Genomic DNA, 56271 nt, shown 5'->3' with positions numbered 1-56271 from the left:
TGACAACGGTGTCGTTTTCGTTGATGATCGGGACGACACCGAGTGCGAGCAGGGCGGTCAGTGTGGCGCGTGCATTGAGGTAGCGTTTGCGGTCGGCCAGGTCTTCATGTGTGAGTAGGATCTGAGCGGTGGCGAGACCGTGGCGGACGAAGGCGTTTTCATAAACTTGCACTAATCCCATCTGTCCAATAGCAGCGCAGGCCTGGAGCTCATGGACGGCTTTGGGGCGTTGCCGCCAGCCCAGACGTTGCATGCCGAAAGCGATAGCGCCCGAGGAAACGAGCAGGACTTCCTTTCCCTCCTGACGGAGCTGGGCGACCTGACGCGCCCATTCGCTAATGGCGTTGAGGTCCAACCCTTGGCCGTTATTGGTGACGAGTGTGGAGCCAACCTTGACGATGAAGCGTTTGGCGGCGGCAAGACAGGTCGTAGACATGATGATCAGGCTTTGGGATTGTCTGGCAGATCGGGCGTAATGGATGGTGTTTGGAGTGCGGTTTGCAAAGCGGCCTGCGTTTCCGATGAGGCGTTATTCACATCCCTTTCAGAATGAATTAGAGCGGGCGGCAGAGTGTCGAGAGCAGCCTGGAGAGCGAAAACCAGCGAACGGCAGCCTTCGCCGTTGATGGCACTGATGCAAAAGTGCGGTGAATCTTCTGGAGCGTCGGCAGCATAGGCGGCCAGAAAATCGTGGATGCGTTGTTCACGCATTTCTTCAGGGATCAAGTCGATTTTGTTGAGCGCCAACCAGCGTGGCCGGCTAGCCAGTTCCGGACTGTAACGTTCAAGTTCACGGACAATGGCACGCGCGTCTCGCACCGGATCGGCCTCAGGGTCGAGGGGAGCCAGATCAACGATGTGGAGCAGAATGCGGGTGCGTGCCAGGTGTTTGAGAAAGCGGATGCCTAAGCCGGCGCCATCGGCCGCGCCTTCGATCAGGCCGGGAATGTCGGCAATGACGAAACTTTTATTTTCTGCCGTGCGTACGACACCAAGATTGGGGTGTAGCGTGGTGAACGGATAGTCGGCGACCTTGGGGCGCGCAGCTGAAACGGCGCGAATGAATGTGCTTTTACCGGCGTTGGGCAGACCAAGCAAACCGATGTCGGCGAGTACGCGCAGCTCAAGGCGCAAATCGCGTTCTTCACCAGGATCGCCAGGCGTGCATTGACGGGGTGCGCGGTTGGTGCTCGACTTAAAGCGGGTATTGCCCAGCCCCCCCTTACCGCCTTTGGCGAGCAAGACTTGCTGGCCATCGACAGCGAGATCGGCAACGACACGCTGGCTGTTTTCGTCGGTGATGACTGTGCCAACCGGCACATGCAGGACAATATCCTTGCCGCTTTTGCCTGTGCAATCGCTGCTGCCACCGTTCTCGCCGCGTTCGGCAAGGAACTTGCGCGTATAGCGGTATTCGATCAGGGTGTTGAGATTGCGGTCGGCGATGGCATAAACACTGCCGCCGTGACCGCCATCGCCACCATTCGGGCCGCCGTGCGGTTCGTACTTCTCGCGCCGGAAGGAAACGATACCGTTGCCGCCGTTGCCGCCGGCAATCAGGATTTTGGCTTCGTCAATAAATTTCATGATGGCCTGCCTGACGGTGACTGGTGTGGGAATCTAGTGCTGCACCGAATTGGTGCTTTGATCAGTACGGCAATATACGGCTATAAACTAAAAAGCCCTATTGCTGGAATAGGGCTTTGAGCTGTGTGTAGGGAGCGAAGCCGTATCAGGCTGCTGGCGCTGCGGTGATGATGCTGACGGTGCGCTGGCGCTTCGGCCCTTTGACGGTAAATTGGACTTGCCCATCAACGAGAGCGAAAAGCGTGTGGTCCCTGCCGACACCGACATTGACGCCTGGGTGGAAGGCCGTACCGCGCTGCCGCACGATGATGTTGCCGGCCAGCACCTGTTCGCCGCCATAACGCTTGACGCCGAGACGTTTTGATTCTGATTCGCGACCGTTACGGGAACTGCCGCCTGCTTTTTTGTGTGCCATGGTTTGATGTCCTTTTCTGAGACTTTCCGGAAAGCTGCCGTCAATTAGCCGGAAATGCCGTCGATGCGGATTTCCGTGTAATTCTGGCGATGGCCTTGGTGTTTTTGATAGTGCTTGCGACGGCGCATTTTAAAAATCTTGATTTTGTCGTGACGGCCTTGTGAAAGCACAGTCGCTTTGACCGCAGCACCGGTGACGAATGGTGTGCCGATTTTCACGGACTCACCTTCACCCAGCATGAGGATTTGGTCAAGCGTGATTTCTGCGCCAACTTCTGCCGGTATCTGTTCTATTTTCAGTTTTTCGCCAGCGGCAACGCGATATTGCTTACCACCGGTTTTTATGACCGCGTACATGTTGGACTCCAAAAAAGGGATAAAAAACGCTACGAAGAGCGACGAATTATACGGATTTCTTCCACCAAGTCAAAGAGTTCCTGGCGGATTATCGACTTTGTGGGTTTGGATGGGGAAAAATAAAACGCAGGAAAAACCTGGGGCGATAACAGAAATGCAGAAATGGCTAAAAAAGAAGAGCCGGAAAAGAGAAAACCCTTGCATACCTGAAGATATGCAAGGGCATAAACATATAAAACATATAAATGTGGTCGGGGTGAGAGGATTCGAACCTCCGACTCCTACGTCCCGAACGTAGTACTCTACCAGGCTGAGCTACACCCCGACTGAAGCAAACAAAGAATCAAACAACGGTACTTAAAATGACCTTTGCGCCGCAAAGGAGGCCAATTCTAGCAAAGAATTTTTATAGGGGGAAGCTGGCAAAATGCCGTCGATAGCGTTTTTTGCCAGTGCTGCTTCGGCTGCGCCTTGCTTCTGGGCGTGTGCCAGTGCGCTGGTGGCGCGGATGGCCGCCAATACGTGGGGAAAATCTTCACGCCCGCCATGTTCGATGGCCTGGCGCACACAAGCGGATTGTTCTGGTGTGCCGTGTTGCATGACGTAAATCAAAGGGAGCGTCGGTTTGCCCTCAGCCAGATCGTCGCCGAGATGCTTGCCCGTCGCTGCTTCACTGCTGGAGTAGTCGAGTACATCGTCGATGAGCTGGAAGGCCGTGCCCAAATGCATACCGTACTCGGCCAGCTGCTGCTCAACTTGAGCCGAGGCGCCGCCGATAATGGCGCCCAGCCGCGCCGCCGCCTCAAACAGCTTGGCGGTCTTGTATCGGATGACTTGCAGATAGCGCACTTCATCGACATTGGCGTTGTGGCAATTCATTAACTGCAACACTTCGCCTTCGGCAATGACGTTCGTGGCGTCTGCCAAGACTTGCAGGATGCGCTTGTCGCCGACCTCAACCATCATCTGAAAGGCGCGCGAATAGAGAAAGTCGCCGACCAGAACGCTGGCCGCATTGCCGAACAGGGCATTGGCAGTATCGCGCCCGCGGCGCAAACTGGATTCATCGACCACATCATCATGTAGAAGTGTGGCCGTGTGGATGAACTCGATGACGGCCGCCAGCGTGTAGTGGTTTTGACCCTGATACCCCAGCGCGCGGGCTGTCAGTAACACGAGCGCCGGCCGCAGGCGCTTGCCGCCGCTTTGGATAATATGTTCGGCGACCTGTCGTACCAGCGCGACATCGGAATGCAGACGACGACGAATGATCGCGTCGACATGTTGCATGTCTGCACGAATCAGTCGGTAGAGTTGATCGAACTTCACTTGGGCGTGTTTCCGGAAAACCGGCGCATCTTAGGCGTCGGGTAAAAACCCGTCAAGCCGGGCCGGACGCGAGACATTGCGCTGCGTGTGTTCATATCCCTTGCGGAAAACCGTGCTGACGCCAGGCTTCAAACACCATGACAGCGACAGCGTTGGAAAGGTTAAGACTGCGCTGTCCGTGCAGCATCGGCAGCCGTAAGCGGTGATTTTCGGGAAATTCCATCATGACGGAAGCAGGTAGGCCGCGCGTCTCGCAGCCGAAAACGAAAACGTCGTCGGGCTGAAACTCTACCTGATCGTAGCGCCGCGCCCCGTGCGTGGTGACGGCGAAAAAGCGGCGGTCTGCCAGGGCAGTTTTGCAGGCCGGCCAGTCGGCGTGGCGGAAAACGCGGGCAAACTCGTGGTAATCGAGACCGGCGCGTTTGAGCTTGCGGTCTTCCCACGGGAAACCAAACGGTTCGACCAGATGGAGTTCCGCGCCGGTATTGGCGCACAGCCGGATAATGTTGCCGGTATTGGGCGGAATTTCCGGCTGGTAGAGAACGACGGCAGTCACGATGTGGCTATCAGCGAGCATTTGATTGAACGAATCGCCGCACTATAGCGGGAATTGCCCGATTGTGCCCGATCGTGCCCAGCCGGGTGTTGCCGTGTTGTCATTTCTGGCGTCGTGGGCACAATGAGTACGGAGCACGGAGCATGGGCTGACGGGCGGATTTTGCGCCGCGTGTTTTTCGTCACAAGGCTCCCCGGAGACCCGCGTATTCAGGGCATCTCCGGGCAGGCGCCCGGAAACCCTTGTAAATAGTGCATCTCCGGAGTGGGGTATGGAAGTCCTTTATCCACGCGGGTTTCCGAGGGGGCGCCCGGAAACGCCCTGTTTACGCGGGCTCCAGCGATGCCTGTCGGGGAAGCGTCCAGCAATGCCCGGGTTCGCCATGCAATCGCTTTGATCGCGACGGGAGAGGCTCATTCCGGCAAGGCCCTGGCTAAAACGAGAAGAATGACGGCGGCTGCGCCGCAGCGTTTGAGCGTACGCGCACATTCGTTGAGCGAAGCGCCGGTAGTCATCACATCATCGACCAGAAGAATGGTCTTGTTGGCAAGAGGAGTTTCACAGCGGAACGCGCCGCGGATATTATTTTTGCGTTCTCGCCATGGTAATCCGGCCTGTGCCGGCGTGTTGCGGACGCGTCGGCACAGTGTGGGCAGTAACGGCCGCCGAAGCCTGGCCGCCAGCGGACGGGCGAGTTCGAGCGACTGGTTAAACCCGCGTTCGCGCAGCCGTGCGGGGTGTAAGGGAAGCGGTGCAATCAGGTCAGCGCTAAAAATTCCTGCTATGTTTGTTTGCCCCTCAACGCTGGCAAACGCAGCAAGCTGACGGCCGAAGTAATTTCCCAGCGCCAATTGGTGCCCGTATTTGAATGCCTGAATCAGCTTGTCGAGCGGAAAACCGTAGCGGAACACCGCGTAAGTGGCGTCAAAATGCGGCGTATGGGTCAGGCAGCGGCCGCAGATTTCGCCCCGCGGCGTGGGTAATGCGCATACCGGGCAACGTTGTGCCGGCAGACGCGGCAGATCGCCTGCACAGGCAGAGCAGAGGAGGTCGCGGCTGCTGGTAGTGCATAGCAGACAATCTTGCGATAACACCATGGGCGATCTCTAATGCGCGATAAAGGAGAGGGCGGAAAGGGGCGGGTGAAATAAAGATAAAAATACGAAAACGACGCGAAAATATCGCGACTATCGGATGATCAGAATTGTAGCGCTCGCCTACATTGCATTAGAGATGATGCCGTGGATTTTGCAGTGTCATTGGTCGTTTCCAATGAGACTTGGGATTTTGGCAGATGCCTACCTTCGCAGTGTTGGTCAGTGTTGGTTTTGGGTCGTGCCTGAAAATTACAGAATGTGGGTTTTCTACAGAATCTATCGACGCCACGATAAGGCGTGCAGTAAAATCCATCTTTCGACAAGTCTTTTAATTTTTATGGTTTTTCTGGCGCGCCGGCCATCTTGCGGCCATTGGAGCGACGCCTTGCATTAGGTGCACTATGAATGATATGACTTCTCCTCCGCTAAACGCCGTACCCTCATCCGCCGCACAAGCTGTTGCTGCCGCAACCCCTGCGCGCTGGACAGTGTCGCAGGTCAAGGCGTTGTATGAACTGCCGCTGATGGATCTGCTTTTCAAGGCGCACGTAGTGCACCGCGAAAATTTTCCACCGAATGAAATTCAGCGTTCGGCGCTGATTTCGATCAAGACGGGAGGATGCTCCGAGGATTGCAGCTATTGCTCGCAGTCGGCGCGCTATCAGAAGGAAACCGGCACCCAGCGTGAAAAACTGATGGAAGTGAGCGATGTTGTCGAGGCGGCCAAACAAGCCAAGGCCAACGGCGCGACGCGCTTCTGCATGGGTGCGGCCTGGCGTGGCCCCAAAGAGAAGCAGATGGAAGTGGTCACCGAGATGATCCGCGAAGTCAAGGCGCTTGGTATGGAAACCTGCGTGACGCTCGGCATGCTCAAGGAAGGTCAGGCTGAGCAGCTCAAGGAAGCCGGCCTGGACTATTACAACCATAACGTGGATACCGATGCCGAGTTCTACGCAAACGTGATTACCTCGCACACGCATGCCGATCGCCTGGATACCATCGCCATGGTGCGCAACGCCGGCATCAAGGTGTGTTCGGGCGGTATTCTGGGGATGGGCGAATCACGGCGCAACCGTGCAGCGATGGTTGCCCAGCTCGCCAATCTCGAACCGCCGCCAGATTCAGTGCCCATCAACAATCTCGTGCCGATTCCCGGCACGCCGCTGGCTGCTTCGGAAAAGCTCGACAATTTTGAATTCTTACGCACCATTGCCGCCGCACGCATCACGATGCCCAAAAGCTACGTTCGCCTGTCGGCCGGCCGTGAATCGATGAGTGAAGAAATGCAGGCGTTGTGCTTCTTTGCCGGCGCCAACTCGATCTTTTACTGCGACAAGTTACTGACAACGGTCAATAACGGCACTAACCGTGACGTCGCCCTGTTTGCCAAGCTGGGGCTGACCTTCGTTTGACGTCCTGAACAGATTCGGACAACTACACGCCGCAACTGGGACACGATGCCCGTCAGGTGCGGCGTATTTTTTTACTGTGGCGTCGGTTACTGCGCTACGTGGTGATTCTGGCGAGTAGGATATTCGAATGGATTCTTTAGGCAGATTCCATTTTCCGGCTTCGCCCGGTGTACGTTGAAGCTGCTATCATCACATACGATATTTTTTGATGACACATCTCACTACAGGAAATCGTCATGTTGAAGAAATTCGCTGCCTTCGCTGGCGTGAAGGGGCCGGTACTTACTATCGTCATGGACGGCTATGGCCTGTCCAACTCTGAAGTCGGCAATGCCATTGCCGCCGCGCGCAAGCCGACGCTCGATCGCTTGTTCGCGGATTATCCCCACATCCAGTTGCGTGCGCACGGGACGGCCGTGGGGATGCCGTCCGACGATGACATGGGGAATTCCGAAGTTGGGCACAACGCCATCGGCTCGGGGCAGGTGTATAGCCAGGGCGCTGCGCTGGTTGCCAACGCCATTGCCTCCGGCGCCATCTGGCAGGGGGAGGCGTGGAAGCAAATTATCGCCGGCGCCAAAGCGGGCAGTGGTTGCATCCATTTTATCGGCCTGTTTTCCGACGGAAACGTGCATAGCCATATCGATCACCTCAAGGCAATGATCGTGCGCGCCAAGCAAGAAGGCATCAAGGCAGTGCGTGTGCATGTACTGCTGGATGGGCGTGATGTACCGGAAACCAGCGCGCTTGATTACATCGAGCCCTTCGAGGCCTTCCTCAGCGAGCTGCGCAGCGGCGATTTCGACGTGCAGATTGCCTCCGGCGGCGGCCGCATGAAGATTACGATGGATCGTTACGATGCCAACTGGCGCATGGTGGAGGAAGGCTGGAAAACGCATGTTTTGGGCGAAGGCACTCAGTATGCCAGCGCCGCCGAGGCGGTCAAAGCCCTACGTGCCGAGTTCCCAGGCGTCATCGACCAGGATTTGCCGGCTTTCGTTATCGCCCGGGACGGCAAGCCTGTAGGGCCGATCGTCGATGGCGATGCCGTGGTTTTCTACAACTTCCGCGGTGACCGGGCGATTGAAATTACGCGCGCTTTCGAAGAAACCGATTTCGACAAATTCGACCGCAAGCGTATGCCCAAAGTGACTTATGCAGGCATGCTGCAATACGATGGCGACCTGCAATTGCCCAAGCGCTTTCTGGTCGATCCGCCCGCCATTCAGGACACCATGGGTGAGTGGTTTTCCAAGAGCGGCATTACGCAGTTCGCCTGCTCGGAAACACAGAAATTCGGCCACGTGACCTATTTCTGGAATGGCAACCGCTCCGGCAAATTCGCGGGGGAAACCTATCTGGAAGTGCCGAGCGACCGCGTTCCGTTTGAACAGCGGCCGTGGATGAAGTCGGCCGAGATCGCTGATGCGCTGATCGACGCCCTGCGCAGCGGCAAGTACCAGGCCTTGCGCTGCAATTTCGCCAATGGCGACATGGTCGGTCATACGGGTAACTTCCGCGCGGCGACAATGGCGGTCGAGGCAGTCGATCTGGCGCTGTCGCGCATTCTGCCGGTAGTCGATGCCATGGGCGGCGTAGCGCTGGTGACGGCCGATCACGGTAATGCCGACGAAATGTATGAAACGGACAAAAAGACCAAGGAACCCGCGCGGAACAAAGACGGCAGTTTCAAGGCTAAAACGGCGCATACGCTCAACCCGGTGCCGTTTATTCTGTACGACAACGTGACGGGCGGCAGACTTGGACTTCGTCAGCTGCCCAATGCCGGCCTGTCGAACATCGCAGCGACGATTGCCAACCTGCTCGGGTTGGAAAAGCATGCCAAGTGGGATGAAAGTCTGCTGACCGTCAAATAAACGCCCGGTAGCGCACGCCGTCGCGTCGCTGTTCCGACGCCTGGCACCCATCTCACCGGCATTGCCGGAAAGGGGCGAACAAGGCGCGGAAAGGGCGGCAAACATGAAAAGAGCAGGCGCAGATAGCCTGCTCTTTTTCCGTAGAGCTTCGGCTGTGTCGCTGTCGGCGCTGCCGGCGTATTGCCAGGGCGGTACTCTATAATATGCTTCGTTTGTTTTGAACTTTTACGTTTATCCATGCCCATTTTCCGCCAGGCTGTATTTTTTCAGACCGTTGCCGATTTGCGCGACCTGCCGGGCGATGCCGTGCGTGAAGTGGCCTTTGTTGGTCGCTCGAATGTCGGCAAATCGTCCGCAATCAATACGCTGGCCGACCACACACGCCTGGCCTTTGTTTCCAAGACGCCCGGGCGGACGCAGCACCTGAATTTCTTTGCGCTGTCGGCAGGTAAATATTTCGTCGATCTGCCTGGCTACGGTTTTGCACGCACGCCTGAGGACATCCGCGGCCAGTGGGAAGGGCTGCTGGCGCCTTATCTGCGCTACCGTGCACCGCTCGCCGGTCTGGTGCTGGTCATGGATAGTCGGCACCCGCTCGCTGAGCTGGATCGGCATATGCTCGAATGGTTCGCGCCGACGTGCAAACCCGTGCATATTCTGCTTTCCAAGGCCGACAAGCTGACGCGGCAGGCGCAGGCGGCTGTGTTGCATACGGTGATGGAAGCGGTCGGCAAGATCAACGTGCACTGCTCGGTGCAGCTTTTTTCCAGCCTCAAGCGGATGGGAATTGGCGAAGCCGAGGCGGTGCTGGGCCGTTGGCTGGACATGCGCATCGAGGATGCTGAAAGAACTGAAATAATCGGCGCAGCGGCTGGCGCTGATACTCACGCAGCCCCTTCATTGCCCCAGCAGCCGGGCAGTCGGCGGGGGAAAGTTGCGCGCGTGAAAAATCGCCGCGCTATCGGCTGGAGTGCGCGTACGGCGGGGAAGGCAGGGAAAGAGGCGGGAGGTCGGGCAGGCGGAAAAGCGGGCGCCGACGGATAAGACACGCAGCGGGGAGCGTCAGGCGGCATTGAAAAATGCTGAAAAATCAATCCCCGAATTTTTTGAAGGATGGAATCACCATGAATTACCAGGCAGTTTTTCCTACGACCCGCATGCGCCGGATGCGTCGGGATGATTTTTCCCGCCGTCTGATGCGTGAATCGGTATTGACGGTCAACGACCTGATTTACCCGGTTTTTGTCCTTGAAGGCACAAAACGCCGCGAGCCGGTGGCTTCGATGCCGGGCGTCGAACGGCAAAGCATCGATGTGCTGCTGCGCACCGCGGAAAATGCTACGCGGCTGGGTATTCCCGCGCTGGCGCTCTTTCCGGTGATTGGCGCCGAGCTGAAAACGCCGGGCGCGGAGGAAGCGTGGAATCCGGACGGTCTGGCGCCGCGCGCTGTTTCTGCACTCAAGCGCGAATTCCCGGAGTTGGGCGTAATTACAGATGTTGCGCTCGACCCGTACACCAGTCACGGCCAGGACGGCCTGATTTGCGCCGATGATCCGCGCGCTTATGTGCTCAATGACGAGACGCTGGAAGCGCTCGCCAAACAGGCGCTGGTTCATGCACAGGCTGGGGCGGACGTGGTGGCTCCGTCGGACATGATGGACGGGCGCATCGGCCATATCCGCGCCGCGCTCGACGCCGCGCGGCAGATTCATGTGCGCATCCTGGCCTACTCCGCCAAATATGCGTCGAGCTTTTACGGTCCTTTCCGCGATGCCGTCGGCTCGGCGGGCAATCTGGGCAAAGGCGGCAAGCAGACCTACCAGATGGATCCGGCCAATAGCGACGAAGCCCTGCGCGAAGTCGCGCTCGACCTGGCCGAGGGGGCGGACATGATCATGGTCAAGCCGGGGATGCCGTATCTGGATATCGTGCGCCGCGTCAAGGGTACATTCGCTGTACCGACCTATGCCTACCAAGTCAGCGGCGAATACGCCATGCTGAAGGCTGCGGCGCAGAACGGCTGGCTGGATGAGGACTCCTGCATGATGGAAGCGCTGCTTGCCTTCAAGCGCGCCGGCGCCGATGGCATCCTCACCTATTTTGCGCTCGATGCGGCGGCACGGCTGTCAGGCAAAGTCACCTGATTCCGCGTTGATTTTCTAACTCGCCGCTCCGCGCCGCTACTACAACGGCGCGCGGATGGTATTTTGTGGGTGGCGTTTCATCATTGCGCCTTCTGTGTGCCCATTGGCGGGATGGGCGGAAATTGCAGCCAGCAGACGCCGCCGGGCAGGTGATTGGCGATCGGCGTTTTTTCCAGCAATGGCACCAGCCAGCGCAGCGGTCCGCGCGGAAACATGAAGGTGACGTTGTGTACGGCTACTGGCCGGCCCAGCCAGCGCGAGATCAAGGGTTGCAGCCTGTCGCGGCGCACGCCCCAGGGCATGGGCGGAGCGCGGTAGTGCGGCGTTTTCATCCAGCCGCGATGGCTCAATGTGCGCTGTGATAGGCGCGGGCAAATGTGGTCGAACATGAAATACCCGCCGGGGAAACGCCTTGCCATTGCCTTGATGAGTGCGGCGACTTCATCTTCGCGGAAATACATCATTAGACCCTGTGCGGTGATGAATACGGCGCGGCCAGGCGGCACGGCGTCGAACCATGCAGCGGTATCCAGTGCGCTGGCGGCAATGTGCCGGTGCTGCGCATCGGGCGCAATGAAACGCTCGCGCAGGGCGATGGATTGCGGCAGATCCACACTGATCCATAATGCCTGCGGCGCATCAATGCGAAAACGCTGCGTTTCCAACCCTTCGCCCAGATTGACGATGACGCCGTCGGGATGCCGGTCAAGGAATATGCGCAACTTGTCGTCGAATAATTGCGAACGGATACCGTGCGAAGGTTCTGCTTTGCCGAAGTGGCGTGCGTAGTCGTAACTGAGGGCGTGATAGATCTCCAGGCATTTCGGGTCGCGGAGGCAGCCGTCGGCGCGTGCGGCCTCGTTGGCACGGTTGTACAGCGTCCACAAAGTAGTTTCGGGCACGTCGGCGAGTGTCGGTTGAATGGTCGATGGCATGGCGATTTTCTGCAAACGGTGGGAGGTATGAGGAAATATTTTGTGCGTGGAGAATGGTGGATCAGCCCTCTAGCCGCCCGTATGACACGATCCGTAACGACGGCGGAAATCAGCCGGGCGCTCGGCGCCGTCATCGGCGAATAGTCCGCGCCGCGCCTGCACGGCCTGCCGGTGTTCCTGCGTGTAGAGGCCGCGGCGTTTTCGCCCGCCATCGTCCCACGCCCAGCCTTGGGCGACCATGTGGCGCGCAAGGTTGATGCCGTCGGGCAGCAGAATAACATCGGCAATGGCGCGGCCATAACGGTCGCGGGCGTAAATGGTGACGCGCACGCGCTGGCCGGTCGGCACCAGTGCGCGCAGCGCATCACGGGCTTGCGTACCGTGCTGCTGACATAGTTCGGGTGCGTCAATGCCCCGCAGGCGTACCCGCAAACGTTGGCCGTGTCCTTTGCCGCGCCAGGCGGTACGGACGCCGTGGGTGTTTTGGGTGCTGCCGGCCGTGCGTACCCAAAGCGAGTCGCCATCGACTACATAGCTGACGACGTAATGCTCATCGTCCGGGGGCGATGTGGCCGGTGCGATAGAGACGGCGTGCGCCGCTGGCACGAAAAACCGGGCAAGCACGGTCAGCAGCAGAAAGAAGGCGCGCAAGAAATGGCTCGGCATCATCATCTTCTTCTTTGCAGTAAAGATCGGTACGCAACAGTGCCTTCCGGGAGCCTGTGCACTTATGTATTGCGATGCCCACCATTCTAGGCTAGGCGCACTGCAAGCCGCCGGAGGTGGAAATGTCGGAGCGTTCAACGGCATTCGACGTATCTCCGGCGGGATGGCGGTGTAATCGTTATACAAATCCGGCCACCCGCTGCGGGCGCTGATTGGGGGTTATTGAACGGTTTTTGAGCGCTTATTACCGTGCGTGCATGGCATGGCCTACTGCGATTTAATGAGCGTGCCGATCCCCTGGTTGGTAAGAATTTCCAGCAAAAGCGCATGTTCGACGCGGCCGTCGATGATATGCACGCGCTTGACGCCGCTCTGCGCCGCTTCCAGCGCCGAGGAAATCTTGGGCAGCATGCCGCCGGAGAGCGTGCCATCGGCAACCATTGCGTCGATCTGCGCCGGCGTAACGCCGGTGATGAGCCGCCCCTCCTTGTCGAGCACGCCGGGCGTATTGGTGAGCAGAATGAGTTTTTCTGCCCCAAGCGCTTCGGCAATTTTTCCGGCGATGACGTCGGCGTTGATATTGTAGGTCTCGCCTTGCTCGCCGACGCCGATTGAGGCGATGACCGGAATGAAGGCGGCAGCCTGCAAATGAGCGATCAGCGCCGGATCGATAGCGGTAATGTCACCGACCATGCCGAGGTCGATGGTCTCCTGCGGGTTATCCTTGTTGGGCAGCATCAGTTTTTTCGCCCGGATGAAAGCGGCATCCTTACCCGTCAGGCCGACCGCCTTGCCGCCCGCCTGGTTGATGAGATTGACGACATCCTTGTTAACCTGCCCGCCGAGCACCATTTCGACGATTTCCATCGTTTCGGCATCGGTAACGCGCATACCCTGGATGAATTCGCCTTTTTTGCCGATGCGCGTAAGTAGATTTTCGATTTGCGGACCACCGCCGTGAATGACGACGATGTTGATGCCGACCAGCTTGAGCAGCACCACGTCGTGGGCGAAGCTTTGCTTGAGCCGTTCGTCGATCATGGCGTTGCCGCCAAATTTGACGACGATGGTCTTGCCGTGGAAGCGCCGAATGTAAGGCAGCGCTTCGGCGAGAATTTCGGCTTTCTGGGCGGGGATGGGGGCGGTCGCAGTCACAGTCGTAGTAGTGGTCATGGTCGGATTCCTGGTGAACGTGGGAGGAAAAACATCAGGATGCAGGGAGAGAAGAATTCTACGCAAGCCGGATGCAAATAAAAAGGCGACCGGCGAAAATCGTTACGCACCCCGCACCCCGCACCCCGCACCCCGCACCCCGCACCCCGCACCCCGCACCCCGCACCCCGCACCCCGCACCCCGCACCCCGCACCCCGCACCCCGCACCCCGCACCCCGCACCCCGCACCCCGCACCCCGCAACCCGCAACCCGCAACCCGCAACCCGCAACCCGCGCATTTGCGCGTATCATGGGCGGCATGAATTCCCTGTCAGAAAATCCGCGCGCGCCGCTTTCCGTGTGTCCCGGCTGTGGTGCGCAATTCACGTGCGGCGTGAGCAGCACGCAGGCAAGTTGTTGGTGCATGCAGTTGCCCCCCATTGCCTTTGCCTCACTCGGTGGTGGGCAGTGCTACTGCCCGCAGTGCCTGGAAAAAGCGATGGGTGCCGCAGTGGACAATACCGAAGCGGCCGCGCTGGAAACACCGCGGGAAGCGGAGGCAGAAAACCCCGAGCGAAACGCTGACCGCTAAAAGGCTGGGGAAAGATACTGGAACAGGCGCTGAAGCAGACCACAGGAAAGCAGCGGGCGTGGCGCTAGCGAAACGGTTGGGATGGGACTGGCCGCGCGGTTGGCTGCGGATGGCGGCTCGGTAATTGCAGAATCGCCTCCCGGTTTGTCCAGGAAAAACAGGCTGCAGCCGCTTCGCGCCAGGGTAGCCAGCGCCAGGCCCGGTGCTCACCGGGCGCAAGACGGATGGGCAGCGTATCCGCAACGGGCAGTGCATAAACGTGTTCGACGTTGTGCGTGACGCCGGGGGCATAGCGATCCCGCCATTCGGCGAAGATTTCAAAAGTGTTGGTGAGGCGCCAGTCTTCAATTTGCTCATACGCGGCGCGTATGCCCGTTTCTTCTTCGACTTCGCGCCGCGCTGTTTCGATGAGCGCCTCTCCTTCTTCCTGACTGCCGGTGACTGATTGCCAATACCCCGGATGTTTGGCGCGTTCAAGCAGCAGGACGTCCAGCGCCGGCGTGTACATGACGACGAGGACGGAAACCGGGCGTTTGTATGATGCGTGAGGGGCGAGCGCTTGTCGCGCGGCGCCTGCCCGGGCGCTCATGGCTGGCCGTGCAGGTAGAAGATACGGAAGGGAATGTCGCGGTTTTTCCAGCTTTCAGCCGCGAAGGCCAGTACTTCGTTGAGCGTTGCCAGGCTGGATGGGTTGGCCTGCAGTGCTTCGCTATGGGCAAGGATGATGACGTAACCGGCGGCCGGGTGCCAGGAAAAATCGGTCAGATAATCGTTGAGTGCGTCCAGATTTTTGCCAAAGTCGTCCGGAAAGCGGAGGTCGCGCTTCATCGCCTTCAGAAAGCCAGGGATGTTTCGCGCATGACGCAGATCAACGGTAAAAACAGCCTGCCCTAGGTCGCTGGCGGCAGCTTTGAGCGCCGGTAAGTCTTGACCGTCAATACGATAAATCCCCGCCATTTCCGGGCGTGTGGAAAATGTGGCGAGCGGGTCGGCGACCGGGGTGGCTGGAACAGGTCTCGTAGGGCGGGGTGTCATGGCTCGCGGATCCTCCGGAAGCTGCGGTAATGGTTGCCCGTGTAGTAATACTCGCCTGCATCATTGTGCCCTTCACGCCTGCCGTACCCTGGCCCTTCTTGTCTTTGTCCGGTGATGATGCGGCGTGCGCCGCGATGGCGAAGTCCTGGCGTCGGTACGGTGTATTCGCGATAGTAACCGCGCGGCTGGATCGGTAGACGCTTCTCAAAATTCCCGAAGATGCTGCCATCTTTTTCCGGGTAAGGGAACGGGCCGCCGCGCTTGATGAGCGCAAGCGTTTGCGCGGTTTCCGGCGGCAGACTGGCGAGCGAAACTTCAGTCGGCATGCCACCGGTCTGGCCGCGTGCCGCTGCATCTAGCGGCAGTAGACATGCGCAGGCCAGCCAGACCATTGCGGCGATTCGCCAGAACCATACACTCGGCAAGTGCAGACCTTTATTCATTGACATGTTCGCCATGTTGCCGTGCGTTGGATGAGGGGAGTTCGTGGCCGTCAAATGCTGGTTACGGCCGCTTACGCCTTGGCTTCGGCTTTGGCGTCGGTTTTGACATTGCGCAAACGGATATGCAGTTCGCGCAACTGCTTTTCATCGACTTCACTGGGCGCGTTGGTCAGCAGACACTGGGCGCGTTGTGTCTTGGGGAAGGCGATGACGTCGCGGATCGATTCGGCGCCGGCCATCATGGTGGCGATGCGGTCGAGACCAAAGGCCAAGCCGCCGTGCGGCGGTGCGCCGTATTTGAGTGCGTCAAGCAGAAAGCCGAACTTGAGCCGGGCTTCTTCCTCGCCGATCCCGAGCGCCTTGAACACCTGTTCCTGCACGTCGGCGCGGTGAATACGCACCGAGCCGCCGCCCAGCTCCCAGCCGTTGACGGCAAGGTCGTATGCCTTGGCCAGGCATTTTCCCGGATCGGTGGCGAGCAGGTCGACGTGTTCGTCTTTCGGGCTGGTGAAGGGGTGATGGCAGGCAACCCAGCGCTTGTCTTCTTCGTCGTATTCGAACATCGGGAAGTCGATGACCCAGAGCGGCTCCCAGGCGTTGCCGTTAACGAAGCCTTTTTCGTGACCAAGTTTGACGCGCAGTGCGCCAAGCGCATCGTTAACAACTTTTGTTTTGTCGGCGCAGAAGAAAATGAGGTCGCCGCTTTGTGCGCCGGTGCGTGTCAAGATGGTTGTCAACGCAGTTTCGGTGAGATTCTTGACGATCGGCGATTGCAGGCCGGTTTCGTTGGGCTGGTGGACATCATTGACTTTGATGTAGGCCAAGCCCTTGGCGCCGTAAATGCCGACGAATTCGGTGTAGCCATCGATTTCACCGCGCGTCATGCTGGCGCCGCCGGGGACGCGCAAGGCCGCGACGCGGCCGTTTTCGCTGTTGGCGACGTTGGCAAACACCTTGAAGGGCACGTCCTTGACCGCATCGGTGATTTCCGTCAGTTCAAGCGTAACGCGCAGGTCGGGCTTATCCGAGCCGTAGCGGCGCATGGCTTCGGCGTAGGGGAGGCGTGGGAACGGGTTTGGCAGGTCGGCACCAATGGCTTCTTTGAAAACCGTGCGGATCAGGTCTTCCATGATGCTGATAATTTCGCTTTCGTTGAGAAAGGATGTTTCAATATCGACCTGGGTGAACTCGGGCTGACGGTCGGCGCGCAAATCCTCGTCGCGGAAGCATTTGACAATCTGATAGTAGCGGTCGAAGCCGGCAATCATCAGCAGTTGTTTGAATAGCTGCGGCGATTGCGGCAGTGCGAAGAACTGGCCGTCATTGACACGCGATGGCACCAGGTAGTCGCGCGCGCCTTCCGGGGTGCTCTTGGTCAGCATCGGCGTTTCGATGTCGATAAACCCGGCCTGGTCGAGATAGCGGCGGAAGGCCATGGCTGTCCGGTAGCGCAGCTGCATGTTTTTCTGCATTTGCGGGCGGCGCAGGTCGAGTACGCGGTTCGTCAGGCGGACGGTCTCGGAGAGGTTTTCGTCGTCAAGCTGGAAGGGTGGTGTGATCGACGGGTTGAGGACTTCAATTTCATGGCAGAGAATTTCAACTTCACCGCTGGCGATATTGGGGTTGGTCGATCCTGCCGGCCGGGCGCGTACCTTGCCTGTGATCTTCAGGCAGTATTCATTGCGGATCGTTTCAGCGATTTTGAACATTTCCGGGCGGTCCGGATCGCAGACGACCTGAGCCAGGCCTTGGCGGTCGCGCAGATCGATAAAAATAACGCCGCCGTGGTCGCGTCGGCGATGCGCCCAGCCGCAAAGAGTGACTTCCTGGCCGATCGTCTGGGCATTGAGCTGCCCGCAGTAATGAGTTCGCATACTTGGTCCCGGAATGAAAGTTGGACAGTTTTTAATGGGTTTCTGGAAAATTCTGGAGAAGATCGGGCTTGTCGGAAACGCGGCCCGTAGCGCCCGTAGCGATTGACGCCGTTTTGGGCGGGGCGACGACGCCCATCGAGATAATATATTTCAAGGCTTCATCTACGTCCATTTCCAGCTCGATAACATCGCTCCGGCGCAACATCAGGAGGTAACCGGAAGTCGGGTTTGGCGTGGTCGGTACGTAGACGCTGATGTAGTCGCCCTGGAGATGGTTGGCGGCATCACCGCCGGGCGTCCCGGTCAAAAAGGCGATGGTCCAGGCGTCGGCGTGTGGGTAGCGAATCAGCAAGGCTTTGCGAAAGGCTTCGCCGGAGGATGAAAACAGCGTGTCGGAGACCTGTTTGACCGCGCTGTAAATCTTGTTGACGAGCGGAATGTGATCGAGCAGCCGTTCCCACCAGACAACGAACCGCTGCCCGATGAAATTAGCGCCGAGCAGGCCCGTGAGAAAGATAATGAATAGGGTAACGATGACGCCAATGCCGGGAATATTGCGGCCGATTAGGGTGCGCGGATGCATGGCATCAGGCAGTATCTGCAAGACGCGATCGGCTGTGCCGACGATCAGTGAAAGTACCCAGACGGTGATTGCCAGCGGCACCCAGATCAGCAGCCCGGTGATGAAGTAGCGCTTGATTAATTGCTTGCGCACGCTTCAGCTCCTGAGCCGCATGGGCAGGATTTGGTCGATTTGGATTCTGATGATGAGGCGGGCTTGCCTAAGTCTTTAAAGTCGGTCTCGTACCAGCCTTGTCCTTTAAGCTGGAAACTCGCGGCAGTCAATTGCTTGCGGTAGGTACTCTGACCGCATTTTGGGCAGAGGGTGAGTTGCGGATCACTCATTTTTTGTAAGTGATCTTTGGCGAAGCCACAGGCTTCGCAACGATAGGCGTAAATCGGCATGGCGATGGGTAAAAACTTGGTGTAAAAGTTCTGCGTAAAACTTTGTCTGATGCTTAGGATTTTTGATGATGGCAGGGGGCGAAATTATACCGTTATCCGGGAATGGATTCCCTTGTCTATTTGAGTTAAGGATACCTGTTGTTTATGCCAGAACAAACGACATCTGCTGACTGAGTTCTTTGCCCCATAGTGCGGCAATCAGTCCTGCTGTAGCCAGATAAGGACCAAATGGGATCGGAACCTGGCGATCCCGTCTGGCTACGGTGATCAGGGTAACGCCGACGATAGCGCCGACCAATGAAGACAGCAGGATGATCAGCGGCAGCATTTGCCACCCCAGCCAGGCACCGAGGGCAGCGAGTAATTTGAAATCCCCATAACCCATCCCTTCCTTGCCGGTAATGAGCTTGAATGCCCAATAAACTGACCAGAGCGCCAAATAGCCGGCCATAGCCCCGATGACTGCGGAAGTCAGGTCGGTGAAAATTCCGAAAAGATTGAACAGCAGGCCGCACCACAGCAAGGGTTGTGTGATTGAGTCAGGCAGAAGCTGAGTGTCGGCATCAATGAAGGTCAGGGCAATCAGTGCCCAGGTGAACAGTAATATACCGACGCTGATCCAGCCGAAACCAAAATGCAACGCGATGAATCCCGACAACAGGCCGGTCAGCGCTTCAACAAGCGGATAACGCGGTGAGATCGGCGTCTTACAGCCCGCGCATTTACCACGTAACAGAAGCCAGCTCAGGACGGGGATGTTCTCCCACGCAGCGACCGGTCGCAAGCAGGATGGGCAGTGTGAACGAGGTCGCAGCAGCGAAAACGGTTCGCTGGCTAGCATTTCTTCTCCGCGCAATTCTGCGCATTGAGCGCGCCAGTCGTTTTCCATCATTTTCGGCAGACGATAGATAACGACGTTGAGAAAGCTGCCAACCAGCAGGCCGAGAATGCCGCACAATAACGCGAACGACTGGGGATCTGTGGAAAGTACGTTACCCAGTTCTGCCATTAAACGACGGCCCCGAGTTTGAAGATCGGCAGGTACATGGCAACGACCATACCGCCGATAACAACGCCAAGAACGACCATGATCAGCGGTTCCATGAGACTGGAAAGCGCTTCGACGGCATCGTCGACCTCGGTTTCAAAGAAATCGGCAACCTTGCTCAACATGGAATCGAGCGAACCGGATTCTTCGCCGATGGCGACCATCTGCACCACCATATTCGGAAACAGTTCGCTGTTCTGCATAGCATTGGTCAGGCTGACACCGGTGCTGACCTCATTCTGGATCTGCCGCGTTCCAATCTTGTAAACATAGTTGCCTGCCGCACCGCCGACCGACTCGAGTGATTCGACGAGCGGGACGCCAGCGGCGAACATGGTGGATAACGTGCGCGTCCAGCGCGCCATGACCGATTTACGGATGATGTCACCAAAAATCGGTAGGCGGAGGAAAAGGCGGTCAAGCGCGATCTGCATAGTTTCTGATCGCCGCCATGCGTAGAAAAAACCAAAAGTGCCGCCAACGAGGATAAGCAGTAATAGCCAGCCGTTGGCCACCATAAAGTCGGACATGGCGATAACCATCAGGGTCGGCGCGGGCAGATCGGCGCCAAAATTGGTAAATACCTCCTTGAACGCCGGGATCACAAAGATCATGATGACCGCCGTAACGATCATGGCAACGATAATAACTGCAATGGGATAAAACAGGGCAGATTTAATTTTCGACTTGATCGCCAGTATTTTTTCCTTATAGGTCGCTAGGCGTTCCAATATCGTTTCGAGAATCCCGGCCTGTTCGCCCGCGGTGATCAAGTTGCAGTACAGCGCGTCGAAATGCACAGGATACTTGCGGAAGGCTTGCGACAATGAGCTGCCGGTTTCGATATCTGCCCGGATGTCGAGCAACAACTTACCGACTGCCGGGTTGTCGTGTCCGCGCCCAACGATATCGAAGGTTTGCAGTAACGGCACGCCGGCTTTCATCATCGTTGCCAGTTGTCGTGTAAACAGCGCGACATCTTTTTCCGTAACCCTACCGCCGCCACGGAATCTCTGTTTGGTAATTTTTGTGACGAAGATACCTTGGCGGCGTAGCGTTGCATTGACGACCGCTTCGCTCTGGGCGCGCATTTCGCCGCGGATTATCTTGCCCGCCTTGTTTTTACCGGTCCACAAAAATATGGATTCTTTGACTTCCTGCACGCGTCTTCTTACCGGTCTCGATGCAGTTGCCATGAGCTTTCCCTTCCCGAAGATTTACATATTGGTGCTGCCTAGAACTTCGTCGAGCGAAGTCAGGCCTTGTTTGACCTTAAGCAGGCCGGATTGACGGAGATCGTAGACACCTTCCCTTTGCGCCTGTTCTGCGATATCAATTTCAGTGCCGTTGGCCATAATGATGCGCTGAATTTCCTCGCTGACCGGCATCACCTGATAGACGCCTACGCGCCCCTTGTAGCCGCTGCCCTTGCAGCGTTCACAGCCGCCCGGTCCGTAGAGTGTCCAGCTTCCATCAAGGTCGATTTCGGAAAAGCCGGCGTTGATCAGGGTTTCGACTGGCACGTCAATGGGTTTCTTGCAGGTGCATAGCCGTCGTACCAAGCGTTGCGCGGTAATCAGCAGGATGCTGGAAGCAATGTTGAAGGTTGGAATCCCCATGTTCATCAGACGCGTCAGCGTCGATGGCGCATCGTTGGTGTGTAAGGTCGATAACACCATATGGCCGGTTTGAGCGGCTTTGATGGCAATTTCCGCCGTTTCCAGGTCACGAATTTCGCCGACCATGATGATATCCGGGTCCTGACGGAGAAAGGCTTTGAGTGCGACTGGAAATGTCAGTCCCTGGCGGTCGTCGATATTGACCTGGTTGATACCGTGCAACGCGATTTCCGCAGGGTCTTCGGCCGTCGCAATATTGATTCCCGGTTTATTGAGAATGTTCAGACAGGTATACAGAGAGACGGTTTTCCCGGAACCCGTCGGGCCGGTAACCAGCACCATGCCGTAGGGACGCTGAACGGCGTCGAGCAGAAAGGCTTTTTGGTCAGGTTCATAGCCCAGCGCGTCGATGCCGAGTGTGGCGCTGCTCGGATCGAGAATCCGTAACACAATTTTTTCGCCGTACATCGTGGGCAAGGTACTGACACGGAAGTCGATCGTGCGCGTTTTGGAAAGTACGAGGCGCATCCGACCATCCTGCGGTACCCGCTTTTCAGCAATATTAAGCCGGGAAATGACCTTGATGCGCGAAGCAATTTTGTCCTTAAGCGCCAGAGGCGGCGCGGCGATTTCACGTAGGGCGCCGTCAAGACGAAAACGGATACGGTAGCTTTTTTCGTAGGGCTCGAAATGGATGTCCGAAGCACCGTCGTTGATTGCATCAAGCAGTACTTTATGAATGAAGCGAACGATTGGCGCGTCTTCGACGTCGGTATCATCTTCCGGCGCGGGCTCTGCTGCCTGGTCTTCGTCGAACTCGAGATGAATGCTCTCGCTAACCAGGCTTTTTAAAGTCGTATCGGCAGATTCGGCAAGTTTTGCCGCTAACGGCGTGAGCTGATCTTCCCGTACGATAATTGGATCGACGACCAAACCTGTCTGAAAGCGGATCTCATCGAGTGCGCGCAGGTTGGTTGGATCGGCCGTGGCGACCGATAGACGATTGCCGCGTTTATAAAGCGGGATGACCCGATGCGTGGCAACCAACTTGGGATCGATGGCATCCTTGATGATATGAACGCTATCGTAGGCGTTCAGATCAAGCAGGGGGAAGCCGAAAGTCTCTGAAGCGAAGCGGGCAACATCACTTGCCGTCATTTTTTGGGCGGCAACGAGTTGCTGGATAAACGAGGCGCCCATCGCGGCTGCCTGCGAAGTTAGGGCTTCTGCCTCGGTTTCGCTGAGTTTGCCTGCCTGTACAAGCGCTCTAGCCAGGCCGCTTAGCGTCGATGCTTGGGGTTTTGCTGCCATTGGTATGAATCAATTGCTTGAATCTGTTCGATTTTTTACTCGGATAGAAATTTGCGTAGTCAAGCGTACTTTTGTACCGAGAAACACTGTGTATGTCAGTGTAATCATGCATTGAGTTTGTGTATTTGTAAAGTAGCAAATTTCACACTTTATGGAAAATTGAAGTGATCTACCCGGGTTCGATGGATTTGGGCAACACTCTGCCTGGGTTTTATCCCGATGTCACGGGATGTCGACGACAAGGCGGGGTGCAGTAAAATCTCCAGTGTCGGTAATTCAGGGGCAGAATAATCTTGCAAGATTGAGCGCACAATTGATTTCAGGAATTGGCGTATTGATGGGGGTTGAGAACGGCGTGACTCGCTGGGCTACTTTTTATCAGAGTCATGTCTTGATCATCTGACCCATAATTTTTAGTTTGCCTAACCCGAAAAATAACTCTTTCCATCCGGGTGTCTCATTAATTGATATTGATAAAACACTATGCTCGATAATCTGACCCAGCGCCTGGCGCGCGTGATGAAAACCCTGCGTGGAGAAGCGCGGCTGACTGAAACGAATATTGCAGATGCCTTGCGTGAAGTGCGTCTGGCATTGCTTGAGGCCGATGTAGCGCTGCCTGCGGTCAAAGCGTTCATCGCCGCGGTCAAGGAAAAAGCCGTGGGCGAGGAGGTTATCGGCTCGCTGAGTCCGGGTCAGGCGCTGATCGGCGTCGTGCACCGTGAATTGACGGCGTTGATGGGCGAAGCGCACACTGGCCTCAATCTTGCTGTACAGCCACCCGCTGTCGTGCTGATGGCGGGCTTGCAGGGCGCGGGCAAGACGACGACGGTCGGTAAGCTCGCCAAATGGCTCAAGGAAATACAGAAAAAGAAAGCGCTGGTTGTCTCCTGTGATGTGTATCGCCCCGCGGCCATCGAGCAGCTGAAAACCGTTGCAGCGCAGGCAGGGGTTGATTTTTTCCCTTCGACGGTTGGTGAAAAACCGGTTGATATCGCACGCAATGCCGTTGATTGGGCACGTCGGCATTTTTACGACGTACTTTTTATCGATACGGCGGGTCGACTGTCGATTGACGATGCGATGATGAAAGAGATCGCCGAACTGCATGCGGCACTCAAACCGATTGAAACCCTGTTTGTCGTTGATGCCATGCTGGGGCAGGATGCGATCAATACGGCGAAAGCATTCGATCAGGCTTTACCTTTGACCGGCGTGATCCTGACCAAGCTGGACGGTGATGCGCGCGGCGGTGCGGCGTTGTCTGTGCGGTACATCACCGGCAAGCCAATCAAGTTTGCCGGTGTCGGCGAAAAACTGGGCGGTATTGAGGCGTTTCATCCGGAACGCATGGCCTCGCGCATCCTCGGTATGGGTGATGTGCTCTCACTGATCGAAGAGGCACGCAAGGGTGTCGATGAGCAAAAAGCCGTCGAATTTGCCAAAAAAATCAAGTCGGGCAAGAGTTTTGATCTCAATGATTTCAAAGAGCAGATTGGTCAGATGCGCAAGATGGGTGGCATTTCTTCAATGCTTGACAAGCTGCCGGCGCAGTTTGCTCAGGCGGCGAGCCAGCTGCCCGTGGGCGGCGAAGATAAGATTGTGCGTCGTATCGAGGGCATCATCAATTCGATGACGCCGCTCGAACGCAGTAAACCGGAGCTGCTCAAAGCCTCGCGAAAACGCCGTATTGCCGCCGGGGCGGGCGTTCAGGTGCAAGAGGTGAATCGCTTGCTCAAGCAGTTTGAACAGATGCAGAAGGTGATCAAACAGTTTTCCCGGGGAGGCATCGGCAAGTTGATGCGTGGCGTCAAGGGAATGTTGCCGGGACTTCGTTAAATGCTCGCCTGTGCTGATACGGCGCATTGTGCGCCTTGGCCTTTATTTTTATGAAGCCGGTTATTGGGGCGGCTGATTTGTCTGTTGCGCCGGGGCGCTGCCGGGGATAGTGGGCTTAGGCGAGAACAGCCAGTTGGCATGCCATGCGCCCTTGACCATCGTCGGATAGGCAGGTTTGCCTAAACTGCCGTTATAGCGGCCCAAGGCGCGGTAAAGATCGCCTTTTTCGATATCCAGGTAGTGGCGCAAAATTGTGCAGCCGTAGCGCAGGTTGGTGCGTAGATGGAAAAGATTGTCATCGGGCTGGCCGATAACCTTGATCCAGAAGGGCATGACCTGCATGAAGCCGCGCGCGCCCGCCGAAGACACGGCATATTTCTTGAAACCACTTTCCACCTGGATCAGCCCAAGCACAAGCTGTGGATCCAGCCCGGCGCGCGTTGCTTCGTAATGCACGGTGCGTAGAAACTCCAGCCGCGCTTCGCGGTTGGGCATGCGCTTGGCCAGGCGGATGGACATCTCGCTCAGCCAGTCGACGGCTTCCAAGGGGGTTCTGAAGGAAGTTCTAGGCGGTGCCTGATCGGCAATGGTACGCGACAGCGCGGCACGGACGCTGTCTGAAAGCGGTTCGTACTTCTGTGCGCCGGCCAAAGCGATGGCCGGTGTAGCCAGTAGAATCAGGGCAAGACAGATCCGAACCGGGGTTGGTTGCAGCGTATACAAATTCCGCCCAGGAAGGCGGCTTGAAATGCTCTCCGAACCGCGGCCTGCGGTCCAGCCTACGATATGGCTCAGGCGGCGCACAGACGCGCTTTCAGGAATGCGATGATTTCGCGGGCAGGTACCATCTTCGCTTCGGTATCGCGGCGTCCTTGGTATTCGAACAGCCCTTCCTTGAGACCGCGTTCGCCGATGACGATACGATGTGGGATGCCGATCAGTTCCATATCGGCGAACAGCACGCCGGGGCGCTCGTTGCGGTCATCGAGCAGAACATCGATATCGGCTGCCTGCAAATCGGTATAGAGTGCGTCGGCTGCCGTTCTGACTGTTTCACTTTTGGCATAACCCATTGGAACGATGCAAACCGTAAATGGCGCAATGGCCGCGGGAAAAATGCAGCCACGTTCGTCGTGACATTGCTCGATAGCCGCACCGACGATGCGCGTGACACCGATACCGTAACAGCCCATTTCCATAAACTGGCTTTGGCCGTTCTCGTCGAGAAAACTGCAATTGAGCGCCTCGGCATATTTGGTGCGCAATTGAAAGATATGCCCGACCTCAATGCCGCGACGCAGCTCAAGCACGCCTTTACCGTCTGGTGAAGGATCTCCGGCGACGACATTGCGAATATCTGCAACGATGGAAGGTTCCGGCAGATCACGGCCGAAATTGACACCGGTCAGGTGGAAGCCCGCTTCGTTGGCGCCGCAGATGAAATCGCTCATGGCGGCGACGGTGCGGTCGGCAATGATGCGTACTTTGGCCGGGTCAACGCCGACCGGGCCGATGTATCCGAGCTGGCAACCTAGGAAGCGTTCGATTTCAGCATCGGTGGCAAACCGGAAGGGATCAAGCCCCGGCAGCTTGCCTGTCTTGATCTCGTTGAGAGTATGGTCGCCGCGCAGCAATAGCAGTGTAAAAGCCTCATCGTGCATGACGGCGATGGCTTTGACCGTTTTTTCAAATGGCAACCCGAGATAGTTGGCGACATCTTCGCAGCGCGTCTGATTCGGTGTGGCGACCTTGCGCATCGATTCGCCGGCCGCGCCGCGTGGCTTGGTCGGCGCGAGTGCTTCGGCGAGTTCAACGTTGGCGGCGTAATCGGAATCCGAACAATACGCAAGCGCATCCTCGCCAGAATCAGCCAGTACGTGGAATTCGTGCGAACCGGTGCCGCCAATCGAACCGGTATCCGCAGCGACAGCACGGAATTCCAGTCCCAGACGGGTAAAAATCCGTGTGTAAGTGTCAAACATATTGCGGTATTCACGTTGCAGATCGTCAAAACTGGCGTGGAAAGAGTAGCCGTCCTTCATCAGAAATTCGCGGCCACGCATAACGCCGAAACGTGGACGAATCTCGTCGCGGAATTTCGTCTGGATCTGGTAGAAGTGCAACGGTAGCTGGCGATAGCTTTTGACATCGCGACGCACGATATCGGTGATAACTTCTTCGTGTGTTGGGCCGACGACGAAATCACGCTGGTGGCGGTCTTTCAGGCGAAGCAGTTCGGGGCCGTATTTTTCCCAGCGACCAGACTCTTGCCACAGTTCCCCCGGCTGCACGGCCGGCATCAGCAGTTCGACGGCACCGGCATGATTCATTTCTTCGCGGAGGATGTTTTCTACCTTGCGCAGGATGCGCAGACCGAGTGGCATCCAGGTATAAATGCCGCCGGCGAGGCGTTTGATCAGTCCGGCGCGTAGCATCAATTGGTGACTGACAATCTCGGCGTCGTTGGGGGCTTCCTTAAGCGTGGAAATAAAAAATTGCGAGCTGCGCATAATAGGTCTGAATACCCTAGGTCTAAAAATAAAAATGCAATTCTACAAGAGCGATCAGCGAAGACGAAGTGCATAAGATATAAACCCAGGATGCATTGGCTGGCATTTTGTGCAGATCGACCTACTCGTGTGCGATGTCGTCACAATCAGGCGGATAGCCGGAATTTGATCTATGGCTGGATGACTCGAACTTTCTTGTCTTCCTGTCTCTGTCTGAAGACGCAGGTTAAAGGCAGGGGTTATGCGGTGTCGTGCCCCGCCGGGATGGCTAAAAATTAGCCTGTTGTCCGCTCTGTTTTCAGAAAGCCTGGGTTGATTGCGATCTACCCAGCGGTGCGTAGCCTTACGCATATCCTCTGGCCGGTTTTTTTCGAAAATCATGCAGCGCAACGGATTCGTGCTGATGTGCTATTTCAGCTTTTGAACGTCATGGTAGGAATACGAGGAAGGCTGATAACAAAACACGACTTGCTAGGTGTGTTTTTGGTACCGCGGTGCTTTCCAAGTGAAGAGAAATGTGAAAGAATCCTCTTAACTCATAGATTAAGCAGGTTATTGATATGCTCGACCGTGAAGGGTATCGCCCGAACGTCGGCATCATTCTATGCAACGCTCGAAACGAGGTCTTTTGGGGAAAGCGCATTCGGGAGCATTCGTGGCAGTTTCCACAGGGAGGGATTAAGCGAGGGGAGTCGCCTGAACAGGCGATGTTCCGTGAACTCCATGAGGAAGTTGGTTTGTTTCCCGAACATGTGAGCATCCTTGGCCGAACCCGTGACTGGTTGCGCTACGATGTGCCGGTGCATTGGATCAGACGTGAATGGCGTGGCAGTTACCGTGGGCAGAAACAAATCTGGTTTTTGTTGCGCTTGACGGGGCGTGATTCCGATATTTCTCTGCGTGCCTGTGACCATCCGGAATTTGATGCATGGCGATGGTCCAATTATTGGGTTTCGCTAGATTCGGTAATTGAATTCAAACGTGGTGTCTACGAACAGGCGCTCAATGAGCTGGCACGTTTTCTTGATGCTGATTACCGCAGAATGCGACGTAATCGTGCACGTCACAGGGTAACCTCCAGTTTTGAAGAAGTTGGCTAGATCCGGAGTATGAGTGAGTCTTTTATGCAGGAGACAAGCGGCATATGCATGCTGGTTCCCTGCTGCGTGTAAGAACGTGTTCATAGTCTCTGCTGTAAAGTATCGTTATGAACAGAAAAGCCTACCCAAGCGATATAAGTCGCACACAATTTGCTACTCTTCTTCCTCTTTTGGAAAGTGCTCGCAGACGCACAGCACCGCGCAAAGTAGACTTGTACGATGTCTTTTGTGCCATTCTCTATCTTCTACGCAACGGCTGTGCCTGGCGTGCCTTACCGGGCGATTTTCCCAAATGGCGCACCGTTCATTCCTACTTCCAAAGATGGAGTGAGCCCCGGGAAAGTGGCATCAGTCTCTTTGAGGAAGCGTTAAAAAAAATCAGGTGGCCGCAGCACGTCGCAAGCAGGGACGCCATGAAGCAACCACTTTCCTGATTATTGATGCGCAGAGCGTGAAGAACACGGATACCGCCATGGAAAAAGGCTACGATGCGGGCAAGAAGGTTAGCGGTATCAAGCGACATATAGCGGTTGACACGCAAGGTTTGCCGCATGCCCTTGCGGTAACGACGGCGGATGTTACGGATAGAAAAGGCGGCCTGGTGGCATTGGAACGTGACAGAGATAATCTTGGTGCGGTACAAAAAGTCCTTGCCGACGGAGGTTACACGGGTCAGGCATTTGCTTCGTCGGTACAGGAGTTGATTGGTGCGGAAGTAGAGATTGCCAAACGAAACGAATTGCAGCGTTTTGCGGTATTGCCAAAGCGATGGGTAGTAGAGCGCAGTTTTTCCTGGTTGGAAAAGAACAGGCGGCTTTGGAAAAACTGCGAGCGTAAGTTGAGTACCAGTCTGCAAATGGTAGTTTTGGCTTTCTTGGGAATCCTGCTACGAAGACTATGAACACGTTCTAAGAGCAAAACGGTATTCTAGTCATTGGTTCGACGTGGCAGCCATTGACTTTTCTGTGGCTCTTGCAATAAAATCTGCCGCTTTCTGTCATTAAGATAAATAAGGACGACGTCCGAAATGAAGACATTTTCTGCCAAACCGCATGAAGTAACGCGAGAGTGGTTCGTGGTCGATGCTACTGATAAGGTATTGGGGCGTCTAGCGGCTGAGATTGCTCGCCGTTTACGCGGCAAGCACAAATCCGAATATACGCCTCATGTTGATACCGGCGACTATATTGTCGTGACAAATGTCGAGAGTATTCGCGTTACTGGTAACAAAGCCAATGACAAGAAATACTATCGTCATTCTGGTTATCCTGGTGGCGTGTATGAGACGAACTTTGCCAAAATGCAGCAACGTTTTCCTGGGCGCGCGCTTGAGAAGGCTGTTAAAGGGATGCTCCCGAAAGGGCCTTTAGGCTACGCGATGCTCAAGAAAATGAAGTGTTATGTCGGCGCCAACCATCCCCACGCGGCTCAGCAGCCGAAAGTTCTGGAAATCTAAGAGAGTTCTTCATATGGCTGATAATTTCTATTATGGTACGGGGCGCCGTAAAAGTGCCGTTGCGCGGGTTTTCATGAAGCGAGGCTCAGGCAATATTGTGGTCAACGGTAAACCGGTTGATGAGTTCTTTTCGCGTGAGACCGGGCGGATGATTGTGCGGCAACCACTTGAGCTGGTTGATCAGTCCCAAGGGTTTGATATCATGGTCAATGTTTCTGGCGGTGGGGAGTCTGGTCAGGCTGGTGCGGTGCGGCATGGTATTACGCGTGCGTTGATTGAATATGATATTGCGTTGAAACCCGCTTTGTCGCAAGCTGGATTCGTTACTCGTGATGCGCGCGAAGTTGAGCGAAAAAAGGTTGGCCTGCACAAAGCGCGTCGCCGTAAGCAATTCTCGAAACGTTGATCGGATTTGCTTTGTAGTGTTCTTCTTTACCAAAGAAAGCCGCCTTATGGGCGGCTTTCGTTTTCTATGTCTTGATTGTGATGGAGATAGGTGGTGAATTCCAGAGCTGCCTCAAAGCTTAGACGTTTGCGTCAGCGGTTTGGCATTGGCGCACCACGTGTGGCAATACGCAGGCATATCCCATGGTATTGGCGCGTTTTGTCAGGTATTGTTTTAGTGGCAGCAGTCGCATTCATTTTATGGGGTTACGAAACATTCTATCTAAGGACGCGATTGACGACTGCCCATGATCAGGAGGAGTCGTTACGTGAAATCCAGTCTTTGCGCAACCATGTGATGGAACTTGATCGTGAACTGACTAAGTTGCGAGGCATGACGAGTACGGAAGACAGTCGTCTGCAGATTGAGAAGACGACGTTGCAGCAATTGTCCGAACAGGTTAGAGCGCTGGGGATAGAGAATGCTGCACTGAAGCAGGATCTGGCGTTTTTTGAGGAATTGATGCCTTCTGCCACTTTAGGCGATAAAACTGGTTTCAAAATCAATCGGTTACGTGTCGAACCGGGCAAAAATAACGGGGAGTTTCAGTATCGGATGTTGGTCGTTTATAACGCGGGACGCCATGCTACGCCGAAAGCGATGCAGGGACGCCTGCGCCTGATTGTCAAAATTCGGCAGAGCGGGAAGAATGCTACGATATCAATTCCCACCAAATCGGAGGAAAATACGGAGCGTTTCCTTTTTGAGTTGAAGTCGCTTCACCGGCTCGAAGGGGTTTTTGCCATACCGCAGGATGCGATACTGAGATCGGTGGAAGCCCAATTGTTGCAGGATGGCGCAGTTCGCGCCAAACAGTCTGTCGTGTTTTAAGGAGGGATTATGTTTGGTACAAAAAATAGCGGAGCAGCAAAAAACGCGATTGATACGCTGATTGGCATTAACACCAAGATAGAGGGGGATGTGACCTTTTGCGGCGGTTTGCGGATCGATGGCGAAGTGCGCGGGAATATCCGTTGCGAGGAAGGTCAGCAGGGAACCTTGGTTATCAGTGAAAAAGCCACTGTTGAAGGCGAGGTGCGTGTCGGACATGTCGTAGTCAATGGTACGATCATTGGCCCTGTCAGCGCGAGTGAGTCTCTGGAACTCTTGTCTGCGGCGCATGTCACAGGCGACGTAGAGTATCAGCAAATCGAGATCCAGCAGGGTGCTGTCATTGAAGGACGTTTGGTTCATCTTCCTGGCGCCAAGAATGTTGAGCTTAAACTGGCATCGAATAGTGGACTGGCTGACTGATCTTGATCCAGCCATAGGAGGTTGAAGAAATGAATACTGCCGCAGAATTGCCAATGCCTTTTGTATTTACCGATAGCGCTGCCAATAAGGTCAAAGAACTCATCGTAGAGGAAGGCAATCCAGATTTGAAACTGCGCGTATTTGTGACAGGAGGCGGGTGCTCCGGGTTCCAGTATGGTTTTACATTTGACGAAGAAACCAGCGATGACGATACGGTGATGCAGAAAAATGGCGTTACTTTGTTGGTTGATCCGATGAGCTATCAGTATCTTGTCGGCGCGGAAATTGACTATACGGAAGACCTTGAAGGCTCGCAGTTCGTTATCAAAAATCCGAATGCCACATCGACCTGTGGTTGCGGCTCATCCTTCTCCGCCTAATACCGGCCTGCGGGCAGGGAGCGCGTTATTTGAATGAAGACGACACGATCGATCGTTGGTGGTTGATTGGAAGGCTGGTCAATTCGTGTTTGCTTTTTAGGTATTGATAGATATTTTATGCCGGCTATCTATGGTTGCCGAGCCTGAATGCAGCTGCTTTAACACGCGGGTAAGCGTTGTGGCTGATGAAGTTGGTTTTTTCTTATAACCCTCCTATAAAGTAGCGAGCTGAAAACGAAAACCTACACAAATATAGCAGGGTGAAGCAAAGTTATTTGAAGCGCTAAATTTTTCGGCTATTGTGTCGTGAACAGCGATTAACAAAGGTGAAGTCTTGAGTAACTACTACACGACGCGCCGAATGTGGATTGAAGAAATTCCTGATGATGTCGTTGACCAGATGGCGGCCTTATATCTGGATCATTTTGACGGCACGTCCTATACGTTATTTTGCAATGATTTAGCTGATAAGGACGAAGTGATTCTGCTGTACTGCCATGAGGAATTGTGTGGCTTTACGGTACTCAAAATTTTTTCTGATGACTGGAATGGACGCCGTGTACGTATTGTCTATTCCGGAGACACTATCGTTGCGCCCCAACATTGGGGGCAGCAATCCTTGGCTTTTGCATGGATTGCGCGTGTTGGTGAGATCAAGCGAGAAATGCCGGAATACCCGCTTTTCTGGTTTCTGCTGGTCAAAGGGCACCGTACTTTTAAGTATCTGTCTGTTTTCGGAAAATCATTTTTCCCTCATTGGTCGGAATTTCGTCCTGATTTGAAATGCTTAGCCGATCAATTGGCGATCAAAAAATTCGGCAGTGACTATGATGCAAATGCCGGTGTGGTTTGTTTCTCTGAATCGCGCGGACATCTTAAATGCGAGATCGCTGAACCTACGCCAGAAGAAATGCAGCGGATATCCACCCGTTTTTTTATGGAAAAAAATCCGGGCTATCGTCTGGGGCATGAACTCGTCTGCCTTTGTGAATTGGAATCCCCGAACATGAAACCGCTTGCCGCGCGGATATTCAATAAAGCCAGCCGCGCAGCAGGTGTCGATATTTCATGAGTGGCAACTTTCAGGATGGTGAGGGAGCTGCGACAGAGAGGGGGGAGCAGAAAAATGCCTGGCTGCTGCAAACCCTAAAACGAAACCGGAATACTGCCTATCTGAAGCAGTTTGGTTCTCCTGAAACAGCGGCCGCGTTCCGGGAACGTGTTCCTGTGTGTATTTACGAAGACCTCTCGCCTTGGTTAGCACGTATTCAGGCGGGTGATGCAGACATTCTTTTCGCCGGACGCCCTGTTGCCTACGAACGGACAGGGGGTAGTACAGGCGGCGTCAAGTTGATTCCTTATACTGACGAAGGGTTGTCTGACTTCCAGAATGATATTGTGCCTTGGCTGATCGACACCATCCAGACGCATCACATCACGGGCCGTGTCTATTTTTCCATTAGTCCGGCGACTCGGCCGATAGCGTTCAACAACGGCATTCCGGTCGGATTGCCCGATGCGGCCTACCTTGGCGAAATCGCAGGCGGCATGCTTACCGCCATGACAGCGGTGCCACTAGATGTGGCGAATCTTTCTGATGTGACGCAATGGCGGCAGCGAACGCTTGCGTATCTCAAAGCAGCCAGTGATCTTGAGCTGATTTCGGTGTGGAGTCCGACGTTTCTGTTGCGCTTGCTGGACGAAATTCCCGATCCGCAGGCATGTTGGCCGCGTCTAAAAATTGTCAGCTGTTGGGCGTCGGCCTCATCCCGACGGTTTGCCGATGAAGTTCAACGGCGACTCCCGCATGCCCGCCTGCAACCAAAGGGATTGCTGTCGACCGAGGCGGTAGTGACCGTACCCGATAGAGAGGGGCGCCCGCTACCCGCTCGCCATGTGTTTATCGAATACGCCAAAGACGGACGCTTTTTTCTGGAAGATGCGTTGCAAATGGGTGAGGTGTATGAGGCAATTGTAACGACGGCTAGCGGGCTGTATCGTTACCGAACGGGCGATTGGCTCAGATGTGAAGGGCACACGAAACAGGGGCGCCCCATTCTGGAATTTGTCGGGCGCGGTGCGCTGACCTGTGATCTGGTTGGAGAGAAATTGAATGAGTCTTTTGTGGCTCGTTGCCTTCAGGCATTATCTGCGTTGCCGGTATCTTCCATGCTGTTGCCCGATGCTGACTGCCCAGGCTATGTGCTTATCTGTACGCGTGCCCCAAGCGAGGCAGTGCTGGCAGAGTTGGAAGCATTGCTGTGTACTAACCCTCAGTATGCGTATGCGCGCAGGCTCGGACAGCTTGCACCGCTGCGGGTATTAACGCATCTGGAACCATTTCGGGTTGTTGAGCGTACGATGCTGGCGCGCGGTGCGCGGCTCGGCGATATTAAACCGCTGGCCTTGCGCCGAGAGGCATTTTGGTTACCTCTATTTAAATCTTTCTGCCCATGAAAATTACACTGATTTCGCCCAAAGGCCCGCTTTATCGCGTGCGCGGTGGCATTTTCAAGCGTTCCCTTCGTTATCAACCGCTGACCTTGCCTACACTCGCGGCGCTGGTGCCAGCGGATATGAACGCCGAAATTACGCTGATTGATGAAGGCATTACCCCTATCCCGGAGACGATCGATGCCGATCTGATCGGGATGACCGTCATTACCGGCACGGCACGGCGAGCCTACGAGCTGGCGGTACGCTTTCGTAGCCAGGGCCATACGGTCGTTCTTGGCGGTCCGCATGTCACGTTGGTGCCCGAAGAAGCAGCGCGCCATGCCGACGCGATTTGTATAGGCTATGCCGAAGACAGTTGGCCCGCATTGCTGCGTGACTGGGCGGCCGACCACCTGCAACCGGTATATCGCCAGGCGCCTGATTTTTCCTTAAATCGCCTGGATGTGCCGCATGCACGTCGGGATCTGTTTGATTCACGTCAATTTTTGACACAGGCTGTTTTCGAAGCGACGCGGTCGTGTGCGCATGCCTGCGAGTTTTGTGTCGCGCCCACCGCCTGGGGGCGCCAGCAATATCAAAAACCCGTCGATTGGGTCATTGAAGACATTCGTCGCGTTGGGCAGAAACGGATTCTCTTTGTCGATCTCAATCTGATTTCTGACCGCAATTACGCCAGGGAGCTATTTACGCGGCTGATCCCATTGAATGTGCAATGGTTTGGCTTGTCGACCGTTCTGCTGGCGCTAGATGCCGAACTGCTGGAGCTGGTGGCGCGCAGCGGTTGCCGCGGACTGCTGCTCGGCCTGGAGACCGTCACACCGGAAAGCCTTGGAGATGCCGGAAAGCGTTTCAACGGTGCGGTACATTTCAAGGATTTCATCGCTGACTTGCATCGGCTCGGCATCGCAGTCCAGGGGTGTTTTGTTTTTGGTCTGGAGCATGATACGCCCGATGTTTTCGACGCGACGGTGGAGTTTGCGATCGACGCCGGCGTTGACCTGCCGCGCTTTGCCGTCCTCACGCCGTTTCCGGGGACGCCGTTATACCGTCGTTTGGACGCCAGCGGTCGAATCCTTAGCCGGGATTGGGACCTCTATGATGGGCAACATGTCGTTTTTCAGCCGTACAACATGTCAGTGCGCGAACTTGCGGAAGGCCACGAACGCGCCTGGAAAGCAACTTATCGCTGGTCGGCAATTGCCAGACGTCTGTGGCGGGCGCGCAACTTCCGGCCACTGGCACTGACTGCCAATTTCGGCTACCGATTTTATGCGCACAATTTGCATCGTTTCTACACGTGCGACTGGCCGATGCAGCCCCTGCCTTCGCTATCCACAGATAAGAAGGCGGTGAGCAGCGTGGTGTTTCAACCGCCAAAGTCTTCAGCGCGCACTCAGAGAACCGTATGCGGTTGACCTTAGTGCAGCCGGCCATCGGTCATCGCGTTGGCGAGTCTTACATCCGCTCCTGGCAGATGGAGCCCCTGCCGATCGCCGTGCTTGCGGGGCTGACAGGCCGTCATATTGAGCTGCGTTTTCACGATGACCGACTCGAAACCATCCCTTTTGACGAACCGACCGATGCTGTCGCCATCCCTGTTGAAACGTATACTGCCCGGCGGGCGTATCAGATCGCCCAGCGCTTTCGGCAACACGGCGTCCCGGTCATTCTTGGGGGGTTCCACCCTACGCTGATGCCGGAGGAAGCCTCGTGTTTCGCCGATGCCGTGGTGACTGGCGAAGCTGAGGCCGTATGGCCTGAAGTCATGGATGACCTGGCGCATGGAACGCTGAAAGCTCGTTACGACGGCGGGACGCGCCTTGATTTGTCCGCCATTTCGGTAGATCGCGGCATTTTCCGGAATAAGCGCTATTTGCCGATTGGTCTGGTGGAGACAGGGCGGGGGTGCCGTTTTCCGTGCGAGTTTTGTGCCATCCAGACCTTTTTCCAGCGCAGTTATCGTGTTCGTCCGGTGGGCGATGTCATTCGTGAGCTGGAAGGTTTGCGCGCCAGCAGAAAACTGTTTTTCTTCGTTGATGACAATTTTGCCGGACAGATCGACGACAGGCGCGAATTGCTTTCGGCGCTTGCGCGCCTGTCCCTGCGCTGGATTACGCAGATGAGCATTCATGCAGCGCACGATGAATCGTTTGTGCGGCAACTCGCGCGTAGCGGGTGCCGTGGCGTCCTCATTGGCTTTGAGTCGCTCAATGAGGCTAATCTGCTGCTGATGCGCAAACGTTTCAACACCATGCGCAGCGGTTATGCGGGGGCGCTGGCGAATTTGCGTCAGCATGGCATTGGCGTATATGGGACGTTCATTTTTGGCTATGAGCACGATACGGCAGATGCTTTTGCCGAAGCGGTTGACTTTGCTCAGGCGCAGAAAATGTACCTTGCGGCATTTAATCATCTGACGCCGTTTCCCGGTACGCCGCTTTATCGGCGTTTGCAGGATGAGGGTCGCCTACGCTTCGATGCCTGGTGGCTGGATTTGCGCTACCGTTACAACGAGCTTCCTTTCGTGCCCAGGCAATTGTCACCGGAAGCCGTCACGCAGGGGTGTGTCGAGGCACGCCGCCGCTTTTATGCCTGGTCCAGCATCCTTCGGCGCAGTTTGGGTAATCGGGGCGATGGATTCATGTTTCGCCATTTTTTTCCGATCAACGCGTTGCACCGGAACGAAATTTCTCTGCGCAACGGCTATCCGCTGGGTGATGAAAGCGAATTTGTCTTGGACGCGCCATGATTCACCTACGCCTTGCCACGCCTGATGACGACGCTACGCTGCGTGCATTGTTGCGCAGCAACCCGATGCCTGGGTGGGTCAGCATGGCAATGACGCGAGAGCCGTCTTTCTTTGCAGGCGCCGGCCATTTCGGGCGCGAATGGGTAGTGCTGGGACATGCTGCGGAAGATGTGGGTGAAAAGAAAGACGCAAGGCGTACCGGTATAGGAGAGGCCGGCGAGGCGGTAGGAATGTACGTTTGTACCGAACAGCCGCTGCACTGGAACGGCGTGCAGACCCAGGTGGGCTATCTGGGCGGTTTGCGGATAAACCCGCGCTATCGACATCGCTTGCGGCTCCTCAAAATTGGCTATGCGTCGATTCCGCATTTTACGGCAGAGTGCAAGGCCGCTCTTTGGTATACCGCAATTGCGTCGGAAAACCGGACGGCGCGTCGATTGCTGGAGGCCGGTCTGCGCGGCCTGCCGCGCTATCGTCCGCTGAACGAGCTGGTTACGCTGGCGCTCCCCAAAGCGCGCGGTCGCCGGCATGGGGCATGGCGGCGGGCGATGCCTGGCGAACTGGAAAATCTTTGCCGCTTCCATAACCAACAGGCAGGTCGTTACCAATTTTCGCCGGTGATCGATCCCGTGCGGGCAGAGGCGACAGGTGCGGTTTTTTATTGTATCGATGGCAACGCTGGCCCGTCGGCCGTGATGGCGCTTTGGAATCAGCAGGCCTATAAACAGGCGATGGCCTGCGCCTACCGGCTGCCGCTGAATGCATTGCTGCCGCTCTACAATGGTTACGCCCGCCTGGCAAAAAGAATCGTCCTGCCGCCGCCTGGGAAAGCGCTCGACCAGACATTTCTTGCCTTTCTTGCCGTGTCAGAAACGTGTGAAGACGAGTTTCCAATGCTGATTGAAGACGCGCTCGCACTTTGCCCAACGGCAGTGATGAGTCTGGGCCTGCATGCCGGCCATCGCTGGCTCGACCCGGTGCTCAAGCGCTTTCGGCCGACCGCCTACCGGACGTGGATCTACACCGTTGCTTTTGACGATGTCGTGCAGCATTGCGCTTGCATTACGCTGCCCGATGGCCGCCCTGCCCAACCGGAGGTGGCCGTGTTATGAGGATTGCGCTCATCCGCCCGAATATGGGCGATTACCGTTCCGGCGATGCCATGCCGCCGCTGGTCATGGGTATTCTGGCGGCGCGGGCAAGCGGGCACGAAATTCTTTTTTACGACGATAGGGTCGAGGCCGTGCCGGAGAAACTGGATGCCGATCTCGTCGCCATGAGCGTTGAAACCTTTACCGCCCGCCGTGCTTATGAACTTGCGGCGCATTTTCGACGGCAAGGTATGCGGCTGGTCATGGGTGGATATCACCCGACTTTTTTACCGCAGGAAGCGTTGGCGCATGCCGATGCGATCATCATCGGCGATGCCGAGGGCGCATGGGAGCGCCTGCTTGCCGATGCTGAAGCCGGGTGTCTGCATCGGATTTATCGGGGCGATAACGATGCGCCGATGACGCAATTGCGTATCGATCGCTCCATTTTTGCTGGAAAGTCTTATGCGCCCGTCGATTTGGTCCAGTACGGACGCGGTTGCCGGTTTGCCTGCGACTTTTGTTCGATTCATGGTTTTTATGGCCATCGGGTGCGGGTGCGGCCGGCTGTGGACGTTCAGCGTGAACTAGAAGCAATCAGGGAAACCGTTGGCCGTAACCGCCTGTTGTTTTTCGTCGACGACAATCTATTCAGCAACCGGGAAAATCTGACAGCGCTGCTGGCAGCCATTCGTCCGCTCGGATTGCGTTGGTCATGCCAGATCAGTATCGATGTCGCACGTGATCCAAAGCTACTCGACGGCTTGGCTGAGGCCGGTTGCCGCTATGCGCTCATCGGCTTTGAGAGTCTGGAGCCGGAAAATCTTGCCCAGATGAAAAAGCGCTGGAATCAGGTGTCCGGCCATTACCTCGACGTCGTGCGCGCATTGCACCGGCGCGGCATCGGCATCTATGGAACATTCGTTTTCGGTTATGACCGCGATACGCCGGAAACCATTCGCCGTAGTCTGGATTTTGCCCTGGAGGCGCGGCTGGAAATCGCCAATTTCAACCCGCTGACGCCAACGCCAGGTTCCGGACTTTACCAGCGTCTCGCACAAGAGAAGCGGCTGTTATCGCCGCAGTGGTGGCTCGATCCCAAATATCGGTACGGCGACCCGATTTTCATCCCACGTGCTATGTCGCCCGAAATGCTGGCGCAGGAGTGTTTTGAGGCTAAGCGCCGTTTTTACGCCTGGTCGTCCATCGCCCGGCGTGTATTGGGCGGCGATATGCCATTTTCCGGCTTTTGTACGGCAATCACGGCTATCGCTAACCTTATTTCCCGCCGCGAAATTTATCGCAAGCAGGGACGTGTGCTTGGCACCTAGGAAAACGTGTGAAAGTTACCCTGATCAAGCCGACGATCGGCCGCCGCGAGCATAGCCTGTATGTCGACGAAGGGCGTATGGAGCCTCTGATGCTGGGCGTGCTCGCTGGCCTGACGCCGCCGGATATCGAGGTTGTTCTGTACGATGACCGGATGGAGGCGATTCCTTACGATGAGCCAACCGATCTTGTCGCCATCACTGTCGAAACCTATACCGCACGGCGGGCATACGAGATTGCCGCAGAATTCCGGTTGCGGGGTGTGCCGGTTATTCTGGGCGGAATGCATGTTGCGCTTTTGCCGGAAGAGGCAGCCATGCACGCCGATAGTATTTTTGTCGGTGATGCCGAAACGGGTTGGCTACAGGTGCTTGCCGATGCCCGCACCCAGCGGTTGCGGCGGCGCTACGACGGTGCGCCCGGCATTGCACAATCCGGCAATGTTCGTCCGCGGCGCGATCTGTACGCCGGCAAAGGCTATCTGCCGATTACCTTGATGCAGTTCTCGCGCGGATGCCGCTTTGCGTGCAGCTTTTGTGCAGTGAGTCAGTATTTCGGCAAAAAGCACTACCTGCGCCGGATTGATGAAGTTGTGGCTGAGATCGAGAGCCAGCCGCGCCATTTCATTTTTTTTGTCGATGACAACATTGCCTCGGATCGTATGGCGCTTAAAGAGCTGTGCCATGCGCTCATCCCGCTGTGCGTGCATTGGATCAGCCAAGCCAGCCTCGATGTGACGCAGGATCGGGAGTTGATGCGGCTCATGGAACGAAGCGGTTGCTGGGGGCATGTCATGGGCTTTGAGTCGATTAGCCCTGGAAGTTTGCGGGATGCACGCAAGTCGCCGAATATCCGGGGGTTTTCGCATTACGCGCAGGAGATTGCCGTTTTGCGCGACCACGGCATGCAAACATGGGCGGCATTTACGCTGGGCTACGACCACGATACGCCCGCCAGTATCCGCGCAACGGTGGACTTTGCGCTACACAATAAATTTACCTTCGCTGCTTATAATATTTTGATGCCCTATCCGGGGACGCCGCTTTATCGCAAGCTGGCGCAGGAAAACCGGCTGCTCTATGACGGCCGGTGGTGGTTACATCCAGAATACCGATTCAACCATGCGGCCTTTCGCCCGGCGCGCATGTCGCCCGATGAACTCACGAAGGCTTGTCACGCTGCGCGCACGCGTTATAACAGCCTGGGGGGTATGGTCTGGCGATTTTCGGACTGGCAAACCAGTTTCCGCTCTTTGGGAAGGGTTTTATCGTATTGGCGTTACTCGTTATTGTTCCGCAAGGAAGTGTATAAGAAGCACGGTATGAAATTCGGACTGCGATGATTTCTGCAATTCGGCTTTATCAATATATTGCGCCGCTTATTTTGACGCCTGCATCATGGTATTTATGGTGGCATGAGTACGATAATTTGCAGCAGACGCTGGCAGCGTGGCTGACGCCTATCTTGTGGGCATACATCGTGCCGGCCGTTGGTACCAACGTGTGTCAGGTGTGGGAATTTGATGTCCGCTGGAAACTGGGGCGTTTTCGACCTCATCATGGTTTTGTTTTCGGCAGCGCTACGGCGATGATCGCCTGGCTTGTGCATGGACGACCGGTGGATGGCTTTGCCGACGCGCTGCGTTATGCACTGGTTCTCTGTTCTGTGCTCGGCTTCTGGAACCTGCTGTACGAGGTTAAAGCCCTGCGTATTGGGATGCTCAAGGTGTACAACGAGCCTTGGGCTGCGGGGCGGGGCGAGGAGGCCATCGCTTTTGATTATGCCCCTTGGTTTTTTGGCGGGTTTGGCGCCGTTTATGGCTTATCGATCGGGATGCTGGAGTGGTTCGTTCATCATTTCGGAGTTCCGGCTGCGATGTTGGGCTTTATGTATATCGCCGCCAGTCTCGTGTTGTGTATCGCTATTCCCGTACTCGGCTTTATCCGGCATTCAATGCGCCGTTATGGGCATGCCGGTATCCGTCCAGTCAACAAAAATAACCCGGAGAAAGAAGATTCATCATGGCCGGTCTCTTAAATACCGCTATTCTGGCGCTTTCGCTCGCGGCGCTGTGGCTTTGCCAGTGGGCAGCCAGTCACCTTTCAGTAGGTTATGCGCTGTTAGCCGTTTGGGTATTTAGTCTTGTTGCCAATACGCCGTTTGCCATTATGCATGAGGCCGTCCACGGCGTGGCTAGCCGGAATCGGCGCTGGAACGAGCTGCTTGGCCTTGTCGCCGGTTGGGCGTTTCCTACCTCTTTTTCCATGCAGCGTGTGGCGCATGAAGGGCATCACTGCCGAAATCGCACGGATTTCGATCTGTATGACTACTATCTTCCCGGTCAGTCGAAACGGGTGCGCAATCTCTGGCTGTATCTGGGTAATTTGTTCGGGCTGTACTGGTGGTCGGTCGTCTTCGGCAATCTGGTTTATCTGCTGGCGCCTAGCCTTTACCGTTCGCGCTTTTTTACTGAGCGCCTGTCACCCGCGCTTGGCTTTGGGCCTTATGTCGCCGATCTGGCAAAACTGCCGCCTTTGCGGGTATGGGTGGAAATTGCGTTGGCCTTTATGTATCAGGCCGGAATGATCTATTGCCTGGATCTCAAAATGGCAAGTGTTATTGCTTGTTACTGGGCGTTTGCTTTGCACTGGTCTGCGCTTCAGTATGTTGATCACGCTTGGAGTGCTCGCGATATTCGTAACGGCGCATGGAATCTTAAGGTGTTGCCGCCATTTCGCTGGATCGCGCTGAACTACCATTACCATCAGGCGCACCATCAGCATCCTGAGGCGCCTTGGTTCGATCTGCCGAAATTCGTTGATCCCGCTGCGCTACAGCCTTCGTTTTGGCGCATTTATCTGAGTCTATGGAAGGGCGTGCGCCCGGCACCGCCTATGGGCGCACCTGCTGACCTAGATTTTCTTTTTCCGGCGGCCGATCAACCAGCCAATGATGGCGCCCATTAGCAGACCGCCGGCGAGACCGCATAACGCGGCCTTCCCAAGCGCCCGTTCGGCTTCGCCCAGAATCGGGTTGTCCAGAAAATTCGTACCAATGTGGATACCGCGGACTCTCCAGCGACCATCGTCTTCTTTAGCCATTGTGGCTGTCCAGCGTGTGTGCATCTCGTAAGGACGACCGTCGCGGAGAATATATTTCTCGACGCCGCTGCCAACGACAAGCCCCCACGATTTATCAGCGGAAAGCTCGGTTAGTGCGTCTGCTGTAAAACGGATTTCCAGTTTCGAGAGATATCCCTTCTCGCCGAACCATTTGGTGAAATAGCGGGAAACGTCGGGCCGGCTACTCAGAAACTCCTGATTGATGGGGGTCGCCCGAATATGTTCGCTCAATACAGGCAACATTTCGTCGTAGTTTCCCGAGTTAATGGCCGATTCGACAACCTTGAGCGTTTGCCTCAGCTCATGGTGAATCTCTTCATCCGTTGCCTCTGTAGCATAGGCAGTGTAAGCCGAAAAAATGAAGATCAGGCCAAGCAGTAACTTTCCAACGATATTGTTTTTAGACATTTCTTTCCTTTACGTGACAATGCATCAACAGCGCTAATGCCAGTCCGGACAATACATCAAGAAAATGGTGCTGGTGAATAAAAAGCGTAGAAGCCATGATCGCGATGAGCCAGCAAAAAAGCAAGATACATATCGACCGACCGATTTGTTGCGAGGCAATGGCAAGGATAATGGCTGCGGAATAGACTACATGCAGAGAAGGAACGAGGTTGTAGGGGCGGTCGATGGAAAACAGCGCCTCAAAAATTGGGCGATAAAGAGGATCCGACGGCACGATGCGCGGAAAGCCCAAACGGGCAGGGAAAGCCAGAAAAATAAATCCAGCAATGCATGTTGCCCAAATGAGTGCCCTTGCCAAACGCTCCATGGCCTTAGGTGGCAGGAAAAATGGGGGGAGCAAGAACAGGACGTACATCGAGAGGTAGAGCCAGATAAATTCTGGCATAAAAGGTATGTTAAGTTCCCATGCAAAAAAGAGCTCGTGTTGGTAGTCACGATATCCGGCCAGCCAGTTTGTGAATGGATAAATACAAAAAAACGCCAGACCGATACGACTGCCCAAGATGAAAAAAACGATGGTGCGTGTTCTGGAAAGTGGCCGAGAAGATACGTTGAAAAGAAACGGAAGAGAAATCTCGGATACCGGGCTCGTTTCATTTTTTCCGCAGAGTGGGGCTGGGGAGCCCTGGTTTGCGGGAGGAGGGGCGGCATGCATATCAATAAGATCAGGCATTCACTTGAAAAAATCAACTCCTGCCCTTACTATTAGCACTCGGCAGCGTTGAGTGCTAACAACGCATGCATGTATCCTTTCGGCGACTTTATGGGCGCCGAAAAAGTCAGTCTTTACATAGTGTTAAAACATAGGAGACAAGAGTATGAAGATTCGTCCTTTGCATGATCGCGTGATCGTTAAGCGTCTGGAGGAAGAACGCAAGACCGCTTCCGGCATCGTAATCCCCGACAATGCCGCCGAGAAGCCGGATCAGGGCCAGATTCTGGCTGTCGGCCCTGGTAAGCGCGATGAAAACGGCAAACCCGTGGCGTTGGACGTCAAGGTAGGCGACCGTGTGCTGTTTGGTAAATATGCCGGTCAAACCGTCAAAGTTGATGGCGAAGAACTGCTCGTTATGCGTGAAGAAGACATTATGGGCGTTGTCGAAGCCTGAGTCCTTCTCCGGTTAGATGTCCCTTAGTCTCTACTGATTACTTGATTTAAGGAGTTTTTCATGGCAGCAAAAGACGTTAAGTTTGGTGATTCCGCCCGTTCCCGCATGGTTGAAGGCGTCAATATTCTGGCCGATGCCGTCAAGGTGACGCTGGGGCCGAAAGGACGCAATGTCGTTCTTGAACGCTCGTATGGCTCGCCAACCGTGACCAAGGATGGCGTTTCCGTCGCCAAGGAAATTGAACTAAAGGATAAGTTCGCCAATATGGGTGCGCAAATGGTCAAGGAGGTTGCCTCCAAGACTTCCGATATTGCCGGTGACGGCACGACGACGGCGACGGTGCTGGCGCAGTCGGTGGTCCGTGAAGGGATGAAATACGTGGCGGCCGGTATGAATCCGATGGATCTTAAGCGCGGTATCGATAAAGCGGTCGCAACGATCGTCGAAGAGCTGAAAAAACTTTCCAAACCGTGCAAGACTTCCAAAGAAATCGCCCAGGTTGGCTCGATTTCGGCCAACTCGGATGCCGATGTCGGCAAGATCATCGCCGATGCAATGGACAAGGTTGGCAAGGAAGGTGTGATTACTGTTGAAGATGGCAAGTCGCTGAATAACGAGCTGGATGTTGTTGAAGGCATGCAGTTCGACCGCGGCTATTTGTCGCCGTACTTCATCAACAATCCAGATAAGCAAGTTGCCATTCTGGACAATCCTTATGTCCTGCTGTTCGATAAAAAAATCTCAAATATCCGCGATTTGCTGCCGGTTCTTGAGCAGGTTGCCAAGGCAGGCCGTCCTCTGCTGATCATTGCCGAAGATGTTGAGGGTGAAGCGCTGGCGACACTGGTTGTTAACAATATACGCGGCATCCTTAAGACTTGTGCTGTCAAGGCGCCCGGCTTTGGCGATCGCCGCAAGGCCATGCTCGAAGATATCGCCATTCTGACGGGAGGCCAAGTGATCGCCGAGGAAGTTGGCCTGACGCTGGAAAAAGCCACGCTCAACGAGTTGGGGCAGGCTAAGCGCGTTGAAATCGCCAAGGAAAATACGACCATTATCGATGGCGCGGGTGTTGCTGCTAACATTGAAGCCCGCGTCAAGCAGATTCGTACGCAAATCGAGGAAGCAACCTCCGATTACGATAAGGAAAAACTGCAAGAGCGTGTTGCCAAACTGGCGGGCGGTGTGGCGCTGATCAAGGTTGGCGCGGCGACCGAAGTTGAAATGAAAGAGAAGAAGGCTCGTGTCGAAGATGCGCTGCATGCGACGCGCGCTGCGGTGGAAGAAGGTATTGTCGCGGGTGGCGGTGTTGCCCTATTGCGTGCCCGGTCGGCAATTGGCGGAAAACTCAAGGGGAATAACGCCGATCAGGACGCCGGTATCAAGATCGTGCTGCGCGCCATCGAACAGCCGTTGCGTGAAATCGTTGCCAATGCAGGCGATGAACCTTCCGTCGTGGTCAATGCCGTCATCAACGGTAAGGACAACTATGGTTACAACGCGGCCACAGGCGAGTACGGCGATATGGTTGAAATGGGCGTGCTTGACCCGACCAAGGTGACTCGCACCGCATTGCAAAACGCCGCTTCCATTGCCGGCCTGATGCTGACCACTGACTGCATGGTGGCTGAGCTGGCTGAAGATAAGCCGGCTGCTGGCGGCATGCCGGGAGGCATGGGCGGTATGGGAGGCATGGGCGGTATGGACATGATGTAAGAGATTCATCCTGCCTCTGGTTTATTACCAGAAACGGAATGCTTCGATCGAACCCCGTGCGGTTATTCCGCGCGGGGTTTTTATTTGGTTCGTATCCAGGGTGTTATCGGCGCATATCGTGCATTAACGTGGTTTATCCGACATGGGTCGAAAGCGGTACCAAGCATGTTCCGGTGATTTTTATGTGGTGGCATTGTTTTTTCCTCACGGCGCGCCTAACATATCTCCTGACGCCCCGGGGCTGTTGCAATGTTGCACAGGCAGTTACAGTGGCGTGCCGTTAGTAGTGTTGTCTTCTGGTGTAACCTGCCATTTGTTTGTGGCCGTTCTGAACATCAACCAATAATAGGAGTTTAATGATGCTGACCGAGGAAGAAATTACCCAAGCCCGCGCGACGCTTGATGAACTCAAAGTAGAACATCGAGACCTCAACTTGATCATTGAACATCTCGCCGCCACACCTTTACCAGATCAGGATCAGCTTCTGGTGCATCGTCTCAAGAAGCGCAAACTCATGCTCAAGGATAAGATTTATCAGCTTGAACGTTCGCTGCCCTGAGCCTTACTCTCTTTCTGTGCCTGAAAGGGCAAGTCGGACACAGAATACACGTTGTTCCTCTATTGATGTACAAGTCTGGCAGAGGCGTGTATCTATGCAATAGGTGAATGGCGGAGTGTCCGTATAGCTCAGGGCAGAACGGGTTGGTATCGTGCTCATTGCCAAGTAGCACACACAGGCGATGCACATAGAATCGATGGCATACGCTTTCCCAACAAGACGGTGAAATCTAGGCTACGCAATATGGTGCGTACGACGGGCGCGGTCGGCAAGTAACGTTATCGGGAAAGCGAAGGCCTTCGACAATATCGGTCGGTAAGCTGCGACTGATAGCAGGGCATCCTGTTTCTATTAAATCGAATTCCCTTGTTCGGAGAACTGGAGAAGGAGGAATCCACATGGAAAACCCAAGCATTCTCTCTCACGTTTCATTGGGTTCAAATCGTTTCAGCGAGGCCTTAGCGTTTTATGACCGGGTTTTGGCAACGCTTGGCATTGGCCGCATATTGGATTTAAGCGAACATCAGGCGGTTGCTTATGGCCGTATCTATCCGGAGTTCTGGATACAGGCGCCTTTTGATGGCCAACCTGCACAAAGCGCCAATGGTGTGCATATTGCATTTTTGGCGAAAGACCGTGAACAAGTTCATGCCTTCTACGAAGCGGCTCTTGCTGCAGGCGGTAAGGATGATGGTGCCCCGGGGCCGCGACCGCATTATAGCGAGCCGTACTATGGCTGTTTTGTCCGTGATCTCGACGGCCACAAAATTGAGGCGATGGCCTGGCTGGAGCCGGATAAATAAATCAAGGCATGGCGTTTGCCATGCCGAGAAATCTGGTAATCCCCTTCGTTTAAGTTTTCTGAAATTTCCGGAAGTTTCTAGACCTTCAGTCAGAAACTTCCGGCGGCCTCATTGAGGCGATCGCATTCATCTTTATTTTGTGTGTCTCGATACCGGGCGCGTTGGATAAAAAGTGCCCATAGACAGGATCAATGTCGCATGACGGCGATGTAGGGTTGGCAGCAGTCTTATCATCTGAACACATCAGTCGCATGTAATCAGTATGTCTCGACCGCAACTTGTCAGCATCGACTAACACATATCCAGTATCACGAAAACGCTCTATGGCTTGCGCGGTAATACCCGATTTGCCAGCACCCGGCCGGCCTCCTGTAATGATGGCACAGGGCGCATCTTGCGCCTTGCTCTTGGGTAGGTAATATGATGCTATGGTTACATAGATTGCTTCGTGCTGTTCTTCTGAGAGTTTGTAATCAAGATTCATGCTGCTACACGATTGCGCTCGTAGTAGTCCTTCACAATGGGACAATATTCATCGAGGACACGCTGAATACCTCTCCTGTCATCAAGACGCAGGTCATCTAATTCATTGTTAAGCTGGATGAATTCAGCTTCCAGCTGGGCAATCTTTGCCACATCCGGCTGCGCTTTACCTTTTTCTTGATAGATAGCCTCGGTACGAATGCCCATCATAAATCCGATTGTTTCTTGCGCAATTTCATAATCGTTCAGCTGGTCTTGAACCGTTACATTCTCCTCATGCATGACTGTATCTCCGTTTTTGGGTTGATTTGATTACAATTTACCATTTTCGCAGCTGCTGGATAGCAATTTCTGCTGTGTGTAAGGCTCGCACCACAGCATCATCCAAGTTGCGTAGCCGATAGAATGAATGGGCAGAGAGGGGCAGAGAGGGGCAGAGAGGCTTTTAAGCCCAGTGTGACGCTTTAAATTAGCGCGCGTCCTACATACCAGCATAGTGCCGAGATTAGGGCGCTACAGGGAATCGTCAATATCCACGCCCAGACGATGGTGCCGGCGACGCCCCAGCGCACGGCGGAAAGCCGCCGGGTGGCGCCGACGCCCACGATAGCGCCGGTAATGGTGTGTGTCGTCGAGACGGGGATCCCTAGCCAGGTGGCAAAGAAGAGGGTAACTGCTCCCCCTGTCTGGGCACAAAAGCCGCCGACGGGACGCAGTTTGGTAATTTTCTGCCCCATGAGTTTAACGATCCGCCAGCCGCCAACCACTGTCCCCAAACCGATCACTGCGTGGCAGGCAATGACGACCCATAGCGGTGGCATGCTGGCATGCAGATCGGTCATGCCGGCCGCAATCAGCAGCATCCAGATGATCCCGATCGTTTTTTGAGCGTCGTTGCCGCCGTGACCGAGCGCATACGCTGAGGCTGAGATCAGTTGCAGGCGACGTGACCAGATGTCGACACGGCGTGGTGGTGTTCTGCGAAACAACCAGGATATTAGGATCATCATCATCGACCCGAGCAGCACGCCGAGCAGGGGGGAAATAAAGATGAATGCGATTGTCTTGATGATGCCGCCTGAAATTAGCGCCGCAGGCCCGGCCTTGACCAGTGCGGGTCCGATCAGGCCGCCGATCAGGGCATGTGACGAAGAAGACGGAATTCCGTAATACCAAGTGATCACATTCCATGCGATGGCGCCGGCCAATGCACCGAAAATAACGTAATGGTCGATGATTGTAGCCTCGATCGTGCCCTTGCCGACGGTTGCGGCGACTTTGAGATCGAAGACGAAAATGGCGATTGCATTGCACGTTGCAGCTAGAACAACCGCCGTATGCGGCTTGAGCACGCGTGTTGAAACCACCGTGGCAATCGCGTTGGCCGCATCATGAAATCCATTCATGAAATCGAAGGCCAAAGCCATAAAGAGCAACAGTGCCAGGACGCCCAGACTGATGTTCAGATGTTCCATCGACGATGCCCGTCAGGAGTTTTCGAGAACGATACCCTCGATGATGATCGCCGTTTCCTCACAACGATCGGTGATCACTTCCAGCAATTCATAAATGGCCTTGAACTTGATCAGCTCGCGCACATCCGGTTCATCACGGAACAGGCGCGAAATGGCGCCACGCATGATCTGATCCGCTTGATATTCCAGCCCGTCGATCTTATTGCAGAAGGCGAGAATCTCGCTGGCATTATCCATTGAGCGGAGCAGGAATACCGCCTGCTTCAGATATTCGGTACAGCCGACGATCAGCTCGCTCAGCCGAATGGCCTCTTCCGGAACGTGGCGGATGTTGTAAAGCGAAATGGTGTGTGCGCTGTCCTGAATCAGATCGAGAATGCCGTCGAAGCCAGTACTCAACTGGTGAATTTCTTCCCGGTCAAGCGGTGTGATGAACGATTTGTGCAATTGCTGCAGCGTTTCGGCCTTAATCTTGTCGCCGCGTTCTTCAGAGGCATCGACTAGAGCGCGCTGGCTATCTGCTTGCGTCGTCGAATGGTTGAACGTGTTCAGCATGTTCAGCAGGGCATGGCTACCCTGCACCATCTGTTCGGCGTGCGCATCAAACAGATCGAAGAATTTCCCTTCTTGGGGCATGAGTCGCGAGAACATGGTGAGAAGGGGGATGGTTGAGAGATGGCGCTCATTCTATCATCTCGCCAGGTGCCAAATGATTTGCCCGGAGGGGGGCCTGCGCATGCGGTTTTGACGGGCATGGCCGCAAATGCCCAATCCACGCGGGCTAGCGGGCAGCGCAAGTCCAGGCCAGTCAAGGCTTTCAGCGGGGCGCGCTCCCACGCTCCCTTATATTTATCCTTTCGGCAACATCTGACCAATTCGCCTGTCTGCCCGTTATCCGGAACCGGCTTCTGTGCGGCTGGCCGCCGCCGTTTTCGCACATTTTTCACCGCAGCTTCATCGTTTTTTCGCCGGCCGGTCGTTGGTCTAGTCGTTGGTTTTTATTTCCGGCGGTCAAAGGCAGGCGTCGGGCGACAAACACCGGCAGCGCGCTTCAGTCCATGTCCGGCCCGCGATCGAACTTGATGCCCTTGCCGATGGCGTAGAATTGGCCGCCTGCCACGTAATGCAAGGTGCGCAGTTCATCGGGAGCGGTGTCGAAAAGCCAATGGCCGTGGCTGAAAATGCGGTCATCCGCCCAAGCGCCTAAAACTTTGCCGATGAGTAGGTCGTAAGTCTGCTGGTTATGCGGTTCCGTGATGAGCTGGCAGATGATCCATGCTGCGCAGTCCTTGATCAGCGGGACATCAAAACCGTCCTGGTAAAAACGGCCGACATCCCGCATTTTGTCTGGGTTTTCATGCCGGCTTTCTCCCATATCCAGCACCAGCTCCGCCTGGCGAACGGTAGGGATTTGTACGGCGAAATAGCCGCTTTTCTCGATCAGGCCGCGGGTGTAAGCCGTGCTGGCAACCACGATGGAGACCTTGTCGAAGTCCAAAGCGCAGGCCCACGCCACCGACATTGCGTTTTCTACGCCGTTATGCTTGGCGGAAACCAAGGTCACGGGGCCGTGATTCATCAGGCGATAAAACTTGGCAAGAGGAACAGACTGAATGGCCATGAGCGGTTCCTTTATATGTGATGTTGAATGGCGATAGCGATGACTGAAGTATTTCAGGCGATGTATTTTAAGGCGTCGTTTCCATGTGGCAAAGCCTGCAAAAGGGGCGGAAAAAGCCGGCTGTGCATCGATTAACCAGGCCGTTACAGCCAAGAATATCGAGTGCAATGTTGCCTGCGCGGAAGGGAGATGTAATGCCCGAATGATGCCCTCGTTTGAAATTCGGCATTGTCGGCTGATGCGGCGTAATGCCTGTTGGCATCAGGCGTTGGCGGAAATCATTGGCCTTGAGCGGTATGTTACAATCGCGCGCCTAGGCCAGACTTCAATAAGGCAAATGACTGGAGTTGAAGGCGTCAGGCAGGTGTTTTGTGCGGTTTTCCGTGAGTATCCCGTGGAACGGACTAAAAAATAACCGCTTCGGCTGTTAACTCCAGGATTCTTGCCAAACACGCCGTATTTTTCAGAATTTTTCTCCTGCATTTTTCTACTATTTTTTCGAGATTTTTGAGGATTTTCAATGGAAACGAACGCAACCGATACGAATGCGAACGCCGAGAATGCCGCCGCCCATGCTGACAACGCCGCACCGGCGGCACCCAGTGCGCTGGAGCGCCGTCTGGACCTTTCCCTTGCGGCGGCTGATCTCGAAAAAGATATCGAACAGCGTCTGCGCAAGATCGGCAAGACGGTCAAAATGCCCGGCTTTCGCCCGGGTAAAGTGCCAGCCAGCGTCATCCGTCGGCAGTATGGACAGGAAGCGTATTACGAAGCGCTGAATGCGGCGCTGGACAAGGCGTTCGGCGAGGCTGTCCGGGCGCAGAACCTGCGCGTAGCGGGCAATCCGCGCATCGAAGCCAAACAGGATAAAGCGCCGGAGGCAAAAAAGGCGGCTACGGCACAAGACAGTGCGCAGGATGGTGCGCTGCCGCCCCTTGAATTTACGGCGATTTTCGAGGTGTATCCGGATATTGTCCTGGGCGATCTGGCGGATATCGAAATTGAGCGTCCCACACTGGAAGTCGGTCCGGCCGAACTGGATCGCACCTTGGAAGTGCTGCGCAAACAGCGCGTACGCTATGAGCCGGTTGAGCGCGCTGCCGCCAAGGGAGATCGCGTAATCATCGACTTCTTCGGTAAAAAGGACGGCGAAGCCTTCCAGGGCGGTGAGGCGAAGGGCTTTCCGTTCGTGCTGGGCGAGGGCGCCATGCTGGCCGATTTCGAGGCGGCCGTGGAGGGGCTGAAGGCAGGCGAATCGAAGTCCTTTGAAATGACGTTCCCCGCCGATTATCAGGCGCCCGATCTGGCCGGCAAGGCGGTGACTTTCGAGGTGTCCGTCAAGGAGGTGGGGCAGGCCATCCTGCCCGATATTGATGGCGAATTTGCCAAGGCGCTCGGCATCGGTAACGGCGACGTGGACAAAATGCGTGCTGAAATCGAAGGCAACCTCAAGCGTGAGGTCAAGAAACGCTTGCAGAGCCGGGTCAAGGATCAGGTGATGGAAGCGCTGCTCAAGGTCAATCCGGTTGAAACGCCGAAGGCGCTGATCGAGATGGAAATTAACCATCTGGCGGAAAATGCCCGCCAGGAAATGACGCAACGCGGCGGCGCCAGAATGAAGGACTTTCCGATTCAGCGCGAATGGTTCGCCGATCAGGCCAAACGTCGTGTGACGCTCGGTCTGATTCTTTCCGAAGCGGTCAAGACGCATGCGCTGCAACCCAAGCCAGATCAAATCAAAGCGATCGTTGAGGATGTGGCGCAGAGTTACGAGCATCCGCAAGACGTGGTGCGCTGGTACTACGCCAACCCGCAGCGCCTGGCGGAAATCGAGGGCATCGCCATCGAGGATAATGTGGTCAATTGGGTGCTCTCGCAGGTTAAGGTTGTTGACAAACCCATTGTTTTCGACGAACTGATGGGCGCGCGCCCGTTCTAGGCGGCGTTGTGCAAACAGGTAGGGGAAGAGGGTATGAGTCTTGATTCTTTCACCGCCGCCGGGCATTTCGATCCGCAGGCGCTCGGCATGGTGCCGATGGTTATCGAGCAGAGCGGGCGCGGCGAGCGCGCCTATGATATTTATTCGCGCCTGCTCAAGGAACGGGTCATTTTCCTGGTCGGACCGGTCAATGACGTGAGCGCCAATTTGGTGGTTGCCCAGTTGTTGTTTCTCGAAGCCGAAAATCCAGACAAGGATATTTATTTCTACATTAACTCGCCGGGTGGCTCAGTATCTGCCGGCATGTCGATCTACGACACTATGCAATTCGTCAAGCCCGACGTGTCGACGCTGTGTATGGGACAGGCGGCCTCGATGGGCGCATTTTTGCTATGCGCTGGCGCCAAAGGCAAGCGTTTTGCTCTGCCCAATTCGCGGGTCATGATCCATCAACCAATGGGCGGTTTTCAGGGGCAGGCCTCGGATATTGCCATCCATGCCAAGGAAATCCTCTCCTTGCGTGCCAAGCTCAATGCCATCATGGCGCAGCATACGGGTCAGCCGATCGAGCGCATTGAGCGGGATACGGATCGGGATAACTTCCTCTCTGCGCAGGAAGCGGCGGAATATGGCCTGATCGATAAGGTGCTTGAAAAACGCGGTGCAGCCTAAACATGGTTTATTTTATTGAGCAGTTCAATGGCGGGTTTTGGGGTTGTCGATGGTAGAAAAACAAGGCGGTAGCGAAAAACTCTTGTACTGTTCCTTTTGCGGTAAGAGCCAGCATGAGGTGAAAAAACTGATTGCCGGCGAATCGGTGTTCATCTGTGATGAATGCATCAATTTGTGCAACGACATCATTCGTGACGAAGCCGAGGATGAACAGGACAACGCCAAGGCTGCGCGTAAGGATTTGCCGACGCCCAAAGAAATCAAGGCATTGCTCGATCAGTATGTGATTGGGCAGGAAACCGCCAAGCGCAGTCTTTCCGTCGCGGTGTACAACCATTACAAACGCTTGCGCCATCGCGGCAAGCTGGATAACGACGTTGAGCTGGCCAAGAGCAATATTCTGCTCATCGGCCCGACGGGTTCCGGCAAGACGCTATTGGCGCAGACGATGGCGCGCATGCTGGATGTGCCGTTCGTCATGGCCGACGCAACGACGCTTACCGAGGCCGGCTATGTCGGCGAAGACGTCGAAAATATCATCCAGAAGCTGTTGCAAAATTGTGACTACGACATTGAGAAAGCGCAACGCGGTATCGTCTATATCGATGAGATCGACAAGATTTCTCGCAAATCCGACAATCCGTCGATTACCCGCGATGTATCGGGCGAGGGCGTACAGCAGGCATTGCTCAAGCTGATCGAAGGGACGATTGCTTCGGTGCCGCCGCAGGGGGGGCGTAAGCACCCGGGGCAGGATTTCGTGCGGGTCGATACATCCAATATCCTGTTTGTCTGTGGTGGCGCTTTCGATGGCTTGGAAAAAATCATCCGTGCCCGTTCCGAAAAAGGAGGAATGGGATTCGGCGCCGAGGTCAAGAGCAAGGAAGACAAAAAGGCCATTGGCGAAATCCTGCGTACTGTCGAGCCGGAAGACCTTGTTAAGTTTGGCCTGATTCCCGAATTGATCGGCCGCTTACCTGTCGTCGCCACGCTGGAAGAATTATCCAATGACGCGTTAGTGCAGATTTTGACGGAGCCGAAAAATGCGTTGGTCAAACAGTATCAAAAACTGTTTGCCATGGAGGGCGTCGAGCTTGAAATCCGCCCGGCGGCGATGGCGGCCGTTGCCAGGCGCGCGCTTGAACGCAAGACCGGCGCGCGCGGACTGCGTTCGATCCTGGAGTCGGCGTTGCTCGATACCATGTATGAATTGCCCGGGATGGGGAATGTAGTCAAGGTTGTGGTCGACGAGGCCATGATTGATACGGATACCAAACCGATCCTGATTTACGCTGATTCTCCCAAAACCTCCAGCGCCAGCTGAATATAAATTGCCTTAAACGTAGTGACGGCAGGTAGGGCTTGCCTGCCGTCAGCGAGGCGTGTCCGCGCCGACTGAACGCGATTGAAATACGGCGGAACGCCCTCATCTGGCGTTGTGATCGCCATTTCTGGAGTATGACTGATGTCTTCTGCTACGAATTTTCTGCTTTCCAACACGCCGACCGAATTGCCGTTGTTGCCTTTGCGCGATGTCGTTGTTTTTCCGCATATGGTAATTCCGCTTTTTGTCGGTCGTCCCAAGTCGATCAAGTCGCTGGAAGCGGCGATGGAGGCCGGCAAGGGCATCATGCTGGTTGCCCAAAAATCGGCGGGCAAAGATGAGCCGGAGGCGGAGGATCTTTACGAAATCGGGTGTGTCGCCAATATTCTGCAAATGCTCAAGCTGCCTGACGGTACGGTCAAGGTGCTGGTCGAGGGAACGCAACGAGGGCGTATTACCTCAATCTCAACGCGGGATGACATGTTCGTTGCCCTCGTGCAGCCCGTGCTGCCGGGGCAGGGCGTCGAGCACGAGGTCGAAGCGCTGCGCCGTGCCGTCATTGCCCAGTTTGACCAGTACGTTAAGCTCAACAAAAAGATCCCGCCGGAAATCCTGGGATCGGTCGCCAATATTGATGAAGCCGGACGTCTGGCCGACACCATTGCCGCCCACTTGCCGCTCAAACTCGAACAGAAACAGGAAGTGCTCGAACTGTTCGACGTTCGCGCTCGCATCGAACGCCTACTTTCTCAGCTTGAAGCGGAAATCGATATTCTCCAGGTTGAAAAACGCATTCGCGGTCGCGTTAAACGCCAGATGGAAAAGAGCCAACGCGAGTATTACCTCAATGAGCAGGTTAAAGCCATCCAGAAAGAGCTGGGTGAAGGTGAAGAAGGTAATGATATTGAGGAGCTGGAGAAAAAGGCCAAAGATGCTGGCATGAGCAAGGAGGGCATGGCCAAAGTTCAGGCAGAACTGAAAAAACTGCGGCTGATGTCGCCGATGTCGGCTGAGGCGTCGGTCGTGCGCAACTTCATCGAAACGCTGATCGGCCTGCCGTGGCGCAAAAAAACGCGCATTAGTAAGGATCTGGCTGCCGCCGGCAAGGTGCTCGATAAAGATCACTGGGGATTGGAAAAGGTCAAGGAACGGATCATCGAATATCTGGCCGTGCAGCAACGCGTCGATCGACTCAAAGCGCCGATTCTCTGCCTCGTTGGGCCGCCTGGCGTCGGTAAAACCTCACTCGGCCAGTCGATTGCCAGTGCTACCTGCCGCAAGTTTGTGCGCATGAGCCTGGGTGGCGTGCGCGATGAAGCCGAAATTCGTGGCCATCGCCGCACTTATATTGGCTCCATGCCAGGCAAGATTCTGCAGAATATGACTAAAGTCGGCGTCAAAAATCCGCTTTTCCTGCTCGATGAAGTCGATAAGATGGGGCAGGATTTCCGAGGTGATCCATCATCCGCATTACTCGAAGTACTTGATCCCGAGCAGAATTCAACCTTCGTCGATCATTACGCTGAAGTTGAGTACGATCTGTCGGAAGTCATGTTCGTCGCAACGGCGAATACGCTGAATATTCCGGCGCCGCTGCTCGATCGCATGGAGGTTATTCGCCTATCGGGTTACACCGAAGATGAAAAGATCAATATTGCCCAGCGTTATTTACTGCCCAAGCAGATGAAAGCCAACGGCCTGAAAAAGACCGAGCTGACGGTCGCTGAAGCGGCGTTGCGGGATATCGTCCGTTATTACACGCGTGAAGCGGGCGTGCGTGCACTGGAACGTGAAATTTCAAAAATCTGTCGCAAGGTAGTCAAAACGTTACTGCTCAGAAAAAACCAGAAACGCATCGCCGTATCCGCGCGTAATCTCGATAAATTTCTCGGTGTGCGTCGCTATACCTTCGGTGTGGCGGAGCGTGAAAACCAGATCGGCCAGGTGACCGGA

General features: G+C 55.4%; 58 protein-coding genes and 1 tRNA gene (2 of these 59 only partly in view). 30 read left to right on the top strand and 29 right to left on the bottom strand.

Translation table 11 applies throughout. The features are described from left to right. The 8 genes from proB to ABCS64_RS08330 all read right to left on the bottom strand — a co-directional run. Positions 1 to 436, bottom strand: the 5' portion of a protein-coding gene (gene proB, locus ABCS64_RS08365; RefSeq protein ID WP_418891397.1) for a glutamate 5-kinase. It extends 683 nt beyond the left edge of the window; 436 of the gene's 1119 nt are visible here — the first part of the coding sequence; its start codon is at positions 434 to 436; its stop codon lies beyond the left edge, outside the window. 5 nt (positions 437 to 441) lie between these two features. Beyond that, positions 442 to 1587 (bottom strand): Obg family GTPase CgtA, encoded by a 1146-nt coding sequence (cgtA, locus tag ABCS64_RS08360; RefSeq protein WP_418891396.1) that lies wholly within the window; start codon positions 1585 to 1587, stop codon positions 442 to 444. A 145-nt stretch (positions 1588 to 1732) separates the two neighbouring features. Continuing rightward, complete coding sequence (gene rpmA, locus ABCS64_RS08355; protein WP_418891395.1) at positions 1733 to 2002, bottom strand: 50S ribosomal protein L27; 270 nt, start codon at positions 2000 to 2002, stop codon at positions 1733 to 1735. A gap of 44 nt (positions 2003 to 2046) precedes the next feature. Continuing rightward, positions 2047 to 2358, bottom strand: coding sequence for a 50S ribosomal protein L21 (gene rplU / locus ABCS64_RS08350; protein ID WP_418891394.1), 312 nt, complete (start codon positions 2356 to 2358; stop codon positions 2047 to 2049). Positions 2359 to 2606: 248 nt separating this feature from the next. Beyond that, a tRNA-Pro gene (locus tag ABCS64_RS08345) sits at positions 2607 to 2683 on the bottom strand. A 32-nt stretch (positions 2684 to 2715) separates the two neighbouring features. Then, positions 2716 to 3687 (bottom strand): polyprenyl synthetase family protein, encoded by a 972-nt coding sequence (locus tag ABCS64_RS08340; RefSeq protein ID WP_479686656.1) that lies wholly within the window; start codon positions 3685 to 3687, stop codon positions 2716 to 2718. A gap of 91 nt (positions 3688 to 3778) precedes the next feature. Continuing rightward, positions 3779 to 4243, bottom strand: a complete 465-nt coding sequence (trmL, locus tag ABCS64_RS08335; protein WP_479686655.1) for a tRNA (uridine(34)/cytosine(34)/5-carboxymethylaminomethyluridine(34)-2'-O)-methyltransferase TrmL — start codon at positions 4241 to 4243, stop codon at positions 3779 to 3781. 413 nt (positions 4244 to 4656) lie between these two features. After that, on the bottom strand, positions 4657 to 5340 hold the full coding sequence (locus ABCS64_RS08330) for a ComF family protein (protein ID WP_418891392.1): 684 nt from the start codon (positions 5338 to 5340) through the stop codon (positions 4657 to 4659). Positions 5341 to 5750: 410 nt separating this feature from the next. On the opposite strand from ABCS64_RS08330, the gene bioB reads away from it, so the two are divergent. The 4 genes from bioB (at position 5751) to hemB (ending at position 10773) form a co-directional block, all read left to right on the top strand. Then, complete coding sequence (gene bioB / locus ABCS64_RS08325) at positions 5751 to 6752, top strand: biotin synthase BioB (RefSeq protein WP_418891391.1); 1002 nt, start codon at positions 5751 to 5753, stop codon at positions 6750 to 6752. A 236-nt stretch (positions 6753 to 6988) separates the two neighbouring features. Further along, the gene (gene gpmI / locus ABCS64_RS08320) at positions 6989 to 8629 is read left to right on the top strand and encodes a 2,3-bisphosphoglycerate-independent phosphoglycerate mutase (RefSeq protein WP_418891390.1); all 1641 of its coding nucleotides are present in this window, start codon (positions 6989 to 6991) and stop codon (positions 8627 to 8629) included. A 237-nt stretch (positions 8630 to 8866) separates the two neighbouring features. Further along, on the top strand, positions 8867 to 9673 hold the full coding sequence (gene yihA / locus ABCS64_RS08315; RefSeq protein WP_418891389.1) for a ribosome biogenesis GTP-binding protein YihA/YsxC: 807 nt from the start codon (positions 8867 to 8869) through the stop codon (positions 9671 to 9673). A gap of 80 nt (positions 9674 to 9753) precedes the next feature. Continuing rightward, on the top strand, positions 9754 to 10773 hold the full coding sequence (gene hemB, locus ABCS64_RS08310) for a porphobilinogen synthase (RefSeq protein WP_418891388.1): 1020 nt from the start codon (positions 9754 to 9756) through the stop codon (positions 10771 to 10773). Between the two features lie 80 nt (positions 10774 to 10853). Here hemB and ABCS64_RS08305 read toward each other — a convergent pair whose 3' ends face one another. The 3 genes from ABCS64_RS08305 to argB form a co-directional block, all read right to left on the bottom strand. After that, positions 10854 to 11708 (bottom strand): class I SAM-dependent methyltransferase, encoded by an 855-nt coding sequence (locus ABCS64_RS08305; RefSeq protein WP_418891387.1) that lies wholly within the window; start codon positions 11706 to 11708, stop codon positions 10854 to 10856. A gap of 69 nt (positions 11709 to 11777) precedes the next feature. After that, positions 11778 to 12380, bottom strand: a complete 603-nt coding sequence (locus ABCS64_RS08300; protein ID WP_418891386.1) for a thermonuclease family protein — start codon at positions 12378 to 12380, stop codon at positions 11778 to 11780. Between the two features lie 261 nt (positions 12381 to 12641). Beyond that, positions 12642 to 13547 carry an acetylglutamate kinase gene (gene argB / locus ABCS64_RS08295; RefSeq protein ID WP_418891385.1) on the bottom strand — a complete coding sequence of 302 codons (906 nt, stop codon included), beginning with the start codon at positions 13545 to 13547 and terminating at the stop codon, positions 12642 to 12644. A gap of 300 nt (positions 13548 to 13847) precedes the next feature. Between argB and ABCS64_RS08290 the strand changes: the two genes are divergently transcribed. Beyond that, the gene (locus ABCS64_RS08290; RefSeq protein ID WP_418891384.1) at positions 13848 to 14120 is read left to right on the top strand and encodes a cysteine-rich CWC family protein; all 273 of its coding nucleotides are present in this window, start codon (positions 13848 to 13850) and stop codon (positions 14118 to 14120) included. A 64-nt stretch (positions 14121 to 14184) separates the two neighbouring features. On the opposite strand, the gene nudB is transcribed toward ABCS64_RS08290, so the two are convergent. The 9 genes from nudB to pilB form a co-directional block, all read right to left on the bottom strand. Beyond that, a complete protein-coding gene (nudB, locus tag ABCS64_RS08285; protein ID WP_418891383.1) occupies positions 14185 to 14709 on the bottom strand; it encodes a dihydroneopterin triphosphate diphosphatase in 525 nt (174 codons plus the stop codon). Continuing rightward, positions 14706 to 15155: a barstar family protein gene (locus ABCS64_RS08280; RefSeq protein WP_418891382.1), complete on the bottom strand. Its 450-nt coding sequence runs from the start codon at positions 15153 to 15155 to the stop codon at positions 14706 to 14708. The genes nudB and ABCS64_RS08280 overlap by 4 nt, the downstream gene beginning before the upstream one ends. Then, positions 15152 to 15598, bottom strand: coding sequence for a guanyl-specific ribonuclease (locus ABCS64_RS08275; RefSeq protein ID WP_418891921.1), 447 nt, complete (start codon positions 15596 to 15598; stop codon positions 15152 to 15154). The genes ABCS64_RS08280 and ABCS64_RS08275 overlap by 4 nt, the downstream gene beginning before the upstream one ends. A 71-nt stretch (positions 15599 to 15669) precedes the next feature. Then, positions 15670 to 17472 carry an aspartate--tRNA ligase gene (gene aspS / locus ABCS64_RS08270; RefSeq protein ID WP_418891381.1) on the bottom strand — a complete coding sequence of 601 codons (1803 nt, stop codon included), beginning with the start codon at positions 17470 to 17472 and terminating at the stop codon, positions 15670 to 15672. A 31-nt stretch (positions 17473 to 17503) separates the two neighbouring features. After that, positions 17504 to 18172, bottom strand: a complete 669-nt coding sequence (locus ABCS64_RS08265) for a DUF502 domain-containing protein (RefSeq protein WP_418891920.1) — start codon at positions 18170 to 18172, stop codon at positions 17504 to 17506. Then, a complete protein-coding gene (locus ABCS64_RS08260; protein ID WP_418891380.1) occupies positions 18172 to 18438 on the bottom strand; it encodes an FmdB family zinc ribbon protein in 267 nt (88 codons plus the stop codon). The genes ABCS64_RS08265 and ABCS64_RS08260 overlap by 1 nt, the downstream gene beginning before the upstream one ends. A gap of 142 nt (positions 18439 to 18580) precedes the next feature. Further along, the gene (locus tag ABCS64_RS08255) at positions 18581 to 19447 is read right to left on the bottom strand and encodes a prepilin peptidase (protein ID WP_418891379.1); all 867 of its coding nucleotides are present in this window, start codon (positions 19445 to 19447) and stop codon (positions 18581 to 18583) included. Beyond that, positions 19447 to 20682: a type II secretion system F family protein gene (locus tag ABCS64_RS08250; protein ID WP_418891378.1), complete on the bottom strand. Its 1236-nt coding sequence runs from the start codon at positions 20680 to 20682 to the stop codon at positions 19447 to 19449. Before ABCS64_RS08250 ends, ABCS64_RS08255 begins: the two co-directional genes overlap by 1 nt. Before the next feature lie 21 nt (positions 20683 to 20703). Beyond that, entirely contained in the window at positions 20704 to 22416 is a 1713-nt protein-coding gene (gene pilB / locus ABCS64_RS08245) for a type IV-A pilus assembly ATPase PilB (RefSeq protein ID WP_418891377.1), read from the bottom strand. Between the two features lie 483 nt (positions 22417 to 22899). Here pilB and ffh point away from each other — a divergent pair, with 483 nt between their 5' ends. Then, positions 22900 to 24255: a signal recognition particle protein gene (gene ffh / locus ABCS64_RS08240; RefSeq protein WP_418891376.1), complete on the top strand. Its 1356-nt coding sequence runs from the start codon at positions 22900 to 22902 to the stop codon at positions 24253 to 24255. A gap of 60 nt (positions 24256 to 24315) precedes the next feature. On the opposite strand, the gene ABCS64_RS08235 is transcribed toward ffh, so the two are convergent. Together ABCS64_RS08235 and ABCS64_RS08230 are read right to left on the bottom strand one after the other, a co-directional pair. Continuing rightward, positions 24316 to 24912: a lytic transglycosylase domain-containing protein gene (locus tag ABCS64_RS08235; protein WP_418891919.1), complete on the bottom strand. Its 597-nt coding sequence runs from the start codon at positions 24910 to 24912 to the stop codon at positions 24316 to 24318. A 134-nt stretch (positions 24913 to 25046) separates the two neighbouring features. Beyond that, positions 25047 to 26765 carry a proline--tRNA ligase gene (locus ABCS64_RS08230; protein ID WP_418891375.1) on the bottom strand — a complete coding sequence of 573 codons (1719 nt, stop codon included), beginning with the start codon at positions 26763 to 26765 and terminating at the stop codon, positions 25047 to 25049. Positions 26766 to 27325: 560 nt separating this feature from the next. On the opposite strand from ABCS64_RS08230, the gene ABCS64_RS08225 reads away from it, so the two are divergent. From ABCS64_RS08225 to ABCS64_RS08150, 16 genes are all read left to right on the top strand, one after another. Next, a complete protein-coding gene (locus tag ABCS64_RS08225) occupies positions 27326 to 27865 on the top strand; it encodes an RNA pyrophosphohydrolase (RefSeq protein WP_418891374.1) in 540 nt (179 codons plus the stop codon). A 107-nt stretch (positions 27866 to 27972) separates the two neighbouring features. Continuing rightward, positions 27973 to 28766, top strand: a protein-coding gene (locus ABCS64_RS08220; protein ID WP_418891373.1) for an IS5 family transposase whose coding sequence is annotated in 2 segments (ribosomal slippage) — positions 27973 to 28249 and positions 28249 to 28766 — 795 coding nt in all. Because the reading frame shifts where the segments join, the coding sequence is not laid out codon by codon here. Between the two features lie 126 nt (positions 28767 to 28892). Next, a complete protein-coding gene (rplM, locus tag ABCS64_RS08215) occupies positions 28893 to 29321 on the top strand; it encodes a 50S ribosomal protein L13 (RefSeq protein ID WP_418891372.1) in 429 nt (142 codons plus the stop codon). A 13-nt stretch (positions 29322 to 29334) separates the two neighbouring features. Continuing rightward, entirely contained in the window at positions 29335 to 29727 is a 393-nt protein-coding gene (gene rpsI / locus ABCS64_RS08210) for a 30S ribosomal protein S9 (RefSeq protein WP_418891371.1), read from the top strand. A gap of 93 nt (positions 29728 to 29820) precedes the next feature. Continuing rightward, on the top strand, positions 29821 to 30597 hold the full coding sequence (locus tag ABCS64_RS08205) for a DUF6776 family protein (protein ID WP_418891370.1): 777 nt from the start codon (positions 29821 to 29823) through the stop codon (positions 30595 to 30597). 9 nt (positions 30598 to 30606) lie between these two features. Then, positions 30607 to 31020, top strand: a complete 414-nt coding sequence (locus ABCS64_RS08200; protein WP_418891369.1) for a bactofilin family protein — start codon at positions 30607 to 30609, stop codon at positions 31018 to 31020. A gap of 29 nt (positions 31021 to 31049) precedes the next feature. Further along, entirely contained in the window at positions 31050 to 31400 is a 351-nt protein-coding gene (gene erpA, locus ABCS64_RS08195) for an iron-sulfur cluster insertion protein ErpA (protein ID WP_418891368.1), read from the top strand. Positions 31401 to 31734: 334 nt separating this feature from the next. Next, positions 31735 to 32472, top strand: coding sequence for a hypothetical protein (locus ABCS64_RS08190; protein ID WP_418891367.1), 738 nt, complete (start codon positions 31735 to 31737; stop codon positions 32470 to 32472). Continuing rightward, positions 32469 to 33857 (top strand): GH3 family acyl-acid amido synthetase, encoded by a 1389-nt coding sequence (locus ABCS64_RS08185; protein WP_418891366.1) that lies wholly within the window; start codon positions 32469 to 32471, stop codon positions 33855 to 33857. The genes ABCS64_RS08190 and ABCS64_RS08185 overlap by 4 nt, the downstream gene beginning before the upstream one ends. Then, positions 33854 to 35272, top strand: a complete 1419-nt coding sequence (locus ABCS64_RS08180) for a B12-binding domain-containing radical SAM protein (protein WP_418891365.1) — start codon at positions 33854 to 33856, stop codon at positions 35270 to 35272. Before ABCS64_RS08185 ends, ABCS64_RS08180 begins: the two co-directional genes overlap by 4 nt. After that, a complete protein-coding gene (locus tag ABCS64_RS08175) occupies positions 35263 to 36606 on the top strand; it encodes a B12-binding domain-containing radical SAM protein (RefSeq protein ID WP_418891364.1) in 1344 nt (447 codons plus the stop codon). The genes ABCS64_RS08180 and ABCS64_RS08175 overlap by 10 nt, the downstream gene beginning before the upstream one ends. Beyond that, the gene (locus tag ABCS64_RS08170) at positions 36603 to 37718 is read left to right on the top strand and encodes a hypothetical protein (protein WP_418891363.1); all 1116 of its coding nucleotides are present in this window, start codon (positions 36603 to 36605) and stop codon (positions 37716 to 37718) included. Before ABCS64_RS08175 ends, ABCS64_RS08170 begins: the two co-directional genes overlap by 4 nt. Next, a complete protein-coding gene (locus ABCS64_RS08165; RefSeq protein ID WP_418891362.1) occupies positions 37715 to 39028 on the top strand; it encodes a B12-binding domain-containing radical SAM protein in 1314 nt (437 codons plus the stop codon). The genes ABCS64_RS08170 and ABCS64_RS08165 overlap by 4 nt, the downstream gene beginning before the upstream one ends. A gap of 8 nt (positions 39029 to 39036) precedes the next feature. Next, a complete protein-coding gene (locus tag ABCS64_RS08160; RefSeq protein WP_418891361.1) occupies positions 39037 to 40368 on the top strand; it encodes a B12-binding domain-containing radical SAM protein in 1332 nt (443 codons plus the stop codon). Then, the gene (locus ABCS64_RS08155) at positions 40365 to 41063 is read left to right on the top strand and encodes a hypothetical protein (protein ID WP_418891360.1); all 699 of its coding nucleotides are present in this window, start codon (positions 40365 to 40367) and stop codon (positions 41061 to 41063) included. Before ABCS64_RS08160 ends, ABCS64_RS08155 begins: the two co-directional genes overlap by 4 nt. Beyond that, a complete protein-coding gene (locus ABCS64_RS08150; RefSeq protein WP_418891359.1) occupies positions 41048 to 41992 on the top strand; it encodes a fatty acid desaturase in 945 nt (314 codons plus the stop codon). Before ABCS64_RS08155 ends, ABCS64_RS08150 begins: the two co-directional genes overlap by 16 nt. Here the strand turns inward: ABCS64_RS08150 and ABCS64_RS08145 are convergent. Both ABCS64_RS08145 and ABCS64_RS08140 read right to left on the bottom strand, forming a co-directional pair. Then, positions 41939 to 42556, bottom strand: coding sequence for a YybH family protein (locus tag ABCS64_RS08145; protein ID WP_418891358.1), 618 nt, complete (start codon positions 42554 to 42556; stop codon positions 41939 to 41941). The two genes, ABCS64_RS08150 and ABCS64_RS08145, sit on opposite strands and share 54 nt — an antisense overlap. Next, the gene (locus tag ABCS64_RS08140; RefSeq protein ID WP_418891357.1) at positions 42549 to 43289 is read right to left on the bottom strand and encodes a phosphatase PAP2 family protein; all 741 of its coding nucleotides are present in this window, start codon (positions 43287 to 43289) and stop codon (positions 42549 to 42551) included. The genes ABCS64_RS08145 and ABCS64_RS08140 overlap by 8 nt, the downstream gene beginning before the upstream one ends. Positions 43290 to 43434: 145 nt before the next feature. Here ABCS64_RS08140 and groES point away from each other — a divergent pair, with 145 nt between their 5' ends. From groES to ABCS64_RS08120, 4 genes are all read left to right on the top strand, one after another. Beyond that, positions 43435 to 43725 carry a co-chaperone GroES gene (gene groES, locus ABCS64_RS08135; protein WP_418891356.1) on the top strand — a complete coding sequence of 97 codons (291 nt, stop codon included), beginning with the start codon at positions 43435 to 43437 and terminating at the stop codon, positions 43723 to 43725. A gap of 60 nt (positions 43726 to 43785) precedes the next feature. Beyond that, on the top strand, positions 43786 to 45441 hold the full coding sequence (gene groL / locus ABCS64_RS08130) for a chaperonin GroEL (protein WP_418891355.1): 1656 nt from the start codon (positions 43786 to 43788) through the stop codon (positions 45439 to 45441). Positions 45442 to 45797: 356 nt separating this feature from the next. Continuing rightward, on the top strand, positions 45798 to 46001 hold the full coding sequence (locus ABCS64_RS08125) for a YdcH family protein (RefSeq protein ID WP_418891354.1): 204 nt from the start codon (positions 45798 to 45800) through the stop codon (positions 45999 to 46001). A 398-nt stretch (positions 46002 to 46399) separates the two neighbouring features. Continuing rightward, entirely contained in the window at positions 46400 to 46804 is a 405-nt protein-coding gene (locus tag ABCS64_RS08120) for a VOC family protein (RefSeq protein WP_418891353.1), read from the top strand. 85 nt (positions 46805 to 46889) lie between these two features. Here ABCS64_RS08120 and ABCS64_RS08115 read toward each other — a convergent pair whose 3' ends face one another. From ABCS64_RS08115 to ABCS64_RS08095, 5 genes are all read right to left on the bottom strand, one after another. Then, positions 46890 to 47288, bottom strand: coding sequence for a zeta toxin family protein (locus tag ABCS64_RS08115; RefSeq protein WP_418891352.1), 399 nt, complete (start codon positions 47286 to 47288; stop codon positions 46890 to 46892). Then, the gene (locus ABCS64_RS08110) at positions 47285 to 47569 is read right to left on the bottom strand and encodes a hypothetical protein (protein WP_418891351.1); all 285 of its coding nucleotides are present in this window, start codon (positions 47567 to 47569) and stop codon (positions 47285 to 47287) included. The genes ABCS64_RS08115 and ABCS64_RS08110 overlap by 4 nt, the downstream gene beginning before the upstream one ends. Before the next feature lie 182 nt (positions 47570 to 47751). Then, a complete protein-coding gene (locus ABCS64_RS08105; protein ID WP_418891350.1) occupies positions 47752 to 48762 on the bottom strand; it encodes an inorganic phosphate transporter in 1011 nt (336 codons plus the stop codon). A gap of 12 nt (positions 48763 to 48774) precedes the next feature. Next, positions 48775 to 49398, bottom strand: a complete 624-nt coding sequence (locus tag ABCS64_RS08100) for a DUF47 domain-containing protein (protein ID WP_418891349.1) — start codon at positions 49396 to 49398, stop codon at positions 48775 to 48777. Positions 49399 to 49813: 415 nt separating this feature from the next. After that, complete coding sequence (locus ABCS64_RS08095) at positions 49814 to 50383, bottom strand: flavin reductase family protein (RefSeq protein ID WP_418891348.1); 570 nt, start codon at positions 50381 to 50383, stop codon at positions 49814 to 49816. Positions 50384 to 50903: 520 nt separating this feature from the next. On the opposite strand from ABCS64_RS08095, the gene tig reads away from it, so the two are divergent. From tig to lon, 4 genes are all read left to right on the top strand, one after another. Then, positions 50904 to 52322 carry a trigger factor gene (gene tig, locus ABCS64_RS08090; RefSeq protein WP_418891347.1) on the top strand — a complete coding sequence of 473 codons (1419 nt, stop codon included), beginning with the start codon at positions 50904 to 50906 and terminating at the stop codon, positions 52320 to 52322. Positions 52323 to 52355: 33 nt separating this feature from the next. After that, positions 52356 to 52994, top strand: a complete 639-nt coding sequence (gene clpP, locus ABCS64_RS08085; RefSeq protein WP_418891346.1) for an ATP-dependent Clp endopeptidase proteolytic subunit ClpP — start codon at positions 52356 to 52358, stop codon at positions 52992 to 52994. A gap of 49 nt (positions 52995 to 53043) precedes the next feature. After that, on the top strand, positions 53044 to 54318 hold the full coding sequence (gene clpX / locus ABCS64_RS08080; protein ID WP_418891345.1) for an ATP-dependent Clp protease ATP-binding subunit ClpX: 1275 nt from the start codon (positions 53044 to 53046) through the stop codon (positions 54316 to 54318). 141 nt (positions 54319 to 54459) lie between these two features. Beyond that, positions 54460 to 56271, top strand: partial view of an endopeptidase La gene (lon, locus tag ABCS64_RS08075; RefSeq protein WP_418891344.1) — the 5' portion only. The gene runs 612 nt beyond the window's last position; 1812 of the gene's 2424 nt are visible here — the first part of the coding sequence; it begins with the start codon at positions 54460 to 54462; its stop codon lies beyond the right edge, outside the window.

It is taken from the genome of Dentiradicibacter hellwigii, from assembly GCF_041770905.1.
GTDB lineage: Bacteria > Pseudomonadota > Gammaproteobacteria > Burkholderiales > Rhodocyclaceae > Propionivibrio > Propionivibrio hellwigii.
Note: the sequence above shows the minus strand (reverse complement) of the source record. Positions and strands in the feature narration are given on the sequence as shown.

Coding starts and splice junctions, on each gene's coding strand:
- cgtA (WP_418891396.1), bottom strand. CDS start 1,587: ATGAAATTTATTGACGAAGCCAAAATCCTGATTGCCGGCGGCAACGGC.
- rpmA (WP_418891395.1), bottom strand. CDS start 2,002: ATGGCACACAAAAAAGCAGGCGGCAGTTCCCGTAACGGTCGCGAATCA.
- rplU (WP_418891394.1), bottom strand. CDS start 2,358: ATGTACGCGGTCATAAAAACCGGTGGTAAGCAATATCGCGTTGCCGCT.
- ABCS64_RS08330 (WP_418891392.1), bottom strand. CDS start 5,340: ATGGTGTTATCGCAAGATTGTCTGCTATGCACTACCAGCAGCCGCGAC.
- bioB (WP_418891391.1), top strand. CDS start 5,751: ATGACTTCTCCTCCGCTAAACGCCGTACCCTCATCCGCCGCACAAGCT.
- gpmI (WP_418891390.1), top strand. CDS start 6,989: ATGTTGAAGAAATTCGCTGCCTTCGCTGGCGTGAAGGGGCCGGTACTT.
- yihA (WP_418891389.1), top strand. CDS start 8,867: ATGCCCATTTTCCGCCAGGCTGTATTTTTTCAGACCGTTGCCGATTTG.
- hemB (WP_418891388.1), top strand. CDS start 9,754: ATGAATTACCAGGCAGTTTTTCCTACGACCCGCATGCGCCGGATGCGT.
- ABCS64_RS08305 (WP_418891387.1), bottom strand. CDS start 11,708: ATGCCATCGACCATTCAACCGACACTCGCCGACGTGCCCGAAACTACT.
- ABCS64_RS08300 (WP_418891386.1), bottom strand. CDS start 12,380: ATGATGATGCCGAGCCATTTCTTGCGCGCCTTCTTTCTGCTGCTGACC.
- argB (WP_418891385.1), bottom strand. CDS start 13,547: ATGACCACTACTACGACTGTGACTGCGACCGCCCCCATCCCCGCCCAG.
- ABCS64_RS08290 (WP_418891384.1), top strand. CDS start 13,848: ATGAATTCCCTGTCAGAAAATCCGCGCGCGCCGCTTTCCGTGTGTCCC.
- nudB (WP_418891383.1), bottom strand. CDS start 14,709: ATGAGCGCCCGGGCAGGCGCCGCGCGACAAGCGCTCGCCCCTCACGCA.
- ABCS64_RS08280 (WP_418891382.1), bottom strand. CDS start 15,155: ATGACACCCCGCCCTACGAGACCTGTTCCAGCCACCCCGGTCGCCGAC.
- ABCS64_RS08275 (WP_418891921.1), bottom strand. CDS start 15,598: ATGAATAAAGGTCTGCACTTGCCGAGTGTATGGTTCTGGCGAATCGCC.
- aspS (WP_418891381.1), bottom strand. CDS start 17,472: ATGCGAACTCATTACTGCGGGCAGCTCAATGCCCAGACGATCGGCCAG.
- ABCS64_RS08260 (WP_418891380.1), bottom strand. CDS start 18,438: ATGCCGATTTACGCCTATCGTTGCGAAGCCTGTGGCTTCGCCAAAGAT.
- ABCS64_RS08255 (WP_418891379.1), bottom strand. CDS start 19,447: ATGGCAGAACTGGGTAACGTACTTTCCACAGATCCCCAGTCGTTCGCG.
- ABCS64_RS08250 (WP_418891378.1), bottom strand. CDS start 20,682: ATGGCAACTGCATCGAGACCGGTAAGAAGACGCGTGCAGGAAGTCAAA.
- pilB (WP_418891377.1), bottom strand. CDS start 22,416: ATGGCAGCAAAACCCCAAGCATCGACGCTAAGCGGCCTGGCTAGAGCG.
- ffh (WP_418891376.1), top strand. CDS start 22,900: ATGCTCGATAATCTGACCCAGCGCCTGGCGCGCGTGATGAAAACCCTG.
- ABCS64_RS08230 (WP_418891375.1), bottom strand. CDS start 26,765: ATGCGCAGCTCGCAATTTTTTATTTCCACGCTTAAGGAAGCCCCCAAC.
- ABCS64_RS08225 (WP_418891374.1), top strand. CDS start 27,326: ATGCTCGACCGTGAAGGGTATCGCCCGAACGTCGGCATCATTCTATGC.
- rplM (WP_418891372.1), top strand. CDS start 28,893: ATGAAGACATTTTCTGCCAAACCGCATGAAGTAACGCGAGAGTGGTTC.
- rpsI (WP_418891371.1), top strand. CDS start 29,335: ATGGCTGATAATTTCTATTATGGTACGGGGCGCCGTAAAAGTGCCGTT.
- ABCS64_RS08200 (WP_418891369.1), top strand. CDS start 30,607: ATGTTTGGTACAAAAAATAGCGGAGCAGCAAAAAACGCGATTGATACG.
- erpA (WP_418891368.1), top strand. CDS start 31,050: ATGAATACTGCCGCAGAATTGCCAATGCCTTTTGTATTTACCGATAGC.
- ABCS64_RS08185 (WP_418891366.1), top strand. CDS start 32,469: ATGAGTGGCAACTTTCAGGATGGTGAGGGAGCTGCGACAGAGAGGGGG.
- ABCS64_RS08180 (WP_418891365.1), top strand. CDS start 33,854: ATGAAAATTACACTGATTTCGCCCAAAGGCCCGCTTTATCGCGTGCGC.
- ABCS64_RS08175 (WP_418891364.1), top strand. CDS start 35,263: ATGCGGTTGACCTTAGTGCAGCCGGCCATCGGTCATCGCGTTGGCGAG.
- ABCS64_RS08170 (WP_418891363.1), top strand. CDS start 36,603: ATGATTCACCTACGCCTTGCCACGCCTGATGACGACGCTACGCTGCGT.
- ABCS64_RS08165 (WP_418891362.1), top strand. CDS start 37,715: ATGAGGATTGCGCTCATCCGCCCGAATATGGGCGATTACCGTTCCGGC.
- ABCS64_RS08155 (WP_418891360.1), top strand. CDS start 40,365: ATGATTTCTGCAATTCGGCTTTATCAATATATTGCGCCGCTTATTTTG.
- ABCS64_RS08150 (WP_418891359.1), top strand. CDS start 41,048: ATGGCCGGTCTCTTAAATACCGCTATTCTGGCGCTTTCGCTCGCGGCG.
- ABCS64_RS08145 (WP_418891358.1), bottom strand. CDS start 42,556: ATGTCTAAAAACAATATCGTTGGAAAGTTACTGCTTGGCCTGATCTTC.
- ABCS64_RS08140 (WP_418891357.1), bottom strand. CDS start 43,289: ATGCCTGATCTTATTGATATGCATGCCGCCCCTCCTCCCGCAAACCAG.
- groES (WP_418891356.1), top strand. CDS start 43,435: ATGAAGATTCGTCCTTTGCATGATCGCGTGATCGTTAAGCGTCTGGAG.
- groL (WP_418891355.1), top strand. CDS start 43,786: ATGGCAGCAAAAGACGTTAAGTTTGGTGATTCCGCCCGTTCCCGCATG.
- ABCS64_RS08125 (WP_418891354.1), top strand. CDS start 45,798: ATGATGCTGACCGAGGAAGAAATTACCCAAGCCCGCGCGACGCTTGAT.
- ABCS64_RS08120 (WP_418891353.1), top strand. CDS start 46,400: ATGGAAAACCCAAGCATTCTCTCTCACGTTTCATTGGGTTCAAATCGT.
- ABCS64_RS08115 (WP_418891352.1), bottom strand. CDS start 47,288: ATGAATCTTGATTACAAACTCTCAGAAGAACAGCACGAAGCAATCTAT.
- ABCS64_RS08110 (WP_418891351.1), bottom strand. CDS start 47,569: ATGCATGAGGAGAATGTAACGGTTCAAGACCAGCTGAACGATTATGAA.
- ABCS64_RS08105 (WP_418891350.1), bottom strand. CDS start 48,762: ATGGAACATCTGAACATCAGTCTGGGCGTCCTGGCACTGTTGCTCTTT.
- ABCS64_RS08100 (WP_418891349.1), bottom strand. CDS start 49,398: ATGCCCCAAGAAGGGAAATTCTTCGATCTGTTTGATGCGCACGCCGAA.
- ABCS64_RS08095 (WP_418891348.1), bottom strand. CDS start 50,383: ATGGCCATTCAGTCTGTTCCTCTTGCCAAGTTTTATCGCCTGATGAAT.
- tig (WP_418891347.1), top strand. CDS start 50,904: ATGGAAACGAACGCAACCGATACGAATGCGAACGCCGAGAATGCCGCC.
- clpP (WP_418891346.1), top strand. CDS start 52,356: ATGAGTCTTGATTCTTTCACCGCCGCCGGGCATTTCGATCCGCAGGCG.
- clpX (WP_418891345.1), top strand. CDS start 53,044: ATGGTAGAAAAACAAGGCGGTAGCGAAAAACTCTTGTACTGTTCCTTT.